We start from the raw sequence: 57,671 nt of genomic DNA on the forward strand, positions 1-57,671 counted from the left end.
TGCGAAAACAACGACTAAAACAGCAGTTAAACCTGCAGCTACAACAACTAAAAAAGTTGTTAAACCAGCAACTAAACCAACTACTGCAGTTAAAACTACTAAAGCAGCGGTTAAACCTGCAGCGAAGAAAGTTGTTAATACAGTAAAATCTGTAGCGAAAACAACTGCTCAAAAAGTTCAACCTACTGCAAAAGCAGCTACAACAACTAAAGCAGTTTCAAAACCAGCAACAACAAAAGCTGCAACACAAACAACTAAAGCACCATTAAACAAAACAATTACAGTAAACAAATTAGGTCAATATGTATCTGATAACTACGGTTTACGTGCAAGTGTTTATGATAAAAAAGGTGCGAAAGCTGCGAAATTCTTAGGTTACACTTACAACATCACTAGAGAACGTAACCAAGACGGTACATTATACTACCTATTACAAAATATCGGTTTAACTACGCCACTTGGTTGGGTTAACGCAAAAGATGTAAGAGTTGCGGATAAAGGTCTTGTAACACCTACATCTCAACAATACAGCGTTAATACAAAATCAAATGGTCTGTACACAACACCTTGGGGTACAGCAAAACAATTAATTGATCCATTAACAAAACAAAATGGTACATTCAAAGCAATTAAACGTACTTTAGTCAACAAAACACCTTATGTATACGGTACTGTAAATGGTAAAACTGGTTGGGTCGCTGAAAAAACATTAACACCTAAAACAATAGCTAAAGCTGCGACAACTTCAGCACAAAAACAACAACCAGCTGTGAAATACAACCACGACTATATCGTGACAAGCAATAAAGGTTATTACTACAAAACACCGAATGGCCAAGTATTAGGTTCATTAAAAGACCAATTCGGTAACATCATTACAGTTTTCGAAAGACAAGTAGTTAATGGTGTGACTTGGTATCATGGTGTCTTAGCTAACGGACAAACAGCTTGGGTTAAAGCTGCAGATGTTCGTAATACATTGACACGTACAAATGTTTCTGACTACTCATTTGATCAAGCAGTCGCAAAACAAATGAACTTACCTTGGTCACCTAAAGTTCAACACGTGCCTGGTCAATGGGATGATGCATCAGAAGATGAAGTAAGAACTGCGATGGACCCTAGAACTATCACAGAAGATGCGACACAAAAATATCAATTCTTACGTTTAGACAAAGCACAAGCCCTTTCAGCAAGCAGTGTAAATAAATTACTTGAAGGTAAAGGTATTTTAGAAGGACAAGGTGCAGCTTTCACACAAGCAGCTAAAACATATGACATTAACGAAATCTATTTAATCTCACATGCCTTACTTGAAACTGGTAACGGTACATCTGCTTTAGCTAATGGCGGTTATGTCAACAACGCCAACAAAGTTGTGACAAACGAACCTAAAAAATACTACAATATGTTCGGTATCGGTGCAATTGACACAGATGCAGTACGTGGCGGCTTCAAAACAGCAGCACACTACGGCTGGGATACTGTAGAAAAAGCGATTATCGGCGGAGCTAAGTTCATCACAAGCGACTACTTAGATAGAGGTCAAAACACACTTTACCGCATGCGTTGGAACCCAAGCGAACCAGCTACGCATCAATATGCGACTGATATCAACTGGGCAAGCCACAATGCGACAAGAATGAAACAAATGTATGATAAAATCGGTGAAACTGGTAAATACTTCGATACAGATATTTATCGCGTTTAATCCCAATTATCATTTTGATATTTGAAAAGGACCTGCAGCGTAATAATAAAATGCTGCAGGTCCTTATTCATTAAAAATACGGTATACAAGTTCTGTATACCGCATTCTTTTTAAATGTAAAAGGTTTTTTTATTTAATTTTGCTAGTAAGTTATATAATGTTTCCACATCTTCAGCGGATAACTCTTCACAGTGTTTTTGTAACCATTCTCGGCGAGCGTCATTAATTTGATTGATTAATTCTTCGGATTTCGGCGTGACACTTAATACTTTACAACGTAAATCATGGTTCGATTGAATACTGATCACATAACCTAAATTGACGAGTTTTTTAATCCATCTTGAAACAATAGATTGTTCCTTTCCGCTTTTCATTGTTAAATCATATTGTGATAAACTATGATGCTCATTCAAAATTCGTAAAAGTTCAATTTGTTCAGTTGTTAAATTAGCGCGTTGCCCAAAACGTTTATTTACGATAATCAAATCATTGTGTGTCAGTGTTATTTGTTGTTCAAGTTGTTTAAACATAGATGTTATACCCCGCTAGTTTTAATATACATATTATAAGTTTTTTGCGGAAAATACACAACATTAACTTGCAAAAGTTGTTTATCTTGCATTTAAGTTGGTATGTATAATACGTTAAGATTATCTAAAATCTCAAAAGGAGTTTACATATGCATAAATCACTATCCCATAGAGATTATTATTTTGATAATGCCCGTGCCTTTTTAATTTATTTAGTGGTATTCGGACATTTATTAAACCCTTATGTAGAAGGACATAAGTACATGGGTGCACTGTATTTATTAATATACAGTTTCCATATGCCCTCTTTCCTATTTATAAGTGGTTACTTTGCGAAAAATATCGGTAAGCCGGATCATTTAGAAAAAGTTGCGAAAAAACTATTAGTACCTTATTTTGTGTTCTTTAGTTTCTTCTCAATCTATTATTATCTGACAGGTAAAAGCAGTCACTTGCAGTTGGATCCATTTGATCCTGTCTTTGCGTTATGGTTCTTAATTACGCTCTTTATCTTTCATGTTGTCTTAGTGATTGTAAAGAACTATAAAGCTTATTACGTATTACCGATTGCTGTAATAGTGTCTTTATTGGCAGGATTCTCTTCTGATATCGACGGCTATATGAGTTATTCAAGAACGATTGTGTTCTTCCCTATTTTCTATCTAGGGTTTTTAATGAATAAACATCAAGCGATGTTACTGAGAAATAAGAAGTTAATTCCAATTTCATTATTGATTTTAGTTGGATTCTATATCGTATATATGATTCATCCGATTAATTCTGATTGGTTGCTCGGCAGCTCACCATATAGTTCTTTGGATGGTCCTGACGTCTATAGTCCATTGAAACGTCTATTGCTCTATATCATTATTTGTGCCACGATGTTCTCATTCTTGAACTTAATCCCTTCAGGATTACATTGGTTTACGTATATTGGCCAACGTACTATGTACATTTATCTGTTACACGGTATTGCGATTGGATTGATTCGAGGCTTTAAACTTTATCCTTTCCAGGACCCAGTTACGTTGTGGACTTACCTATACTTGATTGGTTTAACAGCACTCATTGTCTACCTGTTATCCACAAACTTTGTAGCAAAATGGACCAATCCAGTCATCAACCTCAAGTCACCATCAAAATTTAAATCTAAATTATAAAGCATTGTGAGGCAAATCAACTTTGCCTCACTTTTCTTTTGACAATTATCGACTTAAAATTAAAGCAATTCAGACTTTTTGACGGTTTTCAGTGTTACAATATGATAAGATAGCATTTACTTACATAGTGCAGTAATCAATTGAGGTGTTAACAGAGTGAAATTATCTTTAAATACAAATTCTAAATTTTTACGTGCGCCAAGCATCAGACAATTTTCAAGCCGAATTAAAAATATACCGGATTGTATCAACTTAACAATCGGTCAACCTGACTTCCCTATGCCTGATGTGGTTAAAGACGCGTATATTAAAGCGATTGAAAATGATGAAACGAGTTATTCTCATAATAAAGGCTTAATGGAAACAAGAAGTGCCATCCGTCAATACTTCAACCTTCGTTATAATGTGGATTACACAGAGGAAGAAATTATTGTGACGAATGGTGCAAGTGAAGCTATTGATACAGCTTTACGCAGCATCTTAGAACCTGGAGATGAAATCATTATTCCTGGTCCTATTTATGCAGGCTATATTCCATTGATTGAAACATTAGGCGGTCATCCTGTTTATGTAGATACTACACAAACAGACTTTAAAATTACGCCTGAAGCAATTCGTTCACATGTAAACGATAAAACAAAAGCGATTCTTTTAAACTACCCTACCAATCCAACAGGAGTTATTTTAAATAGAACAGAAGCTGAAGCGATTGCTGAAGAGCTACAACAACACGAAATTTTTGTGTTAAGTGACGAAATTTATGCTGAAAATACCTTTAAAGGTAAACACACATCCCTTGCGGAATTTGAAGGTTTACGTGATCAATTATTATTAATCAGCGGTTTAAGTAAATCTCATTCAGCTACAGGTATCCGTATTGGCTTTTTACTAGGCCCTGAGTACTTAATAAAGAAATTGACATTCATGCATGCCTATAATACGATTTGTGCCAATGTACCCGCTCAAATCGCTTGTATCGCTGCGTTAACAGATGGCATCGATGCGCCAAAAGCGATGAATAAAGCATACAAAGAACGTTTAGCTTATTTAAAACAACGTTTACTTGATATGGGCTTTAAAATTGATGCCGAACCTGAAGGTGCATTCTATATTTTCCCGAGTCTTGCACCATTCGGTATTGAAGATGACTTTAATTTCTGTGTCGATGCCTTAGAAAAAGGTCATATTGCGATGGTACCTGGTTCTGCTTTTACAGATGCAGGTAAAGGTCATATTCGTATTTCATATGCTTATGACTTAGATACCATCAAAGAAGGTATGGATCGTCTTGAAAATTATTTAAATCAGTATGTAAAATAAATCATCATTAAGAAAGTGAGATAGACTAGTTCGCTAGTTCTACCTCACTTTCTTTTTTATTTTTTTTAATGTGCGAGTTATCTTAATATTATCCCTAAAAAAATTATCCTCTCTTATGAGCATAACATTCCCTCTTTATTCTCAGTATTTCTTGTTGACTTGGCTAAACTTCTGGTTGACTTAGATTCTTTTGTGCGAAACCACGCATCATGTTATAGTAATCTTCTTTTTCATCAGAATCTAAATTCAATTGATTAATTACTTGTGTTGAAATGTTCTTGAATTGTGCTTTTAATTCTTTTCCCTCTTCAGTTAAACTTAACATCACTTTTCGTTCATCTTCAGGTAGCCTTTTTCTAATGACCAAGTTTTTCTTTTCTAAGCGCTTTACAATCGGACTGATTGTCCCTGAATCTAAAAACAATTTATTGCAAAGTGTTTTCACAAACACTTCTTCATCATCTTCAATATAAGATAAGACCATATAATTTGGGAAGCTGATATTGTATTGTTTCAGAAACTTGTTAAAACGGTTGATCACTTCTTTTGTTGTGATATAAAAAAGAAAACATAAGTCGTGATCTAAATTCTTCTTTGTGCTATTACTCATATAATTTCACCTCTACCTTAAAATATATTCAACATCATAATGAATGTCAATGAAATAGTTTTATTTATTAAGTAAATTTGTACTTGCTTTATATAATTTGTTTAACTCACTCCGCAAAATAAAACACACAATAATACACATAAAATAAAGAGTTATGCCGACTTTAAAAATATATTAATCCTAACGTGCACTTTATAATTTTAATCGCTGGACGTGCATTTTTTATTTACCTAATAAGTAAAAAAACGACATAAAAAGCCTCCCGCTTCACACCCAAAGGTATGAACACGAGAGACTTAATAAGAACCTCATCTAAATGATTAATCTATTATGGGAATTTAGGGAATTGATCAAAGTCAGGTTGACGTTTTTCTTTAAATGCGTCACGACCTTCTTTCGCTTCATCAGTTGTGTAATAAAGTAAAGTTGCATCCCCAGCCATTTGTTGAAGACCTGCTAAACCGTCAGTATCAGCATTCATTGCTGCTTTTAAGAAACGTAAAGCAGTTGGTGAATGTTGCATGATTTCTTGACACCATTGTACTGTTTCATCTTCAATTTGGTCTAATGGTACAACTGTGTTGACTAAGCCCATATCTAAAGCTTGTTGTGCGTCGTATTGACGGCATAAGTACCAGATTTCACGCGCTTTCTTGTGACCTACGATACGAGCTAAATAACCTGAACCGTAACCTGCGTCGAATGAACCGACTTTAGGTCCAGTTTGACCGAATCTTGCATTGTCTGCAGCGATTGTTAAGTCACATACGACTTGTAATACGTTGCCGCCGCCGATTGCATATCCACGAACCATTGCGATGACTGGTTTAGGAATAACACGGATTAAACGTTGTAAATCTAATACGTTTAAACGAGGAATTTGGTCGTCGCCTACATATCCGCCGTGACCGCGAACTTTTTGGTCGCCGCCTGAACAGAATGCCATGTCGCCTTCACCTGTTAAGATGATTACAGAAATACGTTGATCATCGCGTGCACGTGAGAATGCGTCAATCATCTCTTGAACCGTTTTTGGTGTGAATGCATTACGCACTTCTGGACGGTTGATTGTAATTTTAGCAATACCATCGAAAAACTCATATTTTATCTCTTCATATTCTTTAATTGTTTCCCATTGTCTAGTCATTTTGCTCCTCCTTATTTAAAAAACCTAATATTAGTATATCAAATTGTGTTGGTTCTTCCACGTGAACCGTATGGCCAGCACCTTCCACAACATGAACTTCACTGTTTGGGAGTTGCTGATGCATCTTATGCGCAAGTTCCACAAACTTTTCGTCATACTCGCCGACAATCAGAGAGACTGGCAGCTGAAGTTGCGCAAGTTCTGGCCATAAATTCGGCATATGACCTGTGCCATAGTCACGCAGTGCTTTCGCCAAACCTTTTGGATCTTGTGCTAAGCGCATTGCACGATGTTTCTGGCGTTGTTCTTTTGTCATCATCTCTGCTTGGCTCGCAAACAATGGTAATTTCTCCCAATCATTCACAAACACTTCAATGCCCGCAATTTCTAATACTTTAGCTCTTGCTTCATCAACTTGCTGACGTTCTTTTTGCGCTGTTTCATCTGCAATGCCTGGTGAAGCACTTTCTAAAACCAAACCTGCTAGGTCTAATTGACCATGTAAGGCATAATACAATGCTGCACGGCCACCCATAGAGTAGCCATGTAAATAGATATCATAAGCTTTAAATTGTACGAGTACATTATCTAACGCATCGCAAATAAAATCGAAATCCCATTGCTTAGTTCTGTCGCTGTTATCTTGACCATGTCCAGGCAGTTCTATCGTTACGACAGCTGCTGCTTCAGTCAGTTTGTCAATGTGTGAACTAAATGATGTCGCATCACTGATAAATCCATGCAACAAAACAAGCAAGTTATGATTTTCTGTTTTTTGACTGTCATAAAAATTATAATTCAACATTCGCAATATCACTCAATTTCTGATATAGGATTTGGTGTTGTTGACGATTGTCTTCACGGTCTGTACGAATTTCATAAATGTATGATTCTAATTGTGATAATGGCGTGAATTTAAAGTCTTCGACAGAATCCATTAAGGCATAGTTGAAATCATACAACATGGTCGCATGTTTGAACTCAAGATGCGTCGGTGTACCGAATAAACGTTCAAAGTATTTAGCTGCTGATTCTTTTTGTGGCAGATAAGAGAATATACCGCCGCCATCATTATTCAACAACACAATATTTAAATGAATATCATTCAATTTAGCCATCAACAAACCGTTCATGTCATGATAGAAAGCTAAATCACCGATTAACAATGTCACTTTCTTATGCACTGCCATACCGATTGCAGTAGAAACGACACCATCGATACCATTAGCACCGCGGTTAGCATAGATTTCCGCTTCACTATTTACAAATAGATTATCCACATCTCTAATTGGCATAGAATTGCTGACAAATAAAGCATCTTCTTTAGTAAGTTTATCTAATAAGATACCGACATTCGCCGCTTCATCTGTCGCATGATCGATATAATTTTTTACTTCGATTTTTGCACGACTATCCATATCTTGCCATTGGGATAACCAACGTTTACGGTAAGCTGTCGGAATATCGCCAAGTGCACGGAAGAAGTCGTTCGGTGTCATTTCAAATGTAATATCTGCCGGTGTTGGGAAAGCATCTGGCTGCGCACTGTTTTGTACCGCAATTTGATAAGCATCTGTAGCTTTCAACCATTGATTTAATTTCTTAGATAATACTGGTTTGCCGACACGAATCACAAAATCAATATCTTTCGGATCTAAACCTGCACGAAATAGTAAGTCATACGTTGAAATAATATTCGGGTGACCTGATTGACGCAGACCTGAAAGCGGACCTGCTAAAATAGGCAAGTCATGGACCGTCGCAAATGGTAACAACTCTCTCACATCTTGATGCTGCATATCGCCGACAATAACGAAACCACGTTTTTTCTTCAAGATTGGCTTAATAGCTTCAACCGTAGCTGTCTTTTGATATTTAGGTATGACTTTTTCGTTAGTCGTTAACCACTCTGTCATCTCGAAATCTGGTGTCAACGGTTCTCTAAACGGCAAGTTAAAATGTACAGGTCCACGTTTGGGGCCTTCAAAATATTGACTTGCAATCTGCATTTGGAAACGAATAACATCTTCAGTTGAACCTGTAGTGTCATCAGCTAATGGCATATCAAACTGATGACGTACAAAGTTTTGGAACATGTTGACCTGGTTCAACGTTTGCGGCGCACCAATGCCACGCAATTCGTGTGGGCGATCGCTTGTTAATACTACTAACGGCAAGTTGCTGATATCACTTTCAGCCACTGCTGACGTATAGTTGGTTGCTGCTGTTCCTGACGTACATAAAATAGCAACAGGTCGATTGCTGCCCTTAATCAATCCGAGCGCAAAGAATGAAGCACTGCGCTCATCTGGGTGAATCCATGTCTTAATACCTGGGTGTGCTTCAAACGCTAAAGCAAGCGGTGTTGAACGAGACCCTGGACTAATGACAACTTCTCTGATGCCGTATGCATAGATTTCTGAAGCTAACGTAAACACTTGTTTGGTTAATAAAGTTTGATGATTATCCATGATTTTCGACTCCTAAAGCATTCATCATCGGAGTAAATTTAAGTGTAGTTTCTTCTAATTCACTCTGTGGATCAGACTGCTTAATAATACCGCAACCTGCAAATAAAGTTGCTTGTTTCTTTTTAATCAGCATAGAACGGATTGCGACGATAAATTCACAATTATCTTCCATATCAATATACCCTACTGGCGCACCATACAGACCTCTTGTTCCGAACTCTTTTTGTTCGATAAAGTCCATGGCTTTTTCTTTAGGATAACCGCCTAACGCAGGTGTTGGATGCAGACGGTCTAGTAAGCCAATATAGGTATTATTTTCTAACGCCCCTGAAATCTCTGTGTATAAATGATACAAATGATCATTTTTTAGGATTTTAGGATGCTTATTATAATCTACATCTGTAACGTACGGCTCAATATCATCTAGAATACTTTGCACCACAAAATGATGCTCTTGCAAGTTTTTCTCATCTTTCAAGAAAGCATCTACGTGTTTTTGATCTTCTGTTTCATCAGATGTACGTTTAATTGTCCCTGCAACTGCTTTCGTCGATAACACTTGGTTTTCGACTTCCATCAGCTGTTCTGGCGTTTGTGAAAAGAACACAGACCCTTCCGATTGCATTACGAATATATAGCTGTTGGATTCGTTGTGCATCGCATTTTCTAACACATATGCGATATCAATTGGTCGATCAAAGCGAATCATACGTCTGCGTGCTAAAACGATTTTTTCTTCATCATTCATAGAATCTATGGCTTCTTGTACAAGTTCTAACCATTCTTCTTTATAGATATCTTCACTGCGAACTACATCCCCAATAGGTTGTGTCGGTTCTACTTTCGTTTCTGCAACTTGTTGTACAAGTTCATGTAGGTCTTCTATATTAAACTCTTCTCTTAATACTGTATAAGTGACGAATGTTTCTGAAGCTGTCATCGTAATTAATACTTTCGGCAACACGAAATGGTTCAAGCCGAATTGACGCCACTCGTCATCTGATTTATGACTTGAAAATTGGAAACCTCCACACACTTTTAAGTGATGTTTATTTGAATCTGGATGGATAAGTGCGATATCATTTTTATAATTTTCCCATTCACGGAAAATGGTTTGTTTATTTTCATAGTCATTTTTAAATTTTAAAAGCGCGTTATATCCGAAAAAGGCCGTTTCTCCTGTATTCTCCCTGAAGTAGAAGCGGTCATCTGCTTTATCTTCTGTCATTTGGAAAAGCATGATTGGGTTCGTCGGCTGGTCGATTTTAACCTCCACTGAAACCCATTTTTCACGGCTTTCATATATTGCGTCGAGAATTTGATCATCCTTGACACTTACAGTCATCTATCTCACTTCTTTCATCATTCTACTTAATCACATTATCTCATTGTATCATTTTTTATCTTTATCTGTACTTTGATTTGCACATTTATTATTTACTATTTTTACATGATTTGACCTTTCTCTTTCTATTGCTTAAAATAAATTTATTAATCAGAATGCAGATAATTTATAATAGAATCTTTGTGTCTTAAAATCCGCAATCTGAAATTTGGTATTTTTAAGTGTTAAGAAGGAGAAACCATGTCAAAACAATATCAGGAATTTTCAACTGTTCGAAAATATTGGCTGTTGATGCGTCCTCACACTTTGACTGCAGCTGTTGTACCTGTATTAGTCGGTACAGCGACAGCAAAGTTATTCTTATTAGGTAGTGAAGACCATCTTAAGTTCAGTTTGTTTTTAGCGATGTTACTTGCTTGTCTTTTAATTCAAGCAGCCACAAATATGTTCAACGAGTATTATGATTTCAAGAAAGGTCTTGATGATCATACATCAGTGGGCATCGGCGGCGCGATTGTACGTAACGGCATGAGCCCGAAACTCGTGATGAACTTAGCCATCGCCTTTTATGTGATTGCTGCGCTAATCGGTTTATTTATCGCTTCACAATCTTCTTATTGGTTAATTCCAATCGGAATCTTGTGTATGGCAGTCGGTTATCTGTATACAGGCGGTCCCTTCCCAATTTCTTGGACACCTTTTGGAGAGTTGTTCTCCGGCGTCTTTATGGGACTGATTATTATTTTAATCGCGTTCTTTATTCAAACAGATAACTTACAAGGTTATGCTGTATGGATCAGTGTACCGATTATTATCACAATTGGCTTAATTAATATGGCCAATAACATCCGAGACCGTGTCAAAGACAAAGCAAGCGGACGCAAAACATTACCGATTTTATTAGGTAAAGCCAATTCTATCCGCTTCATGGCCCTCATGTACATCATCGCTTATGCATGGGTCATTTATACTGTTTTCTTTGTACCTGGCGGTTCAATCTTTTACTTACTCATACTGTTATCATTCCCGTTCCCTATCAAAGCCATTCGTCGTTTCAAAAAGAACGATACACCTGCTGAAATGATGCCAGCTATGGCAGCAACAGGTAAAACAAACACAGTATTTGGTTTACTGTATGCATTAGGGATTTATATCAGTGCGTTATTAGGCGGTATTTGATGATGATAAAGAGATTGGAACTTTTCGTTCCAGTCTCTTTTTTTATCCTTCTTGAGGTTCAATGACCATGTGATAATAATCATGGCCATATAAATCAATCACACCTTCACTATGAAACCCTAAACGTTCGTAAAGTCTGAACGCACCTGTGTTTACTAAATCACAGCTCAAGCTCAGCTTATATGTTTTAGAGTGATGGATGACAGATTCCATTAACTGTGTCGCAATTCCTCTTCCTCTATATTTTGGGAAAACAGCCACAGTTTCGATATATAGCTCATCTGATTTTGCTTCTCTTAAAGGTAAAGGTGTTCCTATTGCTTTCGCTTCTTTTGGTAAATCTAACTTCAACCAATTTTCTTCTAAATCCATTTCATCTTTACCAAGATACGTAATAATAACGCCAGCGACTTCCCCTTCAACATCGTAAACTTGTACATTGTCGTAATAACAACGATAAGGTATTTCTGTAATACTTTGTTCCAGCCATTGAATGACATGAGATTTATCAAATCGTTTTACAATCGGCAACTCCATATCTTGCCAGATAATATATGTTAATTCTGCAATAGCACGTTTATCAGTTGGTTTAGCAGGTCTAATCATTGTTTTCTCCTTTATGTGTTTAGTTATTATCATTCACTATATAGTTTAACAATCATTTATATTGTTTGTTCACTTATTATTTTAACATTTGTATTATTGGAAAGTTTGTATTTCATCATTCATAATAAAGGTATCACTTAAATGGAGAAAGGAGCAATCAGTATGAAAGTAAATAAAATTGTTTATATTGTACTTGCACTGTTCCTCGGCAACTTCGGGGTGCACAGATTCTACGCAGGTAAAAACGGCTCAGGCCTTTTACACTTAGCGTTCTTCTGGACAGGCATTCCACATGTGATCGCGATTATCAGCGCAATCAATACAATGCTATTCAGACCAGCAGACAAACATGGTAATATCACATTTTAGTTAAATGGAGTTGAAACTATATGAATAAAGCAACGATTCTAACGTATTTAAATGAAAATCCTGCTAAATATCTTGTCTTTTATATGGACAACGGCAATGAAATTTCAGTAGAAGCCGTTGAAGAGAATTCAAATGCAGGCGCATTACACGTTACAGAACCATCAGAATATGTAGTAGATATTTCCAAGATTTCTTATTTCGAACTTTTAGAACGTTCAACGTATTAATTAAGATATAGCAAAAAGAACCTGTCCAAGCTTGAGATAAGCTGACAGGTTCTTTTTTGTCCTTTTGAATTAAGGATGAAAAATCAGTAATAACACCACTGCCACAATTTGTGCAACAGAAGTTGTAATAATTCGACGCGTATAATAATAGCTGATTGATAGAATAGCTTGTACGATGAAAATAAAAATGCATAACCAGATTTGATCGAAGTAGAAAAAGAGTGAACTTGATGCGAGTGCAGTAATCACAATCGCTGCCCAAGCCGGTAACTTAAGATTCAACAATTGTTTTTGCAGTACCGTACGCATATAAAGTTCATGACAAGGAATCACAAAGAGTAATGTCACTAAAATCTGCCATTTAAAGTAAACGCCAGAACGTGATAAATCTTTAATCAATGATGTATACGTTAAATCTTGTGACATCAAAGACATAATCAACTGTACAATGATTAATGCGATTGCGGTTAAAATACCGATACCGATAGACGTCAACAATCGTTTAGATTCTAAATCACGTTGATAAAAGACATAACTGATACCCGCAAACAACATAATGCCTGTATACAGATACCAATATTCTTGTCGTTCTCCCCACATGATAAATAAGATGATGTGGAACACTACAAAGCTTATCACAAACCATAGTAATGCTTTTGTATTAGTTTTCATTATATTTTAACCTTCTTGATCAACTATCTTATAGCGTTTATGATTAATTACCGTTTTTTCAGGTAAATCTAATGATTCAAAATTTTTCATAATAGTTAAGTCAACAATAACAGAGTTATCATTAATTTTTTCGACACGGCCTCTTAAACCGTCATAAAATTCTACAATATCTCCTACTTCTGCAATAGTCATTACAGATCCTCCTTGAATTATACTATTCTATATTGTACTAAAATTCTCTCTTCAAATAAACAAATATCCTGTAAACACGTTATAATTGTAATTGAAGTCCGACTGGTGCCTTTTTTCTGGCAAAGTGTATAGTTGGCATTTTATCCTAAATTAGGGCATAAATAAAGTATCAAGCAAAGTAAGTACAGAAGGAGAGAGAATGTATGAAGTTTGTTAGTAACAAAGGTATTACAGACCCCACATTAAATTTAGCAATGGAAGAGTATGTGTTAAAACACCTTCCTAACGATAGCGATTACTTTTTATTCTATATTAACCGCCCTTCTATCATTATTGGTAAAAACCAAAATACGATTGAAGAAGTTGATCAACACTATGTAGATGAACACAATATCGATGTTGTGCGTCGAATTTCAGGCGGCGGTGCCGTTTATCATGATTTCGGAAACTTAAACTTCAGCTTTATCACTGATGACGACGGCAACAGTTTCCATAACTTTAAAAAGTTCACAGAACCGATTGTTCAAGCTTTACAAGCAATGGGCGTAGATGCTGAAATGACTGGACGTAACGATATCCAAATCGGTGCAGCTAAAATTTCAGGAAATGCGATGGTTAAAGTGAAAGAGCGTATGTTCAGCCATGGTACTTTAATGTTAGATAGTGACTTAAACGAAGTTGCGAATGCTTTACGTGTGAACCCTGCGAAGATTCAATCTAAAGGTATTAAATCAGTACGTAAACGTGTCGCAAACATCTCTGAATTCTTAGAAGAGCCGATTGACATTGAAACTTTCAAAGAAATTATCCTAAAACATATCTTTGGTGAACATGAAGTTGAAGAATATGTATTAACTGAAGATGATTGGAAGAACATTGAAGCATTAAGTAATGAAAAATATCGTTCATGGAATTGGAACTATGGTAAAAACCCTAAATATAACTTTGAACGTGAAGAGAAATTCGAAAAAGGTTTCGTTCAAATTAAATTAGATGTTAAGCGCGGACGTATTGAACATGCGAAAATTTTCGGTGACTTCTTCGGTGTCGGCGATGTGTCAGATTTAGAACATGCATTAGTCGGCAGCTTGCATAATTTCGAGAGTATTGAAGCGGCTTTATCTGAATTCGATACGTATCATTATTTCGGAGATATTCCAAGAGAAGAATTAATTCGATTAATGTCATAATTAAATAAGCTTTACATGATTAAGGTGAGAACTCAGTTTCTCACCTTTTCTCATTCAACTTTGACAAAAAGAAAAATCCCATTAAGTCAACGTCTTAGACATTGATTTAATGGGATTCTTACAGTAACGGAAACGGAGGGATTCGAACCCTCGCGCCGCTCTCGCGACCTACACCCTTAGCAGGGGCGCCTCTTCGGCCAACTTGAGTACGTTTCCATATGGCTCCACAGGTAGGACTCGAACCTACGACCGATCGGTTAACAGCCGATAGCTCTACCACTGAGCTACTGTGGAATAATGTAATTTCTTCAAGCACAAATACTATTATAACAATCCCTTAAAATAATTCAAGAGAAAATAACGAAAAAGTTGCGGAACATTTACACTCATTCCCTATAAACATCCCGCAGTTTGAGATAATATCATAAAATGTTTAAAATTACGCTAGCTGCGTGGTGTGTTATTAATCACTAAATAAGTACAAAGTGTTTCATACACGTCTAAAGCAGGTTTAGAGTAGTCAATAGGACGCTCTGTATTCCATTTAATTTTCTTAACACGCTTTCTAATGATGTGTTCATAATAAGCTGCATTTTTATATTGATGCCAGATAGTACGGACTGTTGCGGTTGTGATTAAAGATTGTCCGTCAGAAAAAGTGATTTTAGTGGTATTGTTCTTCAACGCTTTGATATCTTGTACAAATTCAATGTTTATCCAAATATTGTCTTCAGAGCGTTCAGAATGGGTAGAGAATAGAAAGATTGAAATAACTGGTGAAAGTAAAATGGGTGGTTTACTGTTGATGTTGGTAATCCGAGCGGTATCAGTTCGAAGTGATTGAAAGGTTGAACCATAAAAGCGACAAGAGTTGTCTAAAGTTTTTTGCGGGGAGCTTTCTACAATCCTCGGATCTTTATTGTAGGTAAGCAATTTTGTATGGAGTGCTCCATACTCTTGAGCAATGACTGGGATAATGGCCATATCATCGCTTTTGAAGATGCTATGTTCGTCCATAAGCACGTCCTCCTATTTAATTAATTACGATTAGAATTCGTTAGACATCTAATCATATAATTATTGTATACTAGCACCTAGAAAAGTCAATAGAAACTTTTGAGTTAATATTACACTTTTAATTTTTAAAAAGTCAGAATATTCATTGATTTTAGATTAAATGCAATGTATACTCGTAAATAACTTAAAAAAAGAAAGGCAGTGATTAAAATGAATCACAATATCAATGTAAAAAATGGAACACTGAAGGCGTTCGTAGCGAATGTAAACGACCTGGGGGTAGAACTCGTAATTGATCAAGCTCTACGTAATGTACGTAAAGAAAAACTTACAGAACTGATTGACCAAGCTTTAATCGAAAAAGATGAAGCAGCATTCAATCGTTACATTGAAGAATATAATCAATTGGAGGATGTTTTAATTGGCTAACTCGTCGTGGGATTCCTGTTCCTGTTCATACTAAAAGGTCTATTCATTTCAAATACCGAATGAATAGACCTTTTTTGTTTGCTTATTTTTAATCATAATGAGAAATAAACTTCGTTCTATTTCCCCTCTTGATCATTTAAATAGTAATAGCCAATTGTATAAGTCAGTACTTCATTATCTTGGATTGGACTCGCTTGATCTTGAGTTTGATGACGTACATTTTTATGGGCATCTTTGAAGACATCTGAGCTCAACCAATTTTTGAAACATGCTTCTGCATCCCAAATTGTTAAAATTTTCACTTCATCATATTCTTTTAAATTATTTGTCGTTGTGACAAACATTTCTTTAAAACCTTCAATTGTTTCAATACCTTGTCGTTTGTAAAAACGTTCTACAATTCCTTCTGCTGAACCTTTATCTAATTTCAATTTGTTTTCTGCCATAAACATAGCGCATACACTCCTTTATCTGTTTTCAATTAATTTTCCAACCACAACAACACGTTTATCAGAACGCGAAAAAGCATCTTCACACGTAGATAACGTCATTATCTTGTCTTGTGGATGAACTGAAATATCTGTTTTGATTTTCGATTTATTTTTCGTTTCTTTTAAAAACTGTTCGTATTCATGTACATTGTTGAAATTTGTCTGTATATAGTTATCATGGGTATCCGTCGAATATGCGCTGAATACTTTTAACGCATACTGATGATACTTTGTATCAAACTCTATCGTTTGATGTGCATCATAAAATGTTTGATTCAAATATTGATGTAAATCATCAAACATAGTTTTATCGCCAACACTATGACCATAAAGCACTGTATTTTGAGATAAATCTTGTAAGTTATTACGATAATCTACAAAGATACTGCCCTTTTTCGTTTTTTGTTTCTTAAAGTTATGTTCTAAGTAATCTTCATTATCTCGGGATTGTAAAACGGGATAATTCAAACTCGTACCTTCTAAACGAATCCACCCATGAATGTCAGAATTGACCTCTGCTAATGCTTCAAATTGTGGGCGGACCCCTTTCTTTTTATAGTCTGTTTGTAAAACTTCGTATTGTTTTTCTTCCGCTTCATTATCTAAACGATGTTGGAAGATAAGATAGATAGCCGCAATAATAACCAGCACTAATCCAAATTGAATGACACGTATTAGTTTATTCATCATTAACACCCGCCGTGGCATTTACCAATTAATATGCCGCAATCTTTATCATGAATAATCTTTGCGTCGATTTGGTAAATTGTTTTTAATAATTCTGGTGTCACGATAGCTTGCGGCTTGCCTTGTGCTGCAATTTCACCATTTGCGACACAAATCAGTTCATCACTATAAGTTAAAGCCTGATTAATGTCATGAAGCACCATGATGATAGTTAAACGATGCATGTCGTTTAACTGTCGAATCATCTCAAGGACTTGATATTGATAATGTAAATCTAAAAATGTGGTAGGTTCATCTAATAATAAATATTGTGGTTCTTGGACTAAGGCCATTGCGATAAAAACACGTTGTTTTTCGCCACCGGACAAAGCGCCAATCGGACGATCTGCATACTTAGTTAAATTGAATTGTTCAAGTACACGTTCAATGACCGATTCTCCTCTTACATCCTTCTTCAACCAACGATGATGACTATATCGTCCATAGCGCAGTAATGTTTTAACGGTGAAATCTTCAGGTGCTGTATTGTTTTGATGGACTGCTGATAACATTTGCGCAAGTTGTTTCTTACCTAATGTATTCAAATCATTGTCTTCTATGTACACACAACCAGCCTGAGGTTGAAGATAACCTGCAAGCATTTGAAGTAAGGTACTCTTACCTGATCCATTCGGTCCGATAATAGAAGTTACCGCATGACGTTTAATTGTCAGATTCAAGTCATTAAAGAGTTGTTTTTGACCATATTTAAACTCAACGTTGTTGATATTCATTTCGGTACGCTCCTTTACAAATTAAATAGATAAGATAAGGTCCGCCGATAATGACCGTAATAATATGCGCTGGCACTTCAAATTGACGGGACATCAACCTGCCAAGTGTATCCGCTAATAGTACGCCTATCGCACCGAATAATACACAACAAATCACAACTTTCTTATAATCACTGCCGACTAAACGACGTGCAATATGCGGTACAATCAAACCGACAAAGGCCATAGCACCCGCTACAGCTACTGCACTGCTCGCTAAAAAGACCGCAATCAACCCTATCCACATACGGTAACGTTGAATAGGAAAGCCTAAGTTGTGTGCTTGTCGATCATCAAATCCCAACATATTCGCTTGAAAGATAACAGTTATAGCTAAGATAAGTCCTATACACGTTGTCACTGAAATTTGTGCTGCGTCTTTCCATACTTTTAAAGATAAACCAGCAGATAATCTCACAGCTGGGTTAGCGGTTAAATATTCCAACATACCATTCAACATCGCATACATCGACACACCGACAAGCAGCATGCGCATCGGATTCAGCGGATAACGATGTTGTAAATAAAACAATAAAGTAAATGGCAATAATCCGCCTATAAAGCTGATAATTGGCATATAAAAGAATAAAGTCGGCATCAAAGTCATCACAAGTGCTTTAGCCACCAAGGCACCTGAACTGACACCGATACCGATAATACTGGCGTCTGCAAGCAGGTTTTTCAGCACTGCTTGTAAATAAGCACCCGCTACGGATAACGCAGCACCTGCACAAATCGCGACAATGATACGTGGTAAACGTAAATCTATAATCGCATCGATTTGATTATCATGACCTGTTGCGATTTTATGCCAAAGCTGAGCTGAACTTATGCCTAATTTACCGTTAAGCAACGCAAACAAGACAACTACAACAAAGAGAATTAAGGTACACATAAAGACGACACTGAATTTATATTTCATACTGCACCTCATTTCTTGTTGTAGAAGATATCATATAAATCTTGCATGGCTTGGTCTGCATCGATATTAGCTGTAATGCCGAAAGGTTGTTCTTCTAAATCATAGACACGACCTGTCTTGACTGCTTTAAAATGTTTCCAAATATCATTTTCTTTGAATTCTTTATCAAACATCTTTTTAACTTCTTCAGGCATTCCATGTGGCAGACGCAGAATAATATCTGGATCAACGTCATACAGATACTCTGTATTAGAAGCTAGATATTGTTTCGAATCTTCTTTAATCACATTTTCACCGCCCGCAATTTCAACTAAATTGCCGATATAAGAGCGATTCGTAGCAACTAAATAACTGCCTGGCACACCCATTAAAATAAGTACTTTAGGGTGCTTTTGTTGCGCTGCTTTTTGTCTGATTTGTTCTTCTGCATGAGTTAATTTTTGATTTAGCTTTGATGCTTCTGTTTCACGATTAAATTCTTTACCCATCTGTGAAATAGAAGTTTTCATGCCTTTTAGACTGTCATAGTCATAAAAGATAGATTTAGCTTTAATCATTTTGAACTTAGGTTTTGTCTCATCTTCAATAGTAGAAACGCCTAAAATATGTGTCGGGTGAACAGCTTGTACCTTCTCCATATCTGGTGTCATCGGTTGTCCGACTTTCGGTACATTGTCATATCTTTTAGGTAGTGTTTTATATGAATCTGGTTTACCTGCAATATCTAAATTCAAAGCATCTAACGTTTGTGTCAAAGCTACTGTTGTCGGTACAATGCGGTATTTTTCAGAAGATGTTTGGTTATTTTTATCTTCTTGTGCTTGGCAACCAGTCAGTAGAACAATTAAACCTAAAAGTACAACACACCATTGTTTAATGTTTTTTCTCATGACCTTTACCTTCACCCTTTCTAACGTAAAGTGTAGAGACTACTAACAAAGCACTCGCCAAAATAATCACCGCACCTAAATAAATTTGATTCATTCTCTTTAAATACTTTCCAACATCTGAATGTGTCTTTGTAAATTTAATAGGTTCACCATCATCCGCATGCCGATTGAATTTAGGAAATATTTCAGGCAATGGCGGTTCTTCCATTGTTTTTGCAGTTTGTGTTGTTTTAACAGCACTTGGTTGTGGAGGTCTTGATGACGTAATAAATGGTGTGTCATTCACCGATTGTGCCTGATAAAATGCTGGATTGGTTGGTATTTGTTTATGATTATGTGTCTCAGATGCATGTTCTGACGGAGTTTCTACTATAGTATTTTCTTTAGTTTCAACCGTTTCTGTCGCTTCATTTGTTGATATTTCTGTATCCTCATCTTGTTTGATAGATGTGCCACCTTTTTCTTCTTGTTGGCTTGGTGTGTCTGTCTCTTGAGCTGTTTCTTTAAACACCATTTCAGTTGTATAGTGATGATCATAATTTAAATACGGAACAATAATATGTACTTTTGAGGTCAACATTTTCTGATCTTTTGGCATGTTAAATTCAATGACACGTTGATCTTGTTGTGAATCTTCACTTACCACTTTTACTGGAATACGCGTTTCACCATTAAAGATTTCGAAAGACTTCCACCACACAGCATTTTTTAATGTCATTTGAACAGTAGCTTGCTGATTGTGATAGGTCACTTTAGCTGGATGTACCATATATTGATCCATCACTGATCGTTCATTTGTTTGATGTTTTAATACTTTGAAATTCAAATTCTGTATTTCTGATACGTGGGTATTGGATTTCTTAGGAAATACTTTTTTGGGTGTGTGTTTTTCTGTTGGTTGTGTATCTGGTTTTGGTTGAACGTCAGTTTTTGGCTTCGATTCAGGACTTGGCTTTGGTGTCGGTTGTACTTTAGGTGTCACATCTTTTGGCAATTGTGCTTCTAAATTAATTTTGGTTGTATAGTGATGATCGTAATGAATATCAGGGACGATAATATGTACTTTTGAAGTAAATGTTTGCGTCTCTGATGTGACTTCAACTTCTACAATACGTGCTTCTTTTGTTTCACTGACTGTACGTACATCACATTGTTTATCACCTTCATATAATTCAAAAGCTTTCCACCACTCTGGATGCAGCAATTTAAACTGTAAATAAACTTTGTTGTTTTTAGTTTTGACAGTTGCTGGATGTGCCATATAATCATTCATAACTGACACATCCTGACTGTTTTCTTTATAGACTTTAAAAGGTATCTCTTTAACTGTTTGTTGTGATAATGTTTGATGATTGACTTCAGCTTTTGATTCGTCAACGGTAAATGAACAAAGTAAGCTGCCACATAGTGCAGCAACTAAACATTTGTGAGGTACATTCATTTTAATGTTGTCCTTTTTTACGTTTATAGACGACAAAAGATAGAAGTAATACAGCTGAAGCACCCATTAAAGTGATATAAAGCCATTTAGATTCACCGGCAGCTGTTTGTGGATTTGTCGGTGTCGCATCTGATGATGTTGCTTTTCCTGTTGCTTCGGCATTTTCTCCTTTTGAAGTGTCACCTTTTGAATCATCCGCATGGGATGCAGCTGCGGCACTGTCACCTTGCTTATCACCTTTTAATAAATATGTGATGTTGTAGTTATGGTCATATTTAAAAGGTTTACCGTTTACTTCTTCATCGATATACACTTTAATTGTGCCTGGAATTTCGCCTGATATTTTATCGATTAAAAATTCTGAAGTACGTTCATCTTTTGCTTTATCTTCATGCACAATATTTTCTTTTTGACCGTTAAATGTAAAGTTAACAATCCAATGGCTGTGGTTGACTGTGAATTGTACATATTGTTTACCGTTTTTATCAATTAACTTAGCGGGTTTATTGAAATAATCATTTGCCATGGATACGTCTTGTGTTTTATGTTTTAAAATATCGTAATTCAGATCTTTTTCAGCAGCTGAAGCTACAATGGAAAAAATGGCCCAAGTTAACACAATTAATACCGCACTCATTGCGATAACTTTCTTGATTGTTGTTGTCATATGAATCATCCTTCTTTCTATATGATGAGAGGTTGTGAGAGACCCACAACCTCATTTTCTTGATTCTCAGGAATACATTACAGACTATTTTTCTTTGATTTCACGTGTCTATTCCAAAACAGTGCGATACCACCTAAAAATACAGATAAAATACCAAACGTTGTCGCTGATTCTTCTGTACCAGTTTTCGGCAATGCTTTTGCCTTATCAGGTGTTGATTTGTTTCCTTTAACTGATTTTACAGTTTCAGACTTCATTGCTTTAGCTTTAACTGAACCAAGCGGCTGTACAGATTTAGATGCTATAGCTTTCATAGATGGTTGAGTTGCTGCCGCATCTTGTACTTCTGTCACAACTTCAGATACTTTTGGTTCTGTTTTTTGAACTGACATCGGTTCTACTTTTATTTCTGGTTTTACATTAGACTCATCCGATGCTTTTTCAGTCGATTCATCGACTTGCTTAGTATCTTTTTCAGGTGTGATAACTTTTGGTTGTACTTTTTCTTTTTCAGCTGTTTTATCTACAACTTTATCAGTTGCTTGATCTTCAGCTTTTTCTTGTGGCTTAGGCATAGGTTTAACTTGAGGTTTTGACTCAGGCGCTTTCAAATCGGCAACTGCTTCGTCAAACGCAATTTGTGTCGTATATTTATTGTTGTAATTGATGCCTGGGACTACAATATGCACCTTACTTGTTAACATCTTTGTACCTGGTTTCACTTCAAAGTTAATAACTTTTTGATCAGCTGTTTTTGAAACCTCATGTTGTTTGAGCTGTTGTGCACCATCAAAGAGTTCAAATGATTGCCACCAATCTGGATTTTTAATTGTAAACTGTACAAATGTTTTACCATTTTCCTTAACCACTTTTGCTGGGTGGTCCATATAATCATCCATGACTGATTTTTGATCTTCACCGTCTTTTTTAACCATAAAGCCGATTTCTTTTGTAACAGGCGCAGCATTTAAAGTTTCTACTTTAGGTGTAGTGTGGTCAGATTGTTGTTCAACTTGTGGTTTTGGAGCTGGCTTTTCTACTTGTGGCTTAGGCGTCACTTTCGGTGCTGCTGCATCTGTTTGTTGTTGGATTGATTGTGCAGTCGGCGGTTTATTTTGGTCAAGGTCTTTAATTCTTACATGGTAAGCACCTTCGTAGTTGATTTTAGGTAAGCTGACCTTCACAATCGCATCATAGTGATCAATACCAACTTGATATGGGAAGACGACTGTTCTTTCATTCTTCTTCGTATCACGTGCGATCGTTTTCACACGCTCGTAACCTTCCTTAGTATCTACCATAAAGTCATCCCACATGCTTTCTGACTTAATTGTCATCGCCACATAGTGTTTACCGTTTTGTTGGAAGACTTGCATAGGTTTGACTACTTCAAAGTCCATGTGTGAAGGTTCATTTTTCTTACTATGCAACACTTCAAAGTTATGTTGTTCTGGGTTCGTAATTGTGAAATCTGACAATGGCGCATTTTTAAATTCTTTTTTCGCAGCTGCTAACTGTTCTTGTAATTGTTCTTCATAGTCAGCAAGCATTTCTTTATCATTTTCTGAAGGCACTTTATCTTTCGCCATCAACTTCTTAAGTTGATATATCTTATCTTCTAACGTAATCGCATTATCGAATGCTTCTGTTTCTTTCTTTTTCTTACACTCATCTTGTGTTAATGGCTTAGAATCACTTGCGTTGATAGGTTGGTTGAATTTAAGTTCAACATCTTCAAACTCTTGACTAGTAACCAATCTTGATGATGATTTCGTTGATGATTTCACAATGACACTTTGTGTATTGTTTGGAACTGCGAATTGTAACTTAGCTGTATTTTTTGCTTTATCGTAAGCAGTGACTTGTGTATTTAATTTATGGTTCTCTTGATAAACATCAAATCTATCCCAAATTGTTGGAATGTCTAATGTTAATTCAACAGTTGATGCTTTATCACCTTTTATAAATTGAGCAGGTTGTTTAATATTTGATGCATGGAAGAATGCTTCTTCGTCAGTATTGGGTTTAACGACTTTAAACTCTACTGGGTAACGCTCTTCGTTTGCGTGAGGATCTTGTAAAGATGGTTGTTTAATTGCTTCTTGTACTGAGACTTGATTTGTTGGTGCTGCTGTTGCTTTTTCTGTTTATGGTGCTTCTTGTTTTGGTGCTGGTGTTGTTTCAACTTTCTCAGGTGTCGGTTTTGAGTCTGTTTGAGATTGTGCTGTAGATGCTGCTTGTGGTTTAACTGCTTCTTTCTCTTTTGACTCAACTGTTTTTGACGCTGAAACAGGTGTCGCGTTTGGTGTCGTCGAAGTGCCGCTATCCGTTACAGTAGTCGGTGCTGCTGCGTTTGATACGGGCGCTTCTTGTTCAGCTGCTTGTGCTTGTCCTCCTCCTAAGAAGATCACTGCACCTACAGCTATCGAAGCTGCTCCGACAGTAAATTTACGAATTGAATATTGGTACGCTTTCTGGTTGGCATGGTTCATAACTGTTCTCTCTTTGTTGTTTCTCACGTTGATAACGCTCCTAATCATTAATTTTTACACCGATAATGATAATCATTCTCATTAACAATGTATAAAGGGAGTATAGCACACCCTTAAATCAATGTCATTACTATTATTTATGTTTTTTAAAGTAGTTAGAATAACACTATTATATTTTCGTTATTATTAAATAATTATAATTCAAAGAAGTTTTGAAGTACTTTGACATTACGCATATCAAGCGGATAGTGGTGTTTGACCTCCCCTTCATGAAATTCCGCAACATAATCTGCGCTGTTTATAATCAATTCATAATCATGTGTAATGACCAGAATTGTATACCCTTGGCCTTTTAATTGTCGTAATTCTGTCGCAAATTCAGACATACGTTTGCCATCTAAACCACTGGTTGGTTCATCAAATACTAAAATAGGTCTGCCGCTTTCTTTAGCACTCGCAATCGCCAGTCGCTGCATTTCTCCGTTTGAAAGTGATAAGGGGTGTTTATCACGGTGTTGTTTTAAATCAATTATATCTAACGCATGTACTAAATCAGCATCTGGCATATTACGATGACTGAATCTGATTTCTTCTTCTACAGTTTCACCGAAAAGTTGAGACTCTACATTTTGAAAGACTTGATATACATCGTGCTTCCACTGTTTTTGACGTATTTTATGTGTGTCGTTCATAATCACTGCGTCTCTATTTAACTTAACTGCACCCATTAATGCTTTCGCGAATGTAGATTTCCCTGCCCCATTGTGGCCGACTATCGCTGTTATCGCACCTTTATGTAAATCAAATCGCTCAATATTTAAATCTAATGTTTCTTTTTTCTGATAGCGATATTGCCAGTTTTGTATAGGTATCACATCGTGTGATGAAGGTTCTGATCGTTTTGGTCGTAGTCGTGTTAAATCTGTCGCTCGTAAACCATGTGCTTTTAATTGTTTTAGTTCTAATTGACGAAAATCATCTTGATTCCACGCTTTAGTAATCTGACCTGATTCAATTAAGATAAAACGATCTGCCAAATCTAATAAATAATGCAGACGATGTTCCGCAATAACAATCGTCTTCCCTTGTTGCTTCCAAGATTGAATCATACGTGCTAATTTTTGAACGGCTTTGAAATCTAAATTTGAAGAAGGTTCATCCATGACAATAAGCGCTTGTCCTGCGATTTCAATACTGATACAGGCAATCATTTGTTGTTGACCACCCGACAATTCAAAGACATTACTTTCTAGTAAATCATTAATTTGATATTGATCTACTGCTCTAATAATTCGTGATTGAATTTCTTCTGGGTCTGTATAGTAATTTTCTAATTCAAAGGCAAGTTCATTTAATACATGTGTACAGAAGAATTGTGATCTAGGATTTTGAAAGATACTGCCGATTTTGTGACTTAAATCTTTGAAAGCATAGTCCTTCATGTTTTGTCCTGCGATGACAATATCTCCTGCGATTTCACCTGAGAAAAACTGAGGAATTAGCCCGTTGATTAATCTTAGTACTGTTGATTTTCCGCATCCTGATAATCCTGTTAAACAGACCACTTCGCCAGGACGAATAGTTAAATTAAAATCTTCTAATGCATTTTTATCTGAAGCACTGTAGCTGAAAGTTACATTGTTAAATTGAATCATTTGAGCCTCCCTCTTATATAACGTAATAAAATAAAACAAGTAAAATTAAGAATCCTGCGATAGTTTTGTCGATTGCAGTCATTTTAAATACAATGAGTGACGTACGTGCAGCGTCTACAGACAGTCCTCTTGTTAAAGAAGCGGCTGTCAACTCATTTGAAATTTTGACCACTCGATTAATTAACGGTATAATACGCATTTCGGTATAACGTATCGGATGTAGAAACGCTTGAAGTGTCGTCATACCCCGCATACGCATCGCATGTTTAATGTTTTGCGATTCTTGATAGACCACAGGAAGAAAACGAAACATGACCGCTAAAGGAATCGTCAACACATTGGGAAACTTCATTTTCTCTAATGCACTAATGAACATTTCAACTGACGTTGTTTTAAATAAGACAAATCCCATTAAAGCAGCAGGTAAAAAACGTGTAAGCAAATTGGCTATTATAAATATCAAACTATACACAACCGCATGGTAATCTCTCAATTGGAATGTTTCGATATACCATCCAGTAAAAAGAATAAAAAAGCATAATAAGCCAGCTTTATAATAATGTAGATAAAGCAGACAAAATGTAGGTATCAGAATAATTACAAGTCGTGGAAAAACTGCATAACCTGTAGTAGTCCCTGTTAAAGCAATAAAAGAGATCAATACCATGCTTAATAATTTTATTCTTGGATCAATTTGAGTATTGATCATGACACCATACCTGCACGTACAAAATGTTTCTTAAATAGAATTCTTGCGATAACAATTCCGATAACAGCACCGACAATACAAGTCATTAAAATGATAGGTAAGGTTTGTAGTGTGAATAATTTATCAAGTAGTGCTGTATATTCCTGTCCTCTTTTTTGTTCGAGATAATCGAAAAAGGATTGTCTTGCGAAGTAAAACGGAAGCAAACTGCCGAGTGACCAAAATGAAAAAACAATATAACCGATACTTAATGTAAGCCAATGACAATAGTTGCCGATCTTCATAATTAAATCAGCTAGAATCGGTAATGGAATACCAGTAATTAATGCGAGCCCTGGGTGACCCATAATAAACAATACTAAGCTCACTACAATACCACTGATACTTAAAGCACCAAACTTTTGTGTTTTAGCTACCAACAACATAATAGGTACACTGCCAATAATCGCAAATAATGCAGGTAAGAAAAACATAATCACTGGCACTATCCCCGCAATACCTACAGGTGTAATTAACACAAAAAATATTGCAGTAAAGAGCCTGATGTTAATTAAATCTTTAACTTCTAATTTCTCACGTTGCATGCATGTATCTCCTCCTTAAAAATCTGTTGTTAAATTTATCGTGTGAATATAACTTAAACATAGTTTACCACCATTGATAATGATTCTCAATTACGTATTTCAATCAAAAATTACTTTCATTTAGTAAAAGGTATATAAAACAATAAAATAGAAATAACTGCTTATCTGAGCTTTAAATTATTCAAATCCATTTAGAAATCCACATTAAACCAGTACATTCTATCCTATCAATCAGACTATTCATTTTCTACTACAATTAAAATCTCTCTATATAAACTATGTTTAGATTTAAATTTATCCTCGTACACATAGCCTAGTATACTAGCTAATTTATATATTTTAACTTTTTTGCTTTGCAAAATTAGATTCACATCTAAAATATAAAAGAGGCTGGATTTATGTCCCAGCCCCACTCTTTTTAAATGATATTCTAATATACTCTATAATATGCTTGGTTACCCCACCAAGCTTTTTCCGCAGATGCACGTGCTTGTTTTCCAGCAGTGGTATAGCCACTATCTGAACGATATTTGCCGATTGCTGTAGAATCATGACCATAACTATTATGTGTGTAATATGACCAAACATATGTTGAGCCTATTCCATGACTCCATTTTCCACCTTCTGCCCATTCGTAAGCATTTGCAATTGTAGTTGTTCCCATTCCTAGTAATAAAGTGGCAATAATTATTGTTCTAGCAACATACTTTTTCATGAAAACACCGTTTTTTAAAACGTTCTCTATCTATTAAAAATAATATACAATAAAAATCCGCTAGCGTCAATAAATTTTCTGAATATTCTTACATCAATAAGTCTTTTCGTAATAATTATCATATTCTGAATATTCTATTGATTTAACTGTGATTTCGTGCTATGATTACGTCATTAAATCAATACGCTTTAGTTCGGTAGAGAGTGAAAGCGTTGATGGAAGTGAGGAACTATAAATGGAATACATCGAATACCAAGATAAAGTGCTTAAACGAAAAGATTTGGAACTCCGCTTTTTAAAATATTTCCAATCTCATCAGTATGAAGTGATAGATTTGCATTTTATTGAACGTTTGAATTGGCAACAGTTGACGCAAGATGATTTAGAAAGTATGGGAACGCGCAGCATTTGGAAAAATGGTCAAAATTTCTTTGCGCTTCGTAATGACTGGACAGATCAACTTCAACATTATGTCAGAACGTATGCTTTAAATTTAAAACAAGCCGTATATGCAGGCCCTATCGCAAACAATGAACATATCAGCACAAACTTAGGTATTGAAGTATTTCATCCGACTTACCAAGAAATGTTGACGAGCTTTCAGTTAATGTTGGGATTTGTTCAAAAGGAAATGAAACGCGAGGTAGATTTTGCGGTGATTGGTCACTATCAACTGTTATCGTTGTTGTTAAGTGAAGAAGAACGCACACCAAAAATCTTACAATTGATTAATGAACGTAACCTTTCTGAACTTAATCAGCAGTTGCCTAAAGGTCATAAACTTTTAGGTTTATTGAAACAACCGACTCATTTGCAACTGGATTATATTCGAAATATTATCCCTAACGATCATCCGACATACTTATCTTTATTACGATGGTCAGAAGAATTAAAACGTGCAGGCATCCAAACGATTCACTTAGATGTAACAACAATGCCACCGAAAACATACTATATCGGCAGTTTTATGCAGCTGTTTGAAAATAGCCAGTCTGAACCGATAATGTCAGGCGGTCATTACAGTGGAACAATCGATGGTTTCGGTTTTGGGATTCAATTAGATTAGGAGGAACAAATTATGTTAACGATTGCCCTCAGTAAAGGGAGATTACTCAAAGACTTCATCGCATTTTTAGAACGCAACAACAATCCTATATGGGCAGAAGCTTTACATCAGCGTGAACGTAAGCTGCAGATTACCGTAAAAGATATTAAATTCATTTTAGTTAAAGGAACAGATGTCCCTACTTATGTTGAAGAAGGTATCGCAGATTTAGGCATTACCGGCAGTGATATCTTAAGTGAAAAGCCAAATCATAATGTGAATAACTATATCGATTTACCGTTCGGTCAATGCCACTTTTCTGTAGCAGCCAAACCTGGTGTGACAGATATCAATCGTGTTGCGACGACTTACGTTAATACTACACGCCAATATTTCAATCAACTCGGTCAAGATGTCAGCATCATTCCTTTATCTGGATCAGTGGAACTCGCAGCTGTCGTCAATATGGTTGATGCTATCGTGGATATCGTCCAAACAGGTACAACACTTAAATCTAACGGATTAGAAGAACGTGAACAAATTGGTAATGTAAATGCGAAATTAATTACCAATAAACATGCTTTCTTCAGTAAATCAGACGCTATTAATCAATTCATTACACAACTAGGGGTTTCTATACATGCTTAATAAAACTGAATTTTATGCGCGTTTCCAAAACGTTTCAGATATCGAACAATCATTAATCGACCAAGTCAACACAATCATTCAAAACGTCAAAAAGAATCAAGACAAAGCCTTATTTGACTATAATAAACAATTTGACGGTGTCGAACTTTCACAATTAGAAGTACCGCAAGCGGATATTGAAGCCAGCTTGACTCAAATCTCACCAGAATTACGTGAAGCTTTGACACAAAGCTTTGAAAATATCAAAGCATTCCAAGAACGTATCAAACATGAAGATGTCATCGGTGAATACACAAGCGAAATTTATAACCCGCTTGAAAGTGTCGGTATTTATGTTCCAGGCGGTAAAGCCGCTTATCCTTCGACTGTTTTAATGACTGCGACACTTGCTAAAGTTGCAGGGGTCAAAGAAATTATCGCAGTGACACCTCCACAAGCTGAAGGCATTAAATCAAGTATTCTAGCAGCTTGTAAAATTGCGGGTGTCGATCGTACTTTCCAAGTCGGCGGTGCACAAAGTATTGCGGCGTTAGCCTTTGGTACGGAAACTGTACCTAAAGTTGATAAGATCGTCGGACCAGGTAATCAGTTTGTTGCGTTAGCGAAACAATTACTTTATGGCTATGTCGGTATTGATCAAATCGCTGGACCAAGTGAGATTATGATTATCGCAGATGAAACATCTCGTCCTGAATTTATTGTTCAAGATATCTTAGCACAAGCTGAACACGATGAGCGTGCACGTACTTTTTTATTATCTACAAGTCAATCTTTATTAGAAGAAGTAGAAGCGTTATTACCAGAGGCTATCAACAACGCCCCAAGAAAAGCGATTATCGAACCAAGTGTACGAGACTTCCACTACCCTATTTTGACTGAAAGTATCGAAGATAATATAGAAATCGCAAACTATGTCGCACCTGAACATTTATCAATTCAAACAAAAGAACCTGACTATTACATCAACAAAATCAAATATGCTGGCGCAATGTTCTTAGGTTCTTATGCACCTGAAGCTTTAGGCGATTATAACGCAGGGCCAAGCCACGTCTTGCCTACTAACCAAACATCCCGCTTCACAAACGGTTTAACAGTCAATGACTTCCTCACAAGTCACTCTGTAATCCGTTACGACCAACATGCCTTCAACAACCTTGCAGAAGGCGCTATGACAATCGCCCATGAAGAAGGCTTATACCAACATGAAGCCTCAGTTAAAGTCAGAGTAAAATAGGAGGAATCATAATTGATTTATATTGATAAAAACGAAAGCCCGATTCCTGCACTTTCTAAATCAGAAATTGCAGAAGTCATTAATCATACAGATTTTCGCGTCTACCCAGAAACACAATATAATGATTTTCTTAAAGCATACGCGGATTTTTATAATTTAAATACCAATCAAGTTTTAGCTGCGAACGGATCTGATGAATGGATTCAAAAATGTATGTTAGCTCTGCCAGAAGGCCCAGTACTTACGTTAAGCCCAGATTTTGTTATGTATACCGAATTTGCGCGCCAAACTGAGCGTGACATTGAATATGTCTCATGCGACCAAGATTTCCGCTTCTCACTCGAAACGATTTTAAACCGTATTGATGACGTTCAACCTGCTTTCTTTATCATGAGCGTGCCACATAACCCAACAGGCGAACAATATCCTTTCAATTTCTTGAAAGCTATCAGCGACAAAATGAAAGCACTTGGCGGTTACTTTGTCATTGATGAAGCTTATATTGAATTTGGCGAACCGATTGAAGTAGCGTTAGAAGATCATATCATCGTCATGAAAACATTAAGTAAAGTCTTCGCGTTAGCTGGCTTACGTATCGGTGTCGTGATTTCAACACCAAAAACGATTCAATTATTAAATCGTTTCGCACACCCGTATCCGATGAGCACTTTATCTTTAACACTAGCGGAAACATTATTTAAAGATACTAAACGCGTTATGAATCTGATCGCAGAACAACGTTACTTATGTCGTAAACTTAATGATATTTTCAAACCTTACCACAGCAATGATTTAAAAGTGATTCCATCTAAAGCAAACTTTGTCTTCACATATGGACCAAAAGCACGCAGTTTAGGTGAATACGTGATGGAACATGGTTTTAAACCACGTATTTATGATGAACCTGAATTAAATGAAGCTGTCCGTTATTCTATTGCGACAGATCAAGAACTCGATCAACTCTCACAAATCATCAAGGAATGGAGTGAACAAAATGACTTATCATAAAACACGCGCAACTAAAGAGACCTCTATAGAAGCAACGCTAGATTTTACCAATCAATCAGAAACATCGATTTCAACAGGGGTTGGCTTCTTAGACCATATGTTGACTTTGTTCAGCTTCCATAGCGGTATTGCCCTTCAGTTAAAAGTTGAGGGTGATACCTATGTTGATGATCATCACACAACAGAAGATATCGGAATTGTGTTAGGTCAATTATTATTAGAAGCTGTTCGTGATAAAACATCTTTCACACGATACGGTACTTTCTATATTCCAATGGATGAAACGTTAGCACGTGTCGTTACAGATATCAGTGGACGTCCTTTCTTATCATTTAATGCCGAATTCTCTAAAGAGAAAGTCGGTACGTTCGATACAGAACTTGTCGAAGAATTCTTTAGAGCACTTGTGATTAATGCCCGTTTGACAACACACATTGATTTAATCCGCGGCGGTAATACGCATCATGAAATTGAAGCGGTTTTTAAAGCCTTTGCGCGCAGTTTAAAAATCGCACTTTCAGAAAGCGATACACAAGGTGTGCCTTCCTCTAAAGGAGTGATTGAATGATCGCGATTGTAGACTATGGTGTCGGAAATATCAAAAATGTTGAACGCGCGGTCAATCACTTAGGCTACGATGCACAACTGACAAGCGATTTTGACACAATTAAAGAAAGCTCGCATATTATCTTACCAGGTGTCGGTCATTTTAAAGATGCGATGACAGCACTCAAAGCTTCTGGCCTAGATAAGTTACTGATTGAACTTCAAGACAAGAAACCGATGATCGGTATTTGTTTAGGTATGCAGCTGATGTTTGAACACAGTGATGAAGGCGATGTAGAGGGTTTAGGTATGATTCCTGGTCGTGTCGTGCCGATTGATACACCATACCCTGTACCGCACTTAGGTTGGAATAATTTAGAAAGTAAACACCCTCTTTTAGATAAAGACGTTTACTTTATTCACTCTTATTACGTTCAAACACCTGCACCGATTATTGCGACAGCGGAATATGGTCTGCCGATTACCGCCATTGTCCAAAAAGATAATAAAATCGGTATCCAATTTCATCCAGAAAAAAGCGGTGATTTCGGATTAGCTATTTTAGACCAAGCATTGAAAGGCGGTTTTATTCATGATTGAAGTATGGCCAGCAATTGATTTAATCGATTCACAAAGTGTGCGTTTAACTGAAGGTGACTATGAAACGAAAGAAGCGATGGCGAGAACTGCAGAAGAAGCCGTTCAATTCTATAGTCGTTATAAATGTGTGAAACGTATCCATGTTATCGATTTAATCGCTGCGAAAACCAAACAACCTGTTGAAGCGGATTATATTGAACAACTTGTTGGTTTAACAGATTTACCGATTGAAGTTGGCGGCGGTATCCGTTCTACTGAAACGGTTGAAGATTATTTCAATAAAGGTGTCGCTTATGTGATTGTCGGAACGAAAGGTATTCAAGATACCGCATGGCTTAAAACAGCTGCTGAACAGTTTCCAAATCGTATTTACCTATCTGTAGACGCTTATGTTGACGAAATCAAAGTTAACGGATGGTTAGAAGAAACAGGATTGAACTTATTTGAATTCGTTAAGACCATTGAACACTTACCGCTTGGTGGCTTGATTTATACAGATATTTCGAAAGACGGTAAATTAGAAGGACCGAACTTCGAATTAACGAAACAACTTGCGCAAGCGACTGCCCTACCCGTCGTCGCATCTGGCGGAATCCGCAGTTCTGATGATTTGAAGCGTTTAGAAGCGGATGGTGTACATGCGGCCATCGTCGGCAAAGCTGCGAATACTGAAGCCTTTTGGGAGGGATTAGAATGATAAAAAAGCGTATCATCCCTTGTCTTGATGTCAAAGACGGTCGTGTCGTCAAAGGTGTGAAGTTTAAAGGATTGCGTGATATCGGCGACCCTGTGGAAATGGCAGCGTACTATAACCAAGAACTAGCAGACGAACTTGTTTTCTTAGATATTTCACGTACTGAAAGTGGTCATCAAATGATGTTAGATATTATCGAAGAGACTGCTTCTAAACTGTTTATCCCATTAACCATCGGCGGCGGTATCAATTCTGTTGAAGATATCTCTATCTTGTTAAAACATGGTGCAGATAAAGTTTCATTAAACTCTAGCGCATTAAGAAATCCAGAATTAATTGCGGAGGCATGTCAGAAATTCGGTACCCAATGCATTTGCGTCGCAATTGATGCGAAATGGGAAGAAGATAAACAAGATTGGTTCTGTTATACACATGGCGGTAAGCAACGCACAGATAAACGCACTTTAGACTGGGTTCAAGAAGTCGAAGCATTTGGTGCTGGTGAATTGCTTGTGACTAGTATGGATTACGATGGTGTCAAACAAGGTTTTGATCACCGCTTATTATCATTAATCAATGACCGTGTATCTATTCCAATTATCGCTTCAGGCGGTGGCGGCAATGCGCAACACTTTGCGGATTTATTTAAGGAAACTGATGTCTCAGCCGGCCTCGCTGCCAGCATTTTCCATGATAAAGAAACAACCGTCGGCGCTGTGAAAGCATTTCTAAAAGAAGAAGGAGTTGAAGTCAGATGGCAATAACACCAGACTTTTCAAAAGGATTAGTACCCGCAATCTTACAACACTATCAAACTAAACAAGTGTTAATGCTGGGATATATGAATGAAGAAGCCTATCAAAAGACTTTAGAAGATAAAGTGTGTTGGTTTTATTCTCGAAGCAAAGAACGCCTATGGAAAAAAGGCGAGTCTTCTCACAACTACCAACATGTCGTTGATATTAAATTAGATTGTGATCAAGATACAATATTAGTCTTCGTCAATCCAGATGGTCCAACTTGTCATACAGGTTCAACGAGTTGTTTCAATACAGAAACACCTTTCTTTATCGATAGTTTAGAAGACATTGTGCAATCACGCGCAAACAGCGATGATGACAAATCATATACTCATTACTTATTGAATGAAGGTATTGAGAAAATCACGAAGAAATTCGGTGAAGAAGCATTTGAAGTTGTGATTGCTGCTATGAAGAACGATCAAGAAGAATTAGCTAATGAGACAGCTGACGTCTTATATCACCTCTTTGTGTTACTCCACGCTTGTGGTGTAACTGTAGATGATGTGAAACAAGTTCTACAAAGCAGACATCAAAAAAGCGGTAATTTCAAAGGTGAACGTAAATCTGTTCAAGACTGGTAAAAATTGTTTTAAATAAGCATATAAAAAGCATGCGTTTGAGCTCAATCCAGAGCTTCAAACGCATGCTTTATTTATTGTAGTTATTTCTATGTTTAATGATGTTGAAAGTGATTTAAATTTCTACTAGGTTACTTTTTAACCAATTTGTACTTTTTCTTTTGGATAGTGATACAAGACAGGCTCTTTTCTGCCGCCAATCATTAAGATGAAGGAGATTAATCCAACCCGCCCGATAAACATCAAGACCATCAAGACCACTTTGGTGATATCTGTACCATCACTCGAGAGACCTAGCGATAACCCACAGGTTCCGAATGCAGACATGACTTCAAAGAAGACTTGTAGAATAGACATTTTACTGCCTTCTACTGCTTGAATAATCACAATTGATGTTAGTGATAAGATTGTTGCAACACTAAACACCATAAAGGTCTTTTGGATATCTGACGGCAAGATTTCTCTATTAAAGACTTTGATGGTAATACGTTCTGAATCCGTACGGAAATTTAAAATAAAGAGAATCAGAATCGCAAATGTCGTTGTTCGAATGCCCCCACCTACTGAACTTGGTGAAGATCCGATAAACATCAATGTCCCCATCAATGAGTTGGTCGCATCTGTAAATTGTGAGATGTCTACTGTCTGTAATCCGGCACTTCTGGTTGTAGTCGATTGGAACATGGCATAAAAGAGTGCTTTATGCCAACTGACGTCTTTCAACGTGTTGCCCATCTCTAAGATTAAAATCATCACTGTTCCGAATAAGAATAATGCGAAATACGTAATCGTTGTGATTTTCGCGAATAATGAGAAGCGGAAGTTCGGATTTCTATTACTGATATACGCTTTAATTTCTAATAGTACCGGGAACCCGATAGAACCCAGTGTAATCAAGAACATCACAATCGCTTGTACGAAATAATCATTCGCATAAGGAATCAATGAATTCCCTGTAATATCGAGTCCTGCGTTAGTTGTAGAGGCCACTGAAACGAAGAAGCCCTGCATTAACGCATATTGGATATCTGCGGTATCTCTATAGAAATAAAAGGCTAGTAATAGCGCACCGACAAGTTCAATTAATAAGACAGCTCTGACAATTTCAATAATCAATTGAACCGCACCGCTCATCGTATGGCGGTTATTATCCAACATAATCATCTGACGTTCACGTAAGCCGATATGTTTACCTAAAATGAGCCATAACACCGTACCTAATGCCATGACGCCGACACCGCCGATATTTAAAATAATCATAATGACAATTTGTCCGAAAGTCGAATATGTATCGGCAATCGTCACAGGTGTCAATCCAGTCACACTGATCCCTGATACAGCCACAAATAATGTATCAATGGGATCCACGTGCACACCAGGCTTATGCACGCCAGGTAAATTTAACATCAAAAATGCTGCGATAATCGCAATCAAATAGAATAAGACAATACCTTGTTGAGGACTGGATCTTTTAAATAACTGGTTAAAAATGGACAACTGTTTTCACCTCAACACTACTTCAATTTAATCGTTATACTTTTTAGTTTACCATTTCGATATATTTTTGCAGATAATGGTTTCAAATCTGCTTGGTGTTCAAAGACAATCTGTCTATATCTTAAATTATCTTCAATTTTTTTACCATCTAATTCTACAATAATATCCCCTGTTTTTAAACCTGCTTTTTCACCTGGTGAGTTATGATTTACTTCTCTGACTACAGTACCCTGTTGTAAATCTTTAGGAACTTTGAATTGATCACGTTCTTGATCTGATAAATCAGCGACATTCGATAAAGCAACACCTGTATTCGGATAATCAATTTTACCTTTATCTTCTAATTGTTTTGCGAGTGTCACAGCTTTATTGACTGGAATCGCAAAGGCCATGCCTTCTACTGCCGGCATATCAATTTTTAAAGAGACGATACCGACTAATTTACCGTTTTGATCAACTACTGCACCGCCTGAGTTACCAGGGTTGACAGGTGCATCAATTTGAAAGGCTTTTGTCAGTACATCATAGTGGTTGTCTTTATCGATATCTACAGGTACATTACGATTTAAACCTGAAACGACACCATTTGAAATACTGCCTTTAAAGTCAGCTCCTAACGGATTTCCTACTGTAATAACAGGTTCTGCTAATTGAAGCTGTTTAGAATCGCCAATACGTATAGCTTTGACATCACTATCTTTTTCAACGTTTGCTTTCACAACTGCTACATCTGAATATTTATCTTTACCGATGACTTTCCCTGTTGTTTCTTTGTTGTCATCGTATAAAATACGTTGAGTTTTTTTATCGCCGACTACATGACTATTCGTCAATATAAAAATGGAGTCGTCTACTTTTTTGTAGACGACACCTGAACCAATTTCATTATCAGAATTTGCGGTTTCTTTATCAATTGAGCTTTTATTTTTTGTTTTGTTCTCAACTGTTACGACTGAATGAATCGAACTTTTTGCTGCTTTCATCATAGCTGTCTCTTGTTTATCGCCACTGCCATCAAACGTTGCGACATCACCGGCACTTCCATTATCACTTCTTAGATTATGGAATATCGCAAAGAGTAATAGCAATAAAATAATTACGCCGACCGCAATTGCGATTTTAGCCCAATGTTTTTCAAAGAATGCTTTGGCCTGATTGCTTTGTGTACTGCGTTTTGCAGGTTCGCCATCTTTATGAGGCGGTTTTGTTTCTGATTCTGTCTCTGTTGGTTCTTCTGATGTTGCGTGCTCATGAATTTTTGTGTCATCGTCTACTGTGACTGATGAAACATTTGAAACAGTTTTTTCATTCTTCACTGTTTCTTTTTTCGCACCTGCAGTGGATGTTGATGGCTGTTCTTTATGTAAGGATTCATCTTTTGATGATGTTTCTGCCTTCGGTGTCTCTGTTTGTTCATTTTCTACTTCAGGCTCACGTTTACCTTGCGCAATTTCTTGTTGATGTTGAATTTCTTCTTGTGTCAATTTTTCAATACGTGCTTTTCTTAAGTTGTCTTTCACACGTTCTTCATTGTTTTTAGCTTGCATTGCTGCTTTTTCTTTTTCTTGTGCTTGTTGCTCTTTTTCTTGTTCAACACGTTGTTCTCGTTCTTCATTATGGAAAAACTCTCGACGTTTTCGTTTATAATGACTTTTCGGTATAACTTGTTTTTCATCTGGTTGACGCTTTCCATTATCTTCTGCCATCATAACGCCCTCCTCTACTACAATCTTTCTTATCTATTATGACACAATCTATTGTAAATTTCTTGTAAACTTAGTGCTTTCACTAAAAATTTTAGAGGATTTTTTCTTCTACTTCAATCTGAAGATAAAACGAAAACCGTCTATCTTTTGAATCAATAAAGATAAACGGTTTGTCATTGCATATTGTATTATGAATTTGATTGTTCTTTTGCTTTCTTTTTGTTGTGGCGTAAAGATGATAACCAACCAAAGATAACAAGTCCAATCATGACACCCCAGAAAATGATTTGCCATAATGTTGAATGTGGGAAATGTTCTGGAATTAAATGAACTTGTGGATGTGCAAGAACAAGTACCACTAATTTGATACCAACCCATCCGACAATCGCAAAGGCTGCACCTTCAAGACCAGGATATTTATTTAATAGTTCTACGAACCAAGTTGCCGCAAAACGCATTAAGATAACACCGATCATACCACCCATGAACATTACTGCAAATTGACCTAAGTCCATACCGCCGAAATGAATACCAACTGGTTTCAACGTGAAGGCAATAGCCATTGCTGCAAGCATTGAGTCAATCGCAAAGGCAATATCCGCAAATTCGACTTTCGCAACAGTACTCCAAAAGGCTTTCGGGCTGACTTTCTTTTCAGTTCCGTGCTCATCATAGTGATGATCATCACCTTCTGGTTGTTCAGGTCCATGACCTTTGGATTTGTAGAATTGATATAAATTCCGTCCTGACATATATAGTAAATAAACGGCACCAGCTGCTTGGATAAACCAGAAATTTACTAAGTAACTGATTAGGAATAATGATAAGAATCTAAAGATAAAGGCTCCTAATAAACCGTAAAATAATGCTTTCTTTCTTTGCTCAGGCGGTAAATGTCTTACCATTACTGCCATAACCACTGCGTTATCCGCAGCAAGTAATCCTTCTAAAAATACGAGTACGAGCAATACCCATCCATAGGATAAAATTAAACTCGGATCCATTCAATGACCACTCCTTCAAAATAATTCAATCGTCTGGCTAAAAAACGTGGACAAAATAAAAGAGACCTATGCTAAATAAATAGCAAAGGTCTCACTTGAATCCATAGCTGTTTGTACGGACTCCATTTTACCGGAAATGTCTATGCATTTCGTAATGACGATAAGAATGTTGAAGCGGAATTGAATCCAACTTCGTAAGTTACTCCCCTCTGACATGACTGTCATAGGTATTCATTTATTTAAAATAATTATACCCCATTGGATACCTATAATAAACTATAAAGTTTAATTTCAGGGAATTTTTCTTCAAACCAACGCGTCGCAAATTCATTTTCAAACAAGAATACTTTTTGTTCATAGCGGTCTTGTACTAAGATAGAACGCGCTGTACTCATCTTATCTTGGATATCTTCTTCATTTTCAACCCAACGTGCAATCTTGCGGCCAACGGGTTCCATAATCACATCGACATTATATTCATTATTCATACGGTGTTCGAAAACTTCGAATTGCAGTTGCCCTACAGCACCTAAAATAATTTGGTTGGTATGCAATGTTTTGTAATATTGGATGGCACCTTCTTGTACCAATTGTTCAATACCTTTATGGAAGTGTTTTTGCTTCATTACGTTTTTCGGTGATACTTTCATAAAGAGTTCAGGTGTGAATTGTGGCAGATCTTCAAAACTGAATTTTTGGTTGCCACCGACTAATGTATCGCCGATTTGGTAATTACCTGTATCATATAAACCGATAATATCTCCTGCAACTGCATGGTTGATTGTTTCTTTATCATCCGCCATAAATGATGTTGAACGTGTTACTTTTTGTTTTTTATTTGTACGTTGTAGTTTCACGTCCATACCACGCTCAAATGCGCCGCTGACAATACGCATAAATGCGATTCTGTCACGGTGTTTAGGATCCATGTTAGCTTGGATTTTAAAGATAAATCCTGAGAAGTCAGGCGCAAATGGACTCACTTCTTCTTCGTCTTTTGTTAAACGGCCATTAGGCATCGGGGCATGGTCTACATAAGCATTTAAGAAGCTTTGTACACCGAAGTTTGCTAATGCTGAACCGAAGAATACAGGTGTTAATTCACCTGCTAACATCATTTCGTTATCGAATTCTTCGCCCGCTTCTTCCACCAACATAAACTCTTCAATTGCTTGTGCGAAGGTACTATCGTTTGTAATTGGATGTTCTTCTTCAATTTCATAGTCTTCATTGATATGCAATAAGTGTTCTTCATCTCTGAATGGTTCAATCGTACGATCTTCACGATCGATAATACCGAAGAAGTTTTGACCCATACCTACAGGCCAGTTCATCGGATACGTTTTAATATTCAAAGTTTCTTCAATTTCATCTAACAACTCGAAAGGTTCTTTACCAACACGATCCAGTTTGTTGATGAAAGTGAAGATAGGAATACCACGCATTTTACATACTTTGAAGAGTTTTAATGTTTGAGGCTCAATCCCTTTGGCACAGTCAATTACCATCACAGCACTATCGACTGCCATTAACGTACGATACGTATCTTCCGAGAAGTCTTCATGCCCCGGTGTATCTAAAATATTAATATTAAAATCATCATAGTTGAACTGCATCACAGAACTTGTTACTGAGATACCACGTTCTTGTTCCACTTTCATCCAGTCACTTGTTGCGAATTTCCCAGATTTCTTCCCTTTAACCGTCCCTGCTTCACGAATGGCACCGCCAAATAACAGTAGTTTTTCAGTTAAAGTGGTTTTCCCGGCATCCGGGTGAGAAATAATCGCAAAGGTTTTTCTGGATTCAATTTCATCCTTTATACTCATCTTTCGTCTCCTTTATCAAATAGAATTAAAGTCAGTTCGTGCGCTAAGCTTTCCGCTTCAGCTTCATCCATTAAGTTAAATAGTTCCATTACTAAGTCTTCTTCTACATCTTCTGCTGACTCCTTTTTATCTATCAACGCAGACCAACTCATATCAGGAACCGCAATGAGCTGGTTCTGCATTGTTTCATCTGTATAACTATAGACGATTGCACCTTCTATCGTTTGAAGTGTCCTAATCTTCAGAAGGGCCACCTCCAAATTTCTTGTAAGCCGCTTCTAAACCAATCAAATCATCACGATGTGGTACTTTAACATGACCTGGCATAATTTGATAAGGCTCACGTCCTTTTGAAGCTAATACAACAGTATCGCCTGGTTCTGCAACTTCAATCGCATGACGAATTCCTTCAGCACGATCCGTAAACTCTACATAATTGTCATGTGTCGCACCTTTAGCTAATTCATGTGTTAACATTTTCGGATCATCATTCGCTGGATTATCCGGCGTAAAGATAACATAATCTGCACGACTTGCTTGTCTGCCCATTTCTGGTGTTTTCGTTAAATCGCGTTCTCCTGCCATACCGACAAGTAAAATGAATTTTTGTTTCACAAATGGTTTAACCGCATCAATCAGCTTTTCAATACCATCTGTCGTATGGGCATAATCAATGATTAAATCAATTGGTAATGAACGATCTAACACTTCTAAACGGCCTTCAACTGGTTCTAATTGGCTGACTACGTCCACGATGTCTTGCATAGGTGTACCTTTACTCCAAACTGCCGTCATCGCTGCCATAATATTTGAAATGTTGAATTGACCGACATAAGGTGAATCCACGTGGAATGTACCGTCTGGTGTCACAAAATCAAATGAAGCACCTGTTAATGATTCTTTGATATTTTCAGCTTGGAATTGTGCTTTATTATGAATACCATACGTAAATACCTCGTATGGTGTTACGGTTTTCAAGTATTCAGAGAATGCATCATCTTGGTTGACGATTGCATATTTTTCTTTACTTAAATCCTCACCTAATTGGCTGAATAAGAGTGACTTCGCGTGACCATATGCTTCCATAGTGCCATGAAAGTCTAAATGGTCTTGTGTTAAGTTTGAAAAAACAGCAACATCAAATTCAACACCGCTTAAACGACCTAAAGCTAAACCATGACTTGATACTTCTAATGTCATGGCTTCAGCACCCGCATCTACTGCTTCATGTACTTTCTTCGTCAATGTCACAGTTTCTGGTGTTGTATTTTCACCTTTTGTGACTGTTTCATTGATTTGGAATCCATTTGTGCCTAAGTAAGCACTGCCTTTTCCTAATTTACGATGAATTAGATGAATCATCGTTGCTATAGATGTTTTACCATTCGTACCAGTCACACCATACGTTACCAATTTTTCGCTCGGATATTGATATAATTTATGTACAATCAAACTTGCGACACGTCTTGTATTCGGCACAATCACTTGTGTCACATCGCCTGTTAATTGTTGTTCACGTTCTACTACAATCACTTTGCAGCCTTGTTCAACTACATTTTGGCAAAATTTATGGCTGTCTACTGTATAGCCTTTTGAAGCTACAAAGATACTGCCTGCTTTTGCAGTACGAGAATCTGTTGTTACATCATCTACTTCTCTATCTAAACTGCCAAGTACTTGTTTCGATTTTATCTTTTCGAACAATTCGTTCGCTTTCACATCGATCGCCCCTTCTTTTCCAATACTACTATATTATACATTTTTTCTTTAGAAATCTAGATGCGTGAGTTCATTTTCTATTGTACATTTTTCTACGTTATTAATATATCGATTACGCTGTCAATTACATATTAAATTCAAATACTTCCTATATAAGAGAAGCACAATTTACAAATCACGAATCTCTTTTTCATTGAACCAAATGTTAAGAAAGTATGAAAATATTTTTATACTCTGTGAATAAGTGTTATAATTCAGTGATGTTAGCGTCAATATTATTTAATCTGGCTGCAACATACGTTACACTGTAGACAAAGCAATATATTCTATATATTAGCTTCACATAGACAACATTAAATCTACTAACTGGAGGGTGGCTGGTTTCATGGTTACTCAAAATAAGAAGATATTGATAATTACAGGTTCTTTCGGGAACGGCCATTTGCAAGTGACGAACAGCGTTGTGAATCAATTAAATGAAATGAATCTTAAACACTTATCTGTGATTGAACATGATTTATTTTTAGAAGCACATCCCATCTTAACATCCATTTGCAAAAAGTATTATATCAATAGTTTTAAATATTTCAGAAATTCATACAAACGCTTTTACTATAGCCGCCCAAAAGACATTGATAAATGTTTTTACAAATATTACGGTTTAAACAAATTGATCAATTTGTTGATTAAAGAAAAACCTGATTTGATTTTACTGACATTCCCAACGCCGGTCATGTCTGTTTTAACAGAACAATTTAATATGAATATTCCGATTGCGACGGTAATGACAGATTATCGCTTACATAAAAACTGGGTAACGCCCCACTCTTCACGTTACTATGTCGCTACAGAAGACTTAAAACAAGAATTTAAAGATATCGGCGTACCACAAGATATTATAAAAGTTACAGGTATTCCAATTTCTTCACAATTTGAAGAAGACATTGATAAAGACGCTTGGATGCGTCAAAATCGCTTAGATCCTAACCGTCCTACTATTTTAATGTCTGCAGGTGCATTTGGTGTATCTAAAGGCTTTGAATCAATGATTGCAGATATTTTAGAACGTACGCCAGAGACACAAGTTGTAATGGTATGCGGACGCAATAAAGAATTAAAACGTAATTTAAAGCATCAATTTAAAGGCAATCATAATGTGTTGATTTTAGGTTATACACATCATATGAACGAATGGATGGCAGCCTCTAACCTTATGATTACTAAGCCTGGTGGTATCACGATTTCAGAAGCGCTTGCACGTAAAGTGCCGATGATTTTCTTAGATCCAGCGCCAGGTCAAGAGTTAGAAAATGCACTTTACTTTGAGTCTAAAGGCATGGGTAAAGTGGCAGACACAACAGAAGAAGCAATTGCTTTAATTACAGATTTAACACAAGATGAAAAAGAACTAGATACAATGGTTGCTCGTATGCAAGACTTAAAAGTCAAATACCCTACCTATAAATTATGCCGAGACTTACTTCATCTCTTAGATGAATCTTCACAAACAGAAGAAATTTATGGAAAGGTACCATTATATGCAAAGCTCTTCCTCAAGTAAATACAACGCAAACTATAAACGTAATTTCATAATTATGTTGTTTATATTGTTCTTTATGGAATTCGCACGAGGCATGTTTGTCTTAGGTTACCTTCCGTTCTTACCTACTGTTTCTTCAGTAGCTGTCGGTGTAACCTCAGCTGCAGTTTCCATTCATTATATTTCTGATGCCGCAACAAACTTTGTTGTCGGCTTCTTATTAAAACGATTCGGTGCGAAACCAGTATTGACACTCGGCTTTTTACTGGCTTTCGGCAGTTTGTTTTTAGTGATTTGGTTCCCTTATAATGCCATTATTTTAATTATGAGTTCCATCTTACTAGGTGTCGCTTCAAGCCCAATTTGGGTCATTATGCTATCTAGTGTACGTGATGAATCTCGTGGTAAACAAATGGGCCATGTTTATTTCGCATGGCTATTTGGTTTATTAGCAGGTATGATTGGCATGCTGCTAATTGTTAAAGTACATCCAACACACTTTACGTTCTTAATGGCACTCGTTGTGTTAGTAGCTTGGATACTTTATTACTTTGTTAAAATCCGTCTCACTAACTACAAAACACGTCGTTTAAAAGAACAACTTGCGCAAATTAAACGTGTGGCACATTCAAATGGTGTCCTATTTCCAGGTATTATCTTACAAGGTGCTTCAATCAGTGCACTTGTACCGATTTTACCGACTTACGCAACAAAAGTGGTAAAAGTTAGTATGGTTGAATATACGGCAGCTTTGATTATTGGTGGTGTCGGTTGCGCTATATCCATGCTATTCTTATCAAAAATCATCGATCATCATGGTAATAAATTTATGTTCAGTGCGATTTTTACAGGCTTTGTATTATATACACTTGCCATATTTAGTCTTTCACTCATTACACAGATCTACCTTGTGTGGGGTGTCGCACTGTTTATTGGTTTAATGTATGGCTTTTTATTACCAGCTTGGAATACGTTCATGGCTAAGTTCATTAAGCAAGATGAACAAGAAGAAACTTGGGGTGTCTTTAACAGCATCCAAGGCGTCGGTGCTATGATTGGTCCACTTATCGGTGGAATGCTTTATCAATTTACGAATAACTTGAATATGACGTTCTACTTCTCAGGAGGCGTCTTCGTCTTCTTAGCCATTTTCTATGGGATTTATTTCCTGCGTATTCAAAAACAACAACCAACAAAATAATGTAAGTTGTCATAAAAAGGCAGCCGATTCTATGTCTGAATCGGCTGCCTTTTGTATATGTATTTAAAAGTAAGAGGTTAAGACATTGAAAATAGATAGTAACATCTACACTATCGAGCCCTCAATATCACAATGTCTCAGCCTCGTACTTTTTATCACTGAAATGCTGTGAGATCTTTCATACACTTCATAGCTTATTTGAAACTGAATGTGTCGATTGTTTCCCATTTGTCAGCTTCATTATTATATTTCAATAATGTCAACTCACTAATTGTTTCTTCGTAATCAATACCAGCCAGTTTAACTTGTCCAAAGATATCTTCGAATTCTTGGCTTGTTAAACCTTGAGCAATTGTAAAATGCGGAACAAATGAATGTTCTGGTTGGCCGTAAAAATCACCATTATTGAAGCGATTATCTAATTCTTCTAATTCAGGTGTTTTTTCAACTTTAAAATAAATCACATTATTTACAGGTGCGAAATTTGATGCTTTCGTTGCATGAATGTGAAGTGGCGCAATGCCTTCGATACGTGATTGAATATCTTCTTTCACGCTGTCAAAATCATTATCTTCAACCTCAAATGAATCTTTGATTGTAATATGAGGTGGGATTTGCGCATAGCGTTCATCATAACGTTTACGATATGCATCAATTTTTTCACGGAATGTTTTTGATGGAATTAATGCTAACCCTAAAATCATTTGAATTCCTCCTTAGATTGAACTATATGGCCATTATAGCAAACATTCTATGAAATCGTTACCAAAAACTGTGACTTTACAGAATTTACTGAATGGTTTACTCCGCTAAAAAGTATAAAAGTAAGGGTTCCATTAGCTTTCTCCAGTACTTCCAACGATGTCCCCCATCAAATTCTTCATAATAATGTGTAACATTAAACTTCTCTAACAAGTCTTTTAATTCACGATTTGGTGTTAAGAAATCCGCACGTTCACCTGTAGTCGGCAACGCAAAGTCAATTTCTTCTTTACCAACCGCTTGCCATATATCTAACTGATCAATAAACTGACAACGATTTGCGAGTAAATCGACGACTTCATTAAACATCGGACTGAACATACCGACTTGATTAAATAAACGAGGATACGAAAGTGCCGTCATTAACGCGATTGAGCCTGCTAAACTGTCACCTAACAACACACGTCCATTCGCCACTTTAAATGTCGGAAATGTTTTATCGATATACGGTAACAACTCTTGTCCCATTGCTTTGACAGTTAAAGGTGCACGGCTGCCATTGGGTGAAAATTCTTCTCTCCGCTTATCCACGGTTTCATAATGGAAACCAATGAAAATGGCGCGTTCTACTTGTTCATCTTCTCTTAAGCGTTCATAGACGCGATGAATTTGTCCGAAACGAAAGAAGTCTAAACCATCAAAACAAAACACTAATTTATATTTAAATAATGGTGAATAATTTTTAGGTAAGTAGATAGATAACGTAATATCACGTTCTAAAATGTCACTATGAAATTGTGTTTGAGTCACAACACCTGGTTCTAGTTCACTCACAATACTCTCTCCTTATTGTTAAATTTAACTCTAGTTTAACAATTTTTATGCGCATTGGGTAATAAGCTAGATATTAACTAGCTTTATTGTGCCATTCCGATTAATCCTATAAGTATTTATTTGTAAAGTTTAATGTTTATTTTCATTAAAAGTGTTGCACGGAACTTTTATTCAAAGTATAATTGAAAAAAATCAATGTCACTGATGCATGTCGAAACACATACAGTAGCGGAACATAATGCGCTTATTTTTTAGGGGTAAAATGTAAGCGTTTTCTTTTTTCGCTTTATTAAGGGGGAAATCATTATGCTAGAAAGTTTTGTAGCTTGGTTTAATGAAATTGTGTGGAGTAAACCGCTTGTTTATGGTCTATTGATTACGGGGATTTTATTTTCTTTGATGATGAAATTCTTTCAAGTCAGGCATTTTAAAGAGATGATTCGTTTAATGTTCCACGGTGAAAAATCACCGACTGGAATCTCAAGTTTCCAAGCGATTGCACTCTCTTTAGCTGGACGTGTCGGTACGGGGAATATCGTCGGCGTTTCTACAGCTATCTTTATTGGGGGTCCAGGTGCAGTCTTTTGGATGTGGGTAACCGCATTTTTAGGTGCCAGCAGTGCATTTATCGAATCAACATTAGGTCAAATCTTCAAACGTGAAGAAAAAGGTGAATATCGAGGCGGTCCCGCCTACTACATTGAATATGGGATTAAAGGACGTCTAGGTAAAATTTACGGTTTAGTCTTTGCGATTGTAACGGTTATCTCAGTAGGCTTATTATTACCAGGGGTACAATCTAACGCAATCGCAAGTTCAATGAACAACGCGTTCCAAATTCCAAACTGGATTGTCGCAGTTACAATTGCGGTCATTTTAGGTCTGATTATTTTCGGCGGTGTTAAATGGATCGCTAATGTTGCGACAGCAGTCGTACCATTCATGGCTATTCTTTATATTTTAATGGCAGTCTTTATTATTATCATCAATATCCAAGCCGTACCTGCTTTATTTGGATTAATCTTTAAATCAGCATTCGGTATGCAAGCAGCGTTCGGTGGTATCTTCGGTGCCATGATTGAAATCGGTGTAAAACGTGGTTTGTATTCAAACGAAGCTGGACAAGGGACAGGACCACACGCCGCTTCTGCAGCTGAAGTCTCTCACCCAGCCAAACAAGGTTTAGTTCAATCATTCTCAGTATATGTCGATACATTATTCGTATGTACAGCAACAGCATTAATCATCTTAATTTCAGGCACATATAATACAACAAACGGCGATTTAAAGCCAGGTGGTATTCCGGAATTAATCAAAGATAATGGTATCTATGTTCAAAACGCTGACGGTACGAAAGATTACTCAGGTACAGCAATGTACGCACAAGCAGGTATCGATAAAGCCTTACAAGGCGGCAGCTATCACTTTGATCCTGCTTTCTCTGGTATCGGTTCATACTTTATTGCGATTGCATTATTCTTCTTCGCTTTCACAACAATACTCGCATATTACTACATCGCAGAGACAAATATTGCGTATATGACAAGAAACAGTTCAGTCTTTACGACAAAAATTTGGTTCACAGTTGCACGTTTTGCGTTAATTTTCGCAGCTTTCTATGGTTCAATTAAAACAGCTGATGTTGCTTGGAGTATGGGTGACTTAGGTGTAGGTATGATGGCATGGCTTAATATTATTGCGATTTGGATACTCCATCGTCCTGCGGTTGACGCTTTAAAAGATTACGAGTTCCAAATGAAACAAAAAGGTTCTGGTAACTTCGCGATTTACAAACCAGATCCGAACAAATTGCCAACTGCGACATTCTGGCTTGAAGACTATCCGAAACGTTTAAAGGATGCACATTTCAATGAAGATGAAGCAGTTGCCAAAGAAAAAGGTGCTAAAAATAAAAAGCTCCCACCACAAAATAACTTGGAAGAAGTTTAAAATGAGATAGACATAAACAATTGAAATAGATTAAAAAGAGGAAGCGTATAACGTTTCCTCTTTTGTATTTCATAGAAATAATCATAAATTTTCTCAGGAAATAATCTACATTTCTACAGGAATATGACTTTTTCAATAACTTAATTTAGTCTATAATGGTTTATAAGTCTATTTCTTTAGGAGGACATCATCAATGCTAAATAAGGTGTGGTTCCGAACGGGAATCATGTTATTGATATTATTTCTATTAATCAGATTGATTATGGAAGTACATGTTATCTTTAAACCGCTGATTATCATTATTCAATCAGTCATTTTACCATTTATCTTAAGCGGTTTTTTATTTTATGTCTTTTTACCGCTTCAAAAGTTTTTAGAAAAACGGAAAGTTCCGCGTTGGGGCAGTATTTCGATTATCTTTGTGATTTTAATCGGCTTAACTGCAACTGCAATTACAGTCGTTGCACCACTCATCGCTAACCAAATTAACGGGTTGATTAAACAAGCACCGCAACTTCAAAAAGAAGTTCAAGGAATCATACAATATACACTAGACCAAATGGATAAACTTCCTAATGATGTAACAGATCGCATCAATAAAGTTGTAAAATCATTCGGAGATAATGTGACAAATATCCTATCTAATTCAATTGCGATTGTCTCTCAAATTATCTCTACACTATTCTTACTGATTATGGTGCCATTCTTCTTAATTTACATGTTGAAAGACCACGAGAAGTTCATTCCTTCAGTGGCTAAATTATTCAATGGTGACCGCAAAGTATTTGTAACTAACTTATTAAAAGATGTGAACTATACATTACAATCATACATTCAAGGCCAAGTCACAGTGAGTGTGATTTTAGGAATTATTCTTTACATTGGTTATACAATTATCGGTTTAGAATATACACTTTTACTTGTGTTATTCGCTGGTGTCGCAAACATGATTCCATTCTTAGGACCGTGGATGTCCTTCTTACCTGCCGCAATCATCGGAATTATTCAAAGTCCGACAGCATTTATTTGGGTCTGTGTGGTAACACTCGTTGCCCAACAATTAGAAGGTAATGTCATTACACCGAATGTTATGGGTAAATCACTTAACATTCACCCGCTTACGATTATCATTGTTATCTTAGCGGCTGGTAACCTAGGCGGATTTGTTTTAATTTTAGTTGCGGTTCCATTATACGCAGTGATTAAAACAGTCGTCCGTAATATCTTTGTTTACCGTCAAGATATTATGCGGAAAGCACAAAGTGAAGTTAAAGATTAACGAGTATTATAAAAGCGTTCAACTCTCTAAAATGAAGTTGAACGCTTTTTACATTGATAAGACTTATTTACTTTTAGATTATGCTTGATTCGCGCGCATCGCTTTTCTGCCTTTCAACGGCATATTTCTAAGCGATAACATCATCACAAGTGAAATCATATAAAGACAGGCAAGGAAAATCATTGTTGTACTCATGCCATAATGATCCATTAAATACCCTATCGCAATCGGTGATAAGCCACCTAATGCACGTCCAATATTGAAGACGACATTATTCGCTGTACTACGAATATGTGTTGGATAGTAACTACTGATAACTGCCCCATAGCCTGCGAACATACCGTTAACGAAGAAGCCGACAAAGGCCCCACCGATCAGTAATGCGACTGCACTTTGCGCAAAGACATAAATAAAGACAGATGCAGCTGATGCGATAAGGAAAATCGTATAAGAAAGTTTGGCACCGAAGCGATCTAATATTTGTCCGAACGCAAACATACCTAAACTCATACCGACAATCGTACTGATGGTCCAAAGTGATGAGTTAGAAACACTTAAGCCATGTTGTTTTTGAAGAATAGACGGTAACCAGTTCATTAGACCAAAATACCCAGCAACTTGTACACTCGACATAATCGTTAATGCGATTGTCGTATGTGCCATATGTTTCGTGTTAAATAATAAACCGATTGGCGATTGATTTTTCTTTTCTAACGTACGATTTGCTTTTGCTTGTTTCCATGATTCTGTTTCATCTAAATTACGACGAATGTAGAATGCTAAAATCACAGGTACCACACCGATTAAAAAGAGCGCGCGCCAACCGAGATGCGGTAAAATTGCGGCAGCTAACAGCGCAGCAATCAATGCGCCGATTTGACCTCCGATTGCGACCACTGAAGAAACACGGCCTAGACGTTGTTTCTTAAACACTTCAGCCACTAACGCCATCCCGATACCGAATTCTCCACCGCCGCCCATACCGGCAATGAATCTTAAAATATAGACCATATAAATATTAGAAGAGACTGAAAGTAATGCGGTTGCTATCGCAAAAATAAATATCGTGTATGTAAAGATACGAATACGACCATACTTGTCTGCAAGCACGCCAAAAATAATACCTCCGAACAACATACCGAAGTTCGTAATCGAAGCAATTAAACCGGCTTCTGCAGAACTGATATGGAACTCATTAATAATACTTGATAGCGCAAAGGCTAAAAACATAATGTCCATATTCTCTAGCCCGAATCCAAGCATTGAAGAAGCTAGAATTTTATTTGAATACGACTTATCTTGTTGATGAATCTTTTCTGTCATCCTTGTCCACCCACTTTTGATTTTATTCCCGTAACTATCATACACTTCATTTAAAGAATTGAATAGCCGAATTAAAAAAATAGCCCACTATTTTAGTCTTGGACTATCATAGTGGGCTATGCTGAGTATGATTATTTAATTACGTGGAAACCAGCGTCAACGTGGATGTTTTCTCCTGTTACACCACTTGATAAATCACTTAATAAGAAAGCAGCTGTTTTGCCGACTTCTTCTTTATCAACATTACGTTTTAATGGTGCACGTTCTTCAACTTCTTTTAAGATTGTGTTGAAACCGCCAACACCTTTCGCACTTAATGTACGAATTGGACCTGCAGAAACAGCATTAACACGGATATTGTCTTGACCTAAGTCTAATGCTAAATAACGCACGTTTGCTTCTAAGCTGGCTTTCGCAACACCCATTACGTTGTAGTTAGGTACTGCGTATTCTCCGCCTAAGTAAGTTGTAGTAACAATGCTGCCGCCTTCAGGCATTAATTTTTTCGCTTCTCTTGAAACGATTGTTAATGAATAAGAACTGATGTCTTGCGCAAGTAAGAAACCTTCTCTTGAAGTTTCTGAGAAACGACCGCGTAAGTCTTCAACATTCGCAAATGCGATAGAATGGAAGACACCATCAATTTGGCCTACATCTTCACCGATTTTTTTGAATCCATCGATTACTTCTTCATCACTTTGAACATCAATTTGGTACGTAAGATGTTCTTTTTGATTTAATTGATCAACAAGTTTATCTAATTCTTTCTTACTACGTTCTTTACGGTATGTAAAGACTAGTTTTGCTCCTAATTCATCTAAAGCTTGGGCTACCCCAAAAGCAATACTGCGTTTATTCGCAATTCCCATAATAACGTATGTTTTTCCTTCTAAACTAAACATGAAAACGCTCCTTTTACTCAATTAATGATTCAAATTTTGATTATTAGTATTATAACATTTTTTGTTCTAATAGACTTGTTTCAACCATTATCTATGGTATGCATCGTAGAAATAAAAAACGAAAGCCTAACATCTCATTAGACTTTCGTTTTAAGTTTAAATTGAACCGAGTGAATAATATTCTAAATCACGTTTCAATTCATCTACATATTCTTTCGAACCTGTCACAATCAAGCGGTCACCGTAACGTAACATCGTATCACCATGCGGTACAATCGATTCATTATCACGTACAATACGTACGAAGATAATATCGCCGTCGAATGGGAAGTTACGTAATTGAATGTTGTCGAATTTATAGTTAAGCATTTTAATTTCATATAATGATGTTTCAACGTTGCTTAATAAGTTCAACATGTTCGGTGTTTCAATTAAACCTGTCAGCAAAATCTTATTACTTAAGAAACTACTGAAGATTTCAACACCTGATTGACGTAATTCAGCTTCAGTTTCTCCGCCCTCTTCAAAGCGGCAGATGACACGGTTTACTCCGTGTTCTTTAGCCATTTGTGCGACTTTATAGTTTAATTCATCTTCGTTGGTTGAACACACTATAATATCACTATCAAAGAGTCCAAGCTTTTCAAGTATCGCTTCATCATAATCTGCAATTTCAACAGTAGTAATATCATTTGATAAATTACGCTTATCACTTAAATCTTTACGATAATATAACGTAATCGCGTATAAATCAGACATCAAGTTCTGCGCTATCGGAATCGTTAATTGGTTCTTACCAATCAGACTGACGTTAATACGACGTGTCGCTTCTGTCGGCATTGGGAATGTCTTCTTAAAGACAATCGGAATAAATACACACGTAATGACAGCACTCAGGATTAAGATCCCAGAGATTTCTGGTGTAATCGTATGAAGTTGTTCAGCGATTTTAGCTGCTGCGATTACTAACGATAACGTAGATGTCAGTAAAAAGGCAGAAGACAATGTGGTTTTTTGATCAAACCAAGGTCTTATCGCGTATACAGGAATAATCTTAGATACTAAGAATGCGATGATCAGCACTGGAATAATGATTAAAATTGATGGTTCTTTAATCAGTGAAGGGATATTTAAATCCACACCGACCATAATGAAGAAGATCGGGATAAAGAAACCATAACCAAATGAGTCCAGTTTTTCTACCATATCTTCGTCAGGACCAAGCAGTGATACAATTACACCTGCTAAGAAGGCACCTAAGATATTCTCAGCACCTACACCTTCTGCTAATGCCACTAATAAGATGATCAACGCAAAAACTGCACGAATACCGATTTGTGTTGTCCCATCCATCAATTTTTGAAGGAATTGTGCTTTTTTGAAAATCCCGCCAAGGAAATAGAAAATAATAGTAAAGACAATTAAAATCGAAATCAACCATAATGTGCCGCCGCCTTTAGCGTTAATTGCACCATATACAGTTAATAAAATCATCGTAACTAAGTCAGCTAATACAGCCGTTAACAAGATAAACTGTCCGATGGTTGTGCGCATGATATTCATTTCTTTAAGTGTTGGTACTACCACACCTAATGAAATTGTAGAAATGATAATGACCATTAATAAGACATCATCAATCAAGCCAAACCATTTAAATGCATACGCTAAAATGATTGAAACAATCATAATCAGCGAGAATACAAATAATGATAATTGTAAATGACCCGGTGCTTTCTTCTTGTTTTTATTTTTAGCTTTTTCAGGCTCATTTTTATCGCTTTTGAACGCATTGAAATCAATTTCCAAACCGCTTAAAAACATTAAGAAAATAAAACCTAGTGTTGATAAAATATTCAAGATGTTGTCGCGTTCGACTAAATGGAAACCGGATTGTCCGATGATTAATCCCATTAAAATTTCCGCCACAACGACAGGTAGAAAATTGATATTAAGTCTGTTGACAATAATCGGCGTTAAAAACGCAGCCATGACAACAATGACGAGTGATACAAATTCCATGTGTCCCTCCTTATGTGAGATATGACATAAATGATGTAGCTAATCCGAAGTAAATTAACATACTGATAATATCGTTGATTGTTGTGATAAATGGACCACTAGCTACAGCAGGGTCGATTTTCAGTTTCGTCATTATCAATGGAATGATTGAACCCATCATTGTACCGACTGTCATCGCAATCGTTAAACTGCCACCTACAATCAGTGCTAATAACGGTGTACCATATAAAATTACAATAATGGTAAAGAGTACGGTTGCACAGACTAAACCAGAGACAAAGCCAGAACCCGCTTCTTTAAGCGTCACTTTGAACTTGCTTTGATTTTCAATCTCGCCAGTCGTGATATTACGTACAGACACCGCTAGGGACTGTGTCCCTGAGTTACCTGACATCCCGCTGATAATGGGAATAAAGGCCGCAAGTAATGCGACTTTTTCTAATGTTTCTTCGAATGACCCTAATATAGTTGCAGTTATCATACCTAAAAACGTCAAAATGAGCAACCAAGGCAGACGTTTTTTAGCTGTTTTAAAAATTGAATCGTCTGTTGAATCAATATCAGAGACACCGGCTAAACCAGAGTAGTCTTCTAATGCCTCTTCATCGATAACATCGACGATATCATCGATTGTGATTATACCCAGTAAATGGTCTTGATAATCTACAACCGGCATGGCGATGAAGTCATAGTCACGCATTCTTTGCGCAACGTCTTCTTGGTCATCTGCCACATTAACACTGACCACACGATTACTCATAATATCTTCAATATAAGCATCGTTTTCTGCGACAATCAAATCACGCAGAGATAAGACACCTACGAGATGTTTATCATCATCTACTGCAAAGATAACGTAAATCGTCTCAGCATCAGGCGCTTGTTCTTTAACCAGCATCAATGCTTCTTTAACAGGTGTAGTTGTCTTTAAAGAAATATACTCCGTCGTCATGATACCGCCGGCAGTATCTTCTTCATAATGCAGCAAGGCTTTGATTTCTTTCGCATCTTGCTGATCCATTAACGCTAATAAAGTAGCGACTTTACTTTTAGTCAAATGACTCATAATATCTACGGCGTTGTCATAAGACATGTCTTCTAAAATATGTGCCGCATAACTTGCTTTCATTTGTTCAAAGAGTTCATCGTACTCGTCATCATCTAACTCGAGTTGGTCGAAGAAACTCGCGACTTCTTTCGGTGATAAGAGATGATACATTTTCTGTCTGATTTCATCATCACTATCTTCGAAGAACTCACTTTGTTCATACGTATGCATGGATAAGAATTCTTCTCTAAATGCATCAATATCATTATCTATTAAGAGCTGATCTAATAAATCTTTGTTATAGACTTCTGGCTCATCTACAAATTTATCATCTTCTTTTGCCAATTTGGCCTCCTCCTTACTTCTTAACTCTCTCTACAAAGCTGTTGAAAAAGGTCCTCAAGTGCTTTTTGCCTTACGCTATCCTTTAAAACTACCGATTTATGTGTCACAGGGTGGATAAACTTTAAATCCGTACATACAAGCGCTTGTCCTTGTATGGATGGGTGTGTGCCGCCGTATAAACTGTCTCCGACAAGTGGATGGTCTATATATTGAAAATGCACACGAATTTGATGGGTTCGTCCAGTATGCAGCTGTACGCGGCTTAATGTAAAACGGTCACACGCTGAAAAGGTTTGGTAACTGGTTTTTGCATACTTGCCTGTTTCATTGACCTGACGTTCAATAATACTGTCAGATTTTCGTGCGATTGGCGCAATAATATCGCCTTCTCCAGATAATAATCCAAAACAAATGCATTGATATATTTTCTCCATTTTTACGTCAGACATTCTGTGATGAAAATGTCCATGCTTAGAAAACAATACGATACCCTGTGTATTACGGTCTAGTCGTGTCACAATATGCGGCACGATAACCGTTTGACTACTATCTGGGTTTAAATATGCCAAAACTTGTTCAATCAAACTTTCATGCGGATGTTCTCTAGACGGCGCACAATTTTGATGTGCAGGCTTTGAAACGGCTAAATAATAATCATCTTCATATAAAACATCTAACGGTGCATGATAATAGATTAAATTCTGACTTGGTCTCTCCTCAGGCAGCACAACTTCTAATGTATCGCCTTCTGTCATTTGTTTTCGCACAGTTACAGGTTGCTTATTTACAAGTAAAGCGCCATTTTGTTTAATGGCACTTATCATTTTCTTTGAATAAAATTGTTCTTGTAAAAAAGTCTTTAATAAAACCGGTGTTTCAATGTCATAGTGAAATTTCATTCGTCTCTGCCGTCAGAAATAAATGAATCGTGGACGCGTTTCCAGAATGGAAATGGTCTGAAACGTGCAAATCGTACACGCTGTTTAGCTACACGATATTCAATACTTTCTACATTGTGATGTTTCGTTGTAACGTGGTCGATAGATGTCATAATCACGCGTTGATCGACTGGTGTAATCAGACAATAATGATGTTCTGGCATAACAATCGGTGAACCGACTGTACGGAACACACGGTTATTGATGGATGCAATTTCAGTCAATTGAATTGCGCGCAACGAAGGATGAATCAAAGCACCGCCAAGTGCTTTGTTGTAGGCAGTTGATCCTGAAGGAGTGGAAATACATAAACCGTCTCCTCTAAATCTTTCAAAGTGTTGTCCACGTAAATTAACATCTGCTACAAGTGTTGTATTATCTTCAGTTTTCATCGTTGCTTCATTCAGTGCGATATGATGTGAAGGTTCTTTGTCATCGT

At 36.7% G+C, this 57,671-nt stretch carries 58 protein-coding genes and 2 tRNA genes (1 of these 60 running past the window's edge); 21 read left to right on the forward strand and 39 right to left on the reverse strand.

The genetic code is table 11. The annotated features are described in order from the left end of the window. On the forward strand, positions 1–1,711 hold a 1,711-nt coding region (locus HMPREF2603_RS13625), incomplete at its 5' end, for an N-acetylglucosaminidase (RefSeq protein ID WP_261676371.1). 110 nt (positions 1,712–1,821) lie between these two features. Here HMPREF2603_RS13625 and HMPREF2603_RS06250 read toward each other — a convergent pair. Further along, positions 1,822–2,241, reverse strand: coding sequence for a MarR family transcriptional regulator (locus HMPREF2603_RS06250; RefSeq protein WP_060803879.1), 420 nt, complete (start codon positions 2,239–2,241; stop codon positions 1,822–1,824). Between the two features lie 149 nt (positions 2,242–2,390). Between HMPREF2603_RS06250 and HMPREF2603_RS06255 the strand changes: the two genes are divergently transcribed. After that, positions 2,391–3,401, forward strand: coding sequence for an acyltransferase family protein (locus HMPREF2603_RS06255; protein ID WP_060803878.1), 1,011 nt, complete (start codon positions 2,391–2,393; stop codon positions 3,399–3,401). Between the two features lie 156 nt (positions 3,402–3,557). Continuing rightward, positions 3,558–4,721 (forward strand): aminotransferase class I/II-fold pyridoxal phosphate-dependent enzyme, encoded by a 1,164-nt coding sequence (locus HMPREF2603_RS06260; protein WP_002480460.1) that lies wholly within the window; start codon positions 3,558–3,560, stop codon positions 4,719–4,721. Between the two features lie 163 nt (positions 4,722–4,884). On the opposite strand, the gene HMPREF2603_RS06265 is transcribed toward HMPREF2603_RS06260, so the two are convergent. From HMPREF2603_RS06265 to HMPREF2603_RS06285, 5 genes are all read right to left on the reverse strand, one after another. After that, positions 4,885–5,331 carry a MarR family winged helix-turn-helix transcriptional regulator gene (locus HMPREF2603_RS06265; RefSeq protein WP_002480459.1) on the reverse strand — a complete coding sequence of 149 codons (447 nt, stop codon included), beginning with the start codon at positions 5,329–5,331 and terminating at the stop codon, positions 4,885–4,887. A 328-nt stretch (positions 5,332–5,659) separates the two neighbouring features. Continuing rightward, positions 5,660–6,478, reverse strand: a complete 819-nt coding sequence (gene menB, locus HMPREF2603_RS06270; RefSeq protein WP_002480458.1) for a 1,4-dihydroxy-2-naphthoyl-CoA synthase — start codon at positions 6,476–6,478, stop codon at positions 5,660–5,662. Further along, complete coding sequence (menH, locus tag HMPREF2603_RS06275; protein WP_023015845.1) at positions 6,471–7,283, reverse strand: 2-succinyl-6-hydroxy-2,4-cyclohexadiene-1-carboxylate synthase; 813 nt, start codon at positions 7,281–7,283, stop codon at positions 6,471–6,473. The genes menB and menH overlap by 8 nt, the downstream gene beginning before the upstream one ends. Continuing rightward, entirely contained in the window at positions 7,270–8,949 is a 1,680-nt protein-coding gene (gene menD, locus HMPREF2603_RS06280; protein WP_070501997.1) for a 2-succinyl-5-enolpyruvyl-6-hydroxy-3-cyclohexene-1-carboxylic-acid synthase, read from the reverse strand. Before menD ends, menH begins: the two co-directional genes overlap by 14 nt. Beyond that, positions 8,942–10,294, reverse strand: a complete 1,353-nt coding sequence (locus HMPREF2603_RS06285; RefSeq protein ID WP_023015843.1) for an isochorismate synthase — start codon at positions 10,292–10,294, stop codon at positions 8,942–8,944. The genes menD and HMPREF2603_RS06285 overlap by 8 nt, the downstream gene beginning before the upstream one ends. Before the next feature lie 240 nt (positions 10,295–10,534). Here HMPREF2603_RS06285 and HMPREF2603_RS06290 point away from each other — a divergent pair, with 240 nt between their 5' ends. After that, positions 10,535–11,473 (forward strand): 1,4-dihydroxy-2-naphthoate polyprenyltransferase, encoded by a 939-nt coding sequence (locus tag HMPREF2603_RS06290; protein ID WP_023015842.1) that lies wholly within the window; start codon positions 10,535–10,537, stop codon positions 11,471–11,473. Positions 11,474–11,515: 42 nt separating this feature from the next. On the opposite strand, the gene HMPREF2603_RS06295 is transcribed toward HMPREF2603_RS06290, so the two are convergent. Then, on the reverse strand, positions 11,516–12,079 hold the full coding sequence (locus HMPREF2603_RS06295; protein ID WP_060803875.1) for a GNAT family N-acetyltransferase: 564 nt from the start codon (positions 12,077–12,079) through the stop codon (positions 11,516–11,518). A gap of 162 nt (positions 12,080–12,241) precedes the next feature. Between HMPREF2603_RS06295 and HMPREF2603_RS06300 the strand changes: the two genes are divergently transcribed. Together HMPREF2603_RS06300 and HMPREF2603_RS06305 are read left to right on the forward strand one after the other, a co-directional pair. Beyond that, positions 12,242–12,448, forward strand: a complete 207-nt coding sequence (locus tag HMPREF2603_RS06300) for a TM2 domain-containing protein (RefSeq protein ID WP_002480452.1) — start codon at positions 12,242–12,244, stop codon at positions 12,446–12,448. A gap of 20 nt (positions 12,449–12,468) precedes the next feature. Beyond that, positions 12,469–12,675 (forward strand): hypothetical protein, encoded by a 207-nt coding sequence (locus HMPREF2603_RS06305; RefSeq protein ID WP_060803874.1) that lies wholly within the window; start codon positions 12,469–12,471, stop codon positions 12,673–12,675. A 69-nt stretch (positions 12,676–12,744) separates the two neighbouring features. Here HMPREF2603_RS06305 and HMPREF2603_RS06310 read toward each other — a convergent pair whose 3' ends face one another. Together HMPREF2603_RS06310 and HMPREF2603_RS06315 are read right to left on the reverse strand one after the other, a co-directional pair. Continuing rightward, positions 12,745–13,347 (reverse strand): CPBP family glutamic-type intramembrane protease, encoded by a 603-nt coding sequence (locus tag HMPREF2603_RS06310; RefSeq protein WP_002480450.1) that lies wholly within the window; start codon positions 13,345–13,347, stop codon positions 12,745–12,747. 6 nt (positions 13,348–13,353) lie between these two features. Further along, on the reverse strand, positions 13,354–13,539 hold the full coding sequence (locus HMPREF2603_RS06315; protein ID WP_002480449.1) for a YkvS family protein: 186 nt from the start codon (positions 13,537–13,539) through the stop codon (positions 13,354–13,356). 203 nt (positions 13,540–13,742) lie between these two features. On the opposite strand from HMPREF2603_RS06315, the gene HMPREF2603_RS06320 reads away from it, so the two are divergent. Then, complete coding sequence (locus HMPREF2603_RS06320; protein ID WP_002480448.1) at positions 13,743–14,729, forward strand: lipoate--protein ligase; 987 nt, start codon at positions 13,743–13,745, stop codon at positions 14,727–14,729. A gap of 127 nt (positions 14,730–14,856) precedes the next feature. Here the strand turns inward: HMPREF2603_RS06320 and HMPREF2603_RS06325 are convergent. The 3 genes from HMPREF2603_RS06325 to HMPREF2603_RS06335 form a co-directional block, all read right to left on the reverse strand. Further along, positions 14,857–14,945: transfer RNA gene (locus tag HMPREF2603_RS06325), tRNA-Ser, on the reverse strand. A gap of 3 nt (positions 14,946–14,948) precedes the next feature. Then, positions 14,949–15,023: transfer RNA gene (locus HMPREF2603_RS06330), tRNA-Asn, on the reverse strand. Positions 15,024–15,173: 150 nt separating this feature from the next. Continuing rightward, positions 15,174–15,746 (reverse strand): competence protein ComK, encoded by a 573-nt coding sequence (locus HMPREF2603_RS06335; RefSeq protein ID WP_002480447.1) that lies wholly within the window; start codon positions 15,744–15,746, stop codon positions 15,174–15,176. A gap of 210 nt (positions 15,747–15,956) precedes the next feature. On the opposite strand from HMPREF2603_RS06335, the gene HMPREF2603_RS06340 reads away from it, so the two are divergent. After that, positions 15,957–16,175, forward strand: a complete 219-nt coding sequence (locus HMPREF2603_RS06340; RefSeq protein ID WP_002480446.1) for an IDEAL domain-containing protein — start codon at positions 15,957–15,959, stop codon at positions 16,173–16,175. A 116-nt stretch (positions 16,176–16,291) separates the two neighbouring features. On the opposite strand, the gene HMPREF2603_RS06345 is transcribed toward HMPREF2603_RS06340, so the two are convergent. The 13 genes from HMPREF2603_RS06345 to HMPREF2603_RS06405 form a co-directional block, all read right to left on the reverse strand. After that, positions 16,292–16,627 (reverse strand): antibiotic biosynthesis monooxygenase, encoded by a 336-nt coding sequence (locus HMPREF2603_RS06345; protein ID WP_060803873.1) that lies wholly within the window; start codon positions 16,625–16,627, stop codon positions 16,292–16,294. Positions 16,628–16,642: 15 nt separating this feature from the next. Then, positions 16,643–17,353 (reverse strand): class B sortase, encoded by a 711-nt coding sequence (srtB, locus tag HMPREF2603_RS06350; RefSeq protein WP_060803872.1) that lies wholly within the window; start codon positions 17,351–17,353, stop codon positions 16,643–16,645. Between the two features lie 2 nt (positions 17,354–17,355). Next, positions 17,356–18,126 carry an ABC transporter ATP-binding protein gene (locus tag HMPREF2603_RS06355; protein WP_060803871.1) on the reverse strand — a complete coding sequence of 257 codons (771 nt, stop codon included), beginning with the start codon at positions 18,124–18,126 and terminating at the stop codon, positions 17,356–17,358. Next, positions 18,107–19,087: a FecCD family ABC transporter permease gene (locus HMPREF2603_RS06360; RefSeq protein WP_060803870.1), complete on the reverse strand. Its 981-nt coding sequence runs from the start codon at positions 19,085–19,087 to the stop codon at positions 18,107–18,109. The genes HMPREF2603_RS06355 and HMPREF2603_RS06360 overlap by 20 nt, the downstream gene beginning before the upstream one ends. Before the next feature lie 8 nt (positions 19,088–19,095). Beyond that, on the reverse strand, positions 19,096–19,977 hold the full coding sequence (isdE, locus tag HMPREF2603_RS06365; RefSeq protein WP_060803869.1) for a heme ABC transporter substrate-binding protein IsdE: 882 nt from the start codon (positions 19,975–19,977) through the stop codon (positions 19,096–19,098). Beyond that, complete coding sequence (locus HMPREF2603_RS06370; RefSeq protein ID WP_060803868.1) at positions 19,961–21,418, reverse strand: NEAT domain-containing protein; 1,458 nt, start codon at positions 21,416–21,418, stop codon at positions 19,961–19,963. Before HMPREF2603_RS06370 ends, isdE begins: the two co-directional genes overlap by 17 nt. Position 21,419: 1 nt before the next feature. Beyond that, entirely contained in the window at positions 21,420–22,085 is a 666-nt protein-coding gene (gene isdC, locus HMPREF2603_RS06375; RefSeq protein ID WP_060803867.1) for a heme uptake protein IsdC, read from the reverse strand. 77 nt (positions 22,086–22,162) lie between these two features. Beyond that, entirely contained in the window at positions 22,163–24,181 is a 2,019-nt protein-coding gene (locus HMPREF2603_RS06380; protein ID WP_398575018.1) for an NEAT domain-containing protein, read from the reverse strand. Between the two features lie 51 nt (positions 24,182–24,232). Beyond that, entirely contained in the window at positions 24,233–24,604 is a 372-nt protein-coding gene (locus HMPREF2603_RS06385; protein ID WP_060803865.1) for a YSIRK-type signal peptide-containing protein, read from the reverse strand. A gap of 167 nt (positions 24,605–24,771) precedes the next feature. Continuing rightward, the gene (locus HMPREF2603_RS06390) at positions 24,772–26,232 is read right to left on the reverse strand and encodes an ABC transporter ATP-binding protein (protein WP_060803864.1); all 1,461 of its coding nucleotides are present in this window, start codon (positions 26,230–26,232) and stop codon (positions 24,772–24,774) included. Positions 26,233–26,245: 13 nt separating this feature from the next. Further along, a complete protein-coding gene (locus HMPREF2603_RS06395; RefSeq protein WP_070502001.1) occupies positions 26,246–26,941 on the reverse strand; it encodes an energy-coupling factor transporter transmembrane component T in 696 nt (231 codons plus the stop codon). Continuing rightward, entirely contained in the window at positions 26,938–27,525 is a 588-nt protein-coding gene (locus HMPREF2603_RS06400) for an MptD family putative ECF transporter S component (protein ID WP_060803862.1), read from the reverse strand. The genes HMPREF2603_RS06395 and HMPREF2603_RS06400 overlap by 4 nt, the downstream gene beginning before the upstream one ends. Before the next feature lie 430 nt (positions 27,526–27,955). Next, on the reverse strand, positions 27,956–28,240 hold the full coding sequence (locus HMPREF2603_RS06405) for a lactococcin 972 family bacteriocin (RefSeq protein ID WP_060803861.1): 285 nt from the start codon (positions 28,238–28,240) through the stop codon (positions 27,956–27,958). 235 nt (positions 28,241–28,475) lie between these two features. Here HMPREF2603_RS06405 and HMPREF2603_RS06410 point away from each other — a divergent pair, with 235 nt between their 5' ends. The 9 genes from HMPREF2603_RS06410 to hisIE are packed head-to-tail and all read left to right on the forward strand — an operon-like array spanning position 28,476 to position 35,399. Beyond that, on the forward strand, positions 28,476–29,306 hold the full coding sequence (locus tag HMPREF2603_RS06410) for an ATP phosphoribosyltransferase regulatory subunit (RefSeq protein WP_057510966.1): 831 nt from the start codon (positions 28,476–28,478) through the stop codon (positions 29,304–29,306). A 12-nt stretch (positions 29,307–29,318) separates the two neighbouring features. After that, positions 29,319–29,933, forward strand: a complete 615-nt coding sequence (gene hisG, locus HMPREF2603_RS06415; protein WP_002480430.1) for an ATP phosphoribosyltransferase — start codon at positions 29,319–29,321, stop codon at positions 29,931–29,933. Continuing rightward, positions 29,926–31,167: a histidinol dehydrogenase gene (gene hisD / locus HMPREF2603_RS06420; RefSeq protein WP_060803860.1), complete on the forward strand. Its 1,242-nt coding sequence runs from the start codon at positions 29,926–29,928 to the stop codon at positions 31,165–31,167. Before hisG ends, hisD begins: the two co-directional genes overlap by 8 nt. A 12-nt stretch (positions 31,168–31,179) precedes the next feature. After that, the gene (locus HMPREF2603_RS06425) at positions 31,180–32,175 is read left to right on the forward strand and encodes a pyridoxal phosphate-dependent aminotransferase (RefSeq protein WP_060803859.1); all 996 of its coding nucleotides are present in this window, start codon (positions 31,180–31,182) and stop codon (positions 32,173–32,175) included. Then, on the forward strand, positions 32,162–32,743 hold the full coding sequence (gene hisB / locus HMPREF2603_RS06430; RefSeq protein WP_060803858.1) for an imidazoleglycerol-phosphate dehydratase HisB: 582 nt from the start codon (positions 32,162–32,164) through the stop codon (positions 32,741–32,743). The genes HMPREF2603_RS06425 and hisB overlap by 14 nt, the downstream gene beginning before the upstream one ends. Beyond that, positions 32,740–33,321 (forward strand): imidazole glycerol phosphate synthase subunit HisH, encoded by a 582-nt coding sequence (hisH, locus tag HMPREF2603_RS06435; protein WP_002480426.1) that lies wholly within the window; start codon positions 32,740–32,742, stop codon positions 33,319–33,321. The genes hisB and hisH overlap by 4 nt, the downstream gene beginning before the upstream one ends. Beyond that, the gene (gene hisA, locus HMPREF2603_RS06440; RefSeq protein WP_023015825.1) at positions 33,314–34,018 is read left to right on the forward strand and encodes a 1-(5-phosphoribosyl)-5-((5-phosphoribosylamino)methylideneamino)imidazole-4-carboxamide isomerase; all 705 of its coding nucleotides are present in this window, start codon (positions 33,314–33,316) and stop codon (positions 34,016–34,018) included. Before hisH ends, hisA begins: the two co-directional genes overlap by 8 nt. Beyond that, complete coding sequence (hisF, locus tag HMPREF2603_RS06445; RefSeq protein ID WP_060803857.1) at positions 34,015–34,779, forward strand: imidazole glycerol phosphate synthase subunit HisF; 765 nt, start codon at positions 34,015–34,017, stop codon at positions 34,777–34,779. The genes hisA and hisF overlap by 4 nt, the downstream gene beginning before the upstream one ends. Then, positions 34,770–35,399, forward strand: a complete 630-nt coding sequence (hisIE, locus tag HMPREF2603_RS06450; protein ID WP_023015823.1) for a bifunctional phosphoribosyl-AMP cyclohydrolase/phosphoribosyl-ATP diphosphatase HisIE — start codon at positions 34,770–34,772, stop codon at positions 35,397–35,399. Before hisF ends, hisIE begins: the two co-directional genes overlap by 10 nt. 135 nt (positions 35,400–35,534) lie before the next feature. Here the strand turns inward: hisIE and HMPREF2603_RS06455 are convergent, their stop codons facing one another. The 6 genes from HMPREF2603_RS06455 to HMPREF2603_RS06480 all read right to left on the reverse strand — a co-directional run bounded on the left by HMPREF2603_RS06455 (position 35,535) and on the right by HMPREF2603_RS06480 (position 43,151). After that, positions 35,535–36,893 carry a TrkH family potassium uptake protein gene (locus HMPREF2603_RS06455; RefSeq protein WP_002480422.1) on the reverse strand — a complete coding sequence of 453 codons (1,359 nt, stop codon included), beginning with the start codon at positions 36,891–36,893 and terminating at the stop codon, positions 35,535–35,537. A 17-nt stretch (positions 36,894–36,910) separates the two neighbouring features. Continuing rightward, positions 36,911–38,602 carry a S1C family serine protease gene (locus HMPREF2603_RS06460; protein WP_082709456.1) on the reverse strand — a complete coding sequence of 564 codons (1,692 nt, stop codon included), beginning with the start codon at positions 38,600–38,602 and terminating at the stop codon, positions 36,911–36,913. 185 nt (positions 38,603–38,787) lie between these two features. Beyond that, positions 38,788–39,603: a TerC family protein gene (locus HMPREF2603_RS06465; protein ID WP_002480420.1), complete on the reverse strand. Its 816-nt coding sequence runs from the start codon at positions 39,601–39,603 to the stop codon at positions 38,788–38,790. A 266-nt stretch (positions 39,604–39,869) separates the two neighbouring features. After that, complete coding sequence (locus tag HMPREF2603_RS06470) at positions 39,870–41,432, reverse strand: peptide chain release factor 3 (RefSeq protein WP_057510812.1); 1,563 nt, start codon at positions 41,430–41,432, stop codon at positions 39,870–39,872. Further along, positions 41,429–41,686, reverse strand: coding sequence for a YueH family protein (locus HMPREF2603_RS06475; RefSeq protein WP_023015819.1), 258 nt, complete (start codon positions 41,684–41,686; stop codon positions 41,429–41,431). Before HMPREF2603_RS06475 ends, HMPREF2603_RS06470 begins: the two co-directional genes overlap by 4 nt. Beyond that, complete coding sequence (locus HMPREF2603_RS06480; protein WP_057510811.1) at positions 41,667–43,151, reverse strand: UDP-N-acetylmuramoyl-L-alanyl-D-glutamate--L-lysine ligase; 1,485 nt, start codon at positions 43,149–43,151, stop codon at positions 41,667–41,669. Before HMPREF2603_RS06480 ends, HMPREF2603_RS06475 begins: the two co-directional genes overlap by 20 nt. A gap of 385 nt (positions 43,152–43,536) precedes the next feature. Here HMPREF2603_RS06480 and HMPREF2603_RS06485 point away from each other — a divergent pair, with 385 nt between their 5' ends. Beyond that, positions 43,537–44,712, forward strand: coding sequence for a diglucosyl diacylglycerol synthase (locus HMPREF2603_RS06485; protein WP_057510810.1), 1,176 nt, complete (start codon positions 43,537–43,539; stop codon positions 44,710–44,712). Next, positions 44,690–45,892: a lipoteichoic acid biosynthesis MFS flippase LtaA gene (ltaA, locus tag HMPREF2603_RS06490; RefSeq protein WP_002480415.1), complete on the forward strand. Its 1,203-nt coding sequence runs from the start codon at positions 44,690–44,692 to the stop codon at positions 45,890–45,892. The genes HMPREF2603_RS06485 and ltaA overlap by 23 nt, the downstream gene beginning before the upstream one ends. A 194-nt stretch (positions 45,893–46,086) precedes the next feature. Here the strand turns inward: ltaA and HMPREF2603_RS06495 are convergent, their stop codons facing one another. Together HMPREF2603_RS06495 and HMPREF2603_RS06500 are read right to left on the reverse strand one after the other, a co-directional pair. Beyond that, positions 46,087–46,596 carry a YjcG family protein gene (locus HMPREF2603_RS06495; RefSeq protein ID WP_002480414.1) on the reverse strand — a complete coding sequence of 170 codons (510 nt, stop codon included), beginning with the start codon at positions 46,594–46,596 and terminating at the stop codon, positions 46,087–46,089. A gap of 97 nt (positions 46,597–46,693) precedes the next feature. Then, positions 46,694–47,428 (reverse strand): esterase family protein, encoded by a 735-nt coding sequence (locus tag HMPREF2603_RS06500; RefSeq protein ID WP_002480413.1) that lies wholly within the window; start codon positions 47,426–47,428, stop codon positions 46,694–46,696. Positions 47,429–47,734: 306 nt separating this feature from the next. On the opposite strand from HMPREF2603_RS06500, the gene HMPREF2603_RS06505 reads away from it, so the two are divergent. Continuing rightward, on the forward strand, positions 47,735–49,378 hold the full coding sequence (locus HMPREF2603_RS06505; RefSeq protein ID WP_002480412.1) for an alanine/glycine:cation symporter family protein: 1,644 nt from the start codon (positions 47,735–47,737) through the stop codon (positions 49,376–49,378). A 193-nt stretch (positions 49,379–49,571) separates the two neighbouring features. Beyond that, positions 49,572–50,657, forward strand: a complete 1,086-nt coding sequence (gene cozEa, locus HMPREF2603_RS06510; protein WP_002480411.1) for a lipoteichoic acid biosynthesis protein CozEa — start codon at positions 49,572–49,574, stop codon at positions 50,655–50,657. Between the two features lie 78 nt (positions 50,658–50,735). Here cozEa and HMPREF2603_RS06515 read toward each other — a convergent pair whose 3' ends face one another. From HMPREF2603_RS06515 to HMPREF2603_RS06540, 6 genes are all read right to left on the reverse strand, one after another. Further along, a complete protein-coding gene (locus tag HMPREF2603_RS06515) occupies positions 50,736–51,980 on the reverse strand; it encodes an MFS transporter (RefSeq protein WP_060803853.1) in 1,245 nt (414 codons plus the stop codon). A gap of 131 nt (positions 51,981–52,111) precedes the next feature. Further along, positions 52,112–52,882, reverse strand: a complete 771-nt coding sequence (gene fabI / locus HMPREF2603_RS06520) for an enoyl-ACP reductase FabI (RefSeq protein ID WP_060803852.1) — start codon at positions 52,880–52,882, stop codon at positions 52,112–52,114. Positions 52,883–53,038: 156 nt separating this feature from the next. Beyond that, positions 53,039–54,901: a monovalent cation:proton antiporter family protein gene (locus tag HMPREF2603_RS06525; protein ID WP_070502002.1), complete on the reverse strand. Its 1,863-nt coding sequence runs from the start codon at positions 54,899–54,901 to the stop codon at positions 53,039–53,041. A gap of 10 nt (positions 54,902–54,911) precedes the next feature. Beyond that, positions 54,912–56,294 carry a magnesium transporter gene (gene mgtE, locus HMPREF2603_RS06530; protein WP_002480407.1) on the reverse strand — a complete coding sequence of 461 codons (1,383 nt, stop codon included), beginning with the start codon at positions 56,292–56,294 and terminating at the stop codon, positions 54,912–54,914. A gap of 20 nt (positions 56,295–56,314) precedes the next feature. Then, positions 56,315–57,193, reverse strand: a complete 879-nt coding sequence (locus HMPREF2603_RS06535) for an RluA family pseudouridine synthase (RefSeq protein WP_060803851.1) — start codon at positions 57,191–57,193, stop codon at positions 56,315–56,317. Beyond that, positions 57,190–57,671: the 3' portion of an NAD kinase gene (locus HMPREF2603_RS06540; protein WP_002480405.1), read on the reverse strand. The gene runs 328 nt beyond the window's last position; 482 of the gene's 810 nt are visible here — the last part of the coding sequence; its start codon lies beyond the right edge, outside the window — the gene reads right to left on this strand; the stop codon is at positions 57,190–57,192. Before HMPREF2603_RS06540 ends, HMPREF2603_RS06535 begins: the two co-directional genes overlap by 4 nt.

Origin of the sequence: Staphylococcus sp. HMSC055C03 (assembly GCF_001809385.1) — a bacterium.
Taxonomy (GTDB): Bacteria; Bacillota; Bacilli; order Staphylococcales; family Staphylococcaceae; genus Staphylococcus; species Staphylococcus simulans.

What these genes read in the sequence shown, in the direction of transcription:
- HMPREF2603_RS06250 (WP_060803879.1), bottom strand. Translation starts at nt 2,241, where the DNA reads ATGTTTAAACAACTTGAACAACAAATAACACTGACACACAATGATTTG.
- HMPREF2603_RS06255 (WP_060803878.1), top strand. Translation starts at nt 2,391, where the DNA reads ATGCATAAATCACTATCCCATAGAGATTATTATTTTGATAATGCCCGT.
- HMPREF2603_RS06265 (WP_002480459.1), bottom strand. Translation starts at nt 5,331, where the DNA reads ATGAGTAATAGCACAAAGAAGAATTTAGATCACGACTTATGTTTTCTT.
- menB (WP_002480458.1), bottom strand. Translation starts at nt 6,478, where the DNA reads ATGACTAGACAATGGGAAACAATTAAAGAATATGAAGAGATAAAATAT.
- menH (WP_023015845.1), bottom strand. Translation starts at nt 7,283, where the DNA reads ATGTTGAATTATAATTTTTATGACAGTCAAAAAACAGAAAATCATAAC.
- menD (WP_070501997.1), bottom strand. Translation starts at nt 8,949, where the DNA reads ATGGATAATCATCAAACTTTATTAACCAAACAAGTGTTTACGTTAGCT.
- HMPREF2603_RS06285 (WP_023015843.1), bottom strand. Translation starts at nt 10,294, where the DNA reads ATGACTGTAAGTGTCAAGGATGATCAAATTCTCGACGCAATATATGAA.
- HMPREF2603_RS06290 (WP_023015842.1), top strand. Translation starts at nt 10,535, where the DNA reads ATGTCAAAACAATATCAGGAATTTTCAACTGTTCGAAAATATTGGCTG.
- HMPREF2603_RS06295 (WP_060803875.1), bottom strand. Translation starts at nt 12,079, where the DNA reads ATGATTAGACCTGCTAAACCAACTGATAAACGTGCTATTGCAGAATTA.
- HMPREF2603_RS06300 (WP_002480452.1), top strand. Translation starts at nt 12,242, where the DNA reads ATGAAAGTAAATAAAATTGTTTATATTGTACTTGCACTGTTCCTCGGC.
- HMPREF2603_RS06305 (WP_060803874.1), top strand. Translation starts at nt 12,469, where the DNA reads ATGAATAAAGCAACGATTCTAACGTATTTAAATGAAAATCCTGCTAAA.
- HMPREF2603_RS06310 (WP_002480450.1), bottom strand. Translation starts at nt 13,347, where the DNA reads ATGAAAACTAATACAAAAGCATTACTATGGTTTGTGATAAGCTTTGTA.
- HMPREF2603_RS06315 (WP_002480449.1), bottom strand. Translation starts at nt 13,539, where the DNA reads ATGACTATTGCAGAAGTAGGAGATATTGTAGAATTTTATGACGGTTTA.
- HMPREF2603_RS06320 (WP_002480448.1), top strand. Translation starts at nt 13,743, where the DNA reads ATGAAGTTTGTTAGTAACAAAGGTATTACAGACCCCACATTAAATTTA.
- HMPREF2603_RS06335 (WP_002480447.1), bottom strand. Translation starts at nt 15,746, where the DNA reads ATGGACGAACATAGCATCTTCAAAAGCGATGATATGGCCATTATCCCA.
- HMPREF2603_RS06340 (WP_002480446.1), top strand. Translation starts at nt 15,957, where the DNA reads ATGAATCACAATATCAATGTAAAAAATGGAACACTGAAGGCGTTCGTA.
- HMPREF2603_RS06345 (WP_060803873.1), bottom strand. Translation starts at nt 16,627, where the DNA reads ATGTTTATGGCAGAAAACAAATTGAAATTAGATAAAGGTTCAGCAGAA.
- srtB (WP_060803872.1), bottom strand. Translation starts at nt 17,353, where the DNA reads ATGAATAAACTAATACGTGTCATTCAATTTGGATTAGTGCTGGTTATT.
- HMPREF2603_RS06355 (WP_060803871.1), bottom strand. Translation starts at nt 18,126, where the DNA reads ATGAATATCAACAACGTTGAGTTTAAATATGGTCAAAAACAACTCTTT.
- HMPREF2603_RS06360 (WP_060803870.1), bottom strand. Translation starts at nt 19,087, where the DNA reads ATGAAATATAAATTCAGTGTCGTCTTTATGTGTACCTTAATTCTCTTT.
- isdE (WP_060803869.1), bottom strand. Translation starts at nt 19,977, where the DNA reads ATGAGAAAAAACATTAAACAATGGTGTGTTGTACTTTTAGGTTTAATT.
- HMPREF2603_RS06370 (WP_060803868.1), bottom strand. Translation starts at nt 21,418, where the DNA reads ATGAATGTACCTCACAAATGTTTAGTTGCTGCACTATGTGGCAGCTTA.
- isdC (WP_060803867.1), bottom strand. Translation starts at nt 22,085, where the DNA reads ATGACAACAACAATCAAGAAAGTTATCGCAATGAGTGCGGTATTAATT.
- HMPREF2603_RS06390 (WP_060803864.1), bottom strand. Translation starts at nt 26,232, where the DNA reads ATGATTCAATTTAACAATGTAACTTTCAGCTACAGTGCTTCAGATAAA.
- HMPREF2603_RS06395 (WP_070502001.1), bottom strand. Translation starts at nt 26,941, where the DNA reads ATGATCAATACTCAAATTGATCCAAGAATAAAATTATTAAGCATGGTA.
- HMPREF2603_RS06400 (WP_060803862.1), bottom strand. Translation starts at nt 27,525, where the DNA reads ATGCAACGTGAGAAATTAGAAGTTAAAGATTTAATTAACATCAGGCTC.
- HMPREF2603_RS06405 (WP_060803861.1), bottom strand. Translation starts at nt 28,240, where the DNA reads ATGAAAAAGTATGTTGCTAGAACAATAATTATTGCCACTTTATTACTA.
- HMPREF2603_RS06410 (WP_057510966.1), top strand. Translation starts at nt 28,476, where the DNA reads ATGGAATACATCGAATACCAAGATAAAGTGCTTAAACGAAAAGATTTG.
- hisG (WP_002480430.1), top strand. Translation starts at nt 29,319, where the DNA reads ATGTTAACGATTGCCCTCAGTAAAGGGAGATTACTCAAAGACTTCATC.
- hisD (WP_060803860.1), top strand. Translation starts at nt 29,926, where the DNA reads ATGCTTAATAAAACTGAATTTTATGCGCGTTTCCAAAACGTTTCAGAT.
- hisB (WP_060803858.1), top strand. Translation starts at nt 32,162, where the DNA reads ATGACTTATCATAAAACACGCGCAACTAAAGAGACCTCTATAGAAGCA.
- hisH (WP_002480426.1), top strand. Translation starts at nt 32,740, where the DNA reads ATGATCGCGATTGTAGACTATGGTGTCGGAAATATCAAAAATGTTGAA.
- hisA (WP_023015825.1), top strand. Translation starts at nt 33,314, where the DNA reads ATGATTGAAGTATGGCCAGCAATTGATTTAATCGATTCACAAAGTGTG.
- hisF (WP_060803857.1), top strand. Translation starts at nt 34,015, where the DNA reads ATGATAAAAAAGCGTATCATCCCTTGTCTTGATGTCAAAGACGGTCGT.
- hisIE (WP_023015823.1), top strand. Translation starts at nt 34,770, where the DNA reads ATGGCAATAACACCAGACTTTTCAAAAGGATTAGTACCCGCAATCTTA.
- HMPREF2603_RS06460 (WP_082709456.1), bottom strand. Translation starts at nt 38,602, where the DNA reads ATGATGGCAGAAGATAATGGAAAGCGTCAACCAGATGAAAAACAAGTT.
- HMPREF2603_RS06465 (WP_002480420.1), bottom strand. Translation starts at nt 39,603, where the DNA reads ATGGATCCGAGTTTAATTTTATCCTATGGATGGGTATTGCTCGTACTC.
- HMPREF2603_RS06470 (WP_057510812.1), bottom strand. Translation starts at nt 41,432, where the DNA reads ATGAGTATAAAGGATGAAATTGAATCCAGAAAAACCTTTGCGATTATT.
- HMPREF2603_RS06485 (WP_057510810.1), top strand. Translation starts at nt 43,537, where the DNA reads ATGGTTACTCAAAATAAGAAGATATTGATAATTACAGGTTCTTTCGGG.
- ltaA (WP_002480415.1), top strand. Translation starts at nt 44,690, where the DNA reads ATGCAAAGCTCTTCCTCAAGTAAATACAACGCAAACTATAAACGTAAT.
- HMPREF2603_RS06495 (WP_002480414.1), bottom strand. Translation starts at nt 46,596, where the DNA reads ATGATTTTAGGGTTAGCATTAATTCCATCAAAAACATTCCGTGAAAAA.
- HMPREF2603_RS06505 (WP_002480412.1), top strand. Translation starts at nt 47,735, where the DNA reads ATGCTAGAAAGTTTTGTAGCTTGGTTTAATGAAATTGTGTGGAGTAAA.
- cozEa (WP_002480411.1), top strand. Translation starts at nt 49,572, where the DNA reads ATGCTAAATAAGGTGTGGTTCCGAACGGGAATCATGTTATTGATATTA.
- HMPREF2603_RS06515 (WP_060803853.1), bottom strand. Translation starts at nt 51,980, where the DNA reads ATGACAGAAAAGATTCATCAACAAGATAAGTCGTATTCAAATAAAATT.
- fabI (WP_060803852.1), bottom strand. Translation starts at nt 52,882, where the DNA reads ATGTTTAGTTTAGAAGGAAAAACATACGTTATTATGGGAATTGCGAAT.
- HMPREF2603_RS06525 (WP_070502002.1), bottom strand. Translation starts at nt 54,901, where the DNA reads ATGGAATTTGTATCACTCGTCATTGTTGTCATGGCTGCGTTTTTAACG.
- HMPREF2603_RS06535 (WP_060803851.1), bottom strand. Translation starts at nt 57,193, where the DNA reads ATGAAATTTCACTATGACATTGAAACACCGGTTTTATTAAAGACTTTT.